Source organism: Streptomyces sp. SAI-127 (assembly GCF_029894425.1).
Taxonomy (GTDB): domain Bacteria; phylum Actinomycetota; class Actinomycetes; order Streptomycetales; family Streptomycetaceae; genus Streptomyces.
The window spans coordinates 8,795,974-8,852,545 of record NZ_JARXYJ010000001.1 but is presented as its reverse complement, the minus strand read 5'-3'; the positions used below and the strand labels follow the sequence as shown (position 1 = coordinate 8,852,545).

General features: G+C 70.9%; 51 protein-coding genes (2 of these 51 running past the window's edge). 23 read left to right on the top strand and 28 right to left on the bottom strand.

The genetic code is table 11. From position 1 onward, the window contains the following. Positions 1–442: the beginning of a pirin family protein gene (locus tag M2157_RS40725; RefSeq protein WP_280856131.1), read on the bottom strand. The gene continues 485 nt to the left of window position 1, outside the view; only the first 442 of its 927 coding nucleotides appear in the window; its start codon is at positions 440–442; its stop codon lies beyond the left edge, outside the window. Between the two features lie 201 nt (positions 443–643). On the opposite strand from M2157_RS40725, the gene M2157_RS40720 reads away from it, so the two are divergent. Then, positions 644–1,015: a DoxX family protein gene (locus tag M2157_RS40720; protein WP_280856132.1), complete on the top strand. Its 372-nt coding sequence runs from the start codon at positions 644–646 to the stop codon at positions 1,013–1,015. A gap of 18 nt (positions 1,016–1,033) precedes the next feature. Here M2157_RS40720 and M2157_RS40715 read toward each other — a convergent pair whose 3' ends face one another. From M2157_RS40715 to M2157_RS40705, 3 genes are read right to left on the bottom strand one after another with little or no spacing between them, the layout of a single operon-like run. Next, positions 1,034–2,473, bottom strand: a complete 1,440-nt coding sequence (locus M2157_RS40715) for an NAD-dependent succinate-semialdehyde dehydrogenase (protein WP_280867650.1) — start codon at positions 2,471–2,473, stop codon at positions 1,034–1,036. Continuing rightward, entirely contained in the window at positions 2,470–5,358 is a 2,889-nt protein-coding gene (locus tag M2157_RS40710; RefSeq protein WP_280867649.1) for an FAD-binding and (Fe-S)-binding domain-containing protein, read from the bottom strand. The genes M2157_RS40715 and M2157_RS40710 overlap by 4 nt, the downstream gene beginning before the upstream one ends. After that, positions 5,355–6,623 carry an aminotransferase class III-fold pyridoxal phosphate-dependent enzyme gene (locus M2157_RS40705; protein WP_280868338.1) on the bottom strand — a complete coding sequence of 423 codons (1,269 nt, stop codon included), beginning with the start codon at positions 6,621–6,623 and terminating at the stop codon, positions 5,355–5,357. The genes M2157_RS40710 and M2157_RS40705 overlap by 4 nt, the downstream gene beginning before the upstream one ends. Positions 6,624–6,857: 234 nt before the next feature. On the opposite strand from M2157_RS40705, the gene M2157_RS40700 reads away from it, so the two are divergent. Both M2157_RS40700 and M2157_RS40695 read left to right on the top strand, forming a co-directional pair. Next, positions 6,858–8,516, top strand: coding sequence for a PucR family transcriptional regulator ligand-binding domain-containing protein (locus tag M2157_RS40700; RefSeq protein ID WP_280867648.1), 1,659 nt, complete (start codon positions 6,858–6,860; stop codon positions 8,514–8,516). Positions 8,517–8,675: 159 nt separating this feature from the next. Next, entirely contained in the window at positions 8,676–9,422 is a 747-nt protein-coding gene (locus M2157_RS40695; protein WP_031041045.1) for an IclR family transcriptional regulator, read from the top strand. Here M2157_RS40695 and M2157_RS40690 read toward each other — a convergent pair. From M2157_RS40690 to M2157_RS40650, 9 genes are all read right to left on the bottom strand, one after another. Next, positions 9,410–10,537: an aromatic ring-hydroxylating dioxygenase subunit alpha gene (locus tag M2157_RS40690; RefSeq protein WP_280867647.1), complete on the bottom strand. Its 1,128-nt coding sequence runs from the start codon at positions 10,535–10,537 to the stop codon at positions 9,410–9,412. The genes M2157_RS40695 and M2157_RS40690 overlap by 13 nt on opposite strands. Positions 10,538–10,625: 88 nt before the next feature. Continuing rightward, entirely contained in the window at positions 10,626–11,786 is a 1,161-nt protein-coding gene (locus tag M2157_RS40685; RefSeq protein ID WP_280856138.1) for an FAD-dependent oxidoreductase, read from the bottom strand. Beyond that, positions 11,783–12,145 carry a bifunctional 3-phenylpropionate/cinnamic acid dioxygenase ferredoxin subunit gene (locus M2157_RS40680; protein ID WP_059207582.1) on the bottom strand — a complete coding sequence of 121 codons (363 nt, stop codon included), beginning with the start codon at positions 12,143–12,145 and terminating at the stop codon, positions 11,783–11,785. The genes M2157_RS40685 and M2157_RS40680 overlap by 4 nt, the downstream gene beginning before the upstream one ends. A gap of 163 nt (positions 12,146–12,308) precedes the next feature. Beyond that, positions 12,309–13,394: an S-(hydroxymethyl)mycothiol dehydrogenase gene (locus M2157_RS40675; RefSeq protein WP_280867646.1), complete on the bottom strand. Its 1,086-nt coding sequence runs from the start codon at positions 13,392–13,394 to the stop codon at positions 12,309–12,311. 544 nt (positions 13,395–13,938) lie between these two features. After that, positions 13,939–16,317: an excinuclease ABC subunit UvrA gene (locus M2157_RS40670; RefSeq protein WP_280867645.1), complete on the bottom strand. Its 2,379-nt coding sequence runs from the start codon at positions 16,315–16,317 to the stop codon at positions 13,939–13,941. 54 nt (positions 16,318–16,371) lie between these two features. Further along, positions 16,372–16,719, bottom strand: coding sequence for a VOC family protein (locus M2157_RS40665; protein WP_280856141.1), 348 nt, complete (start codon positions 16,717–16,719; stop codon positions 16,372–16,374). Between the two features lie 54 nt (positions 16,720–16,773). Beyond that, complete coding sequence (locus tag M2157_RS40660; protein ID WP_266524528.1) at positions 16,774–17,364, bottom strand: TetR family transcriptional regulator; 591 nt, start codon at positions 17,362–17,364, stop codon at positions 16,774–16,776. A gap of 22 nt (positions 17,365–17,386) precedes the next feature. Beyond that, on the bottom strand, positions 17,387–19,438 hold the full coding sequence (locus M2157_RS40655) for a discoidin domain-containing protein (RefSeq protein WP_280856142.1): 2,052 nt from the start codon (positions 19,436–19,438) through the stop codon (positions 17,387–17,389). Positions 19,439–19,595: 157 nt separating this feature from the next. After that, positions 19,596–21,284: a cellulase family glycosylhydrolase gene (locus tag M2157_RS40650; RefSeq protein ID WP_280867644.1), complete on the bottom strand. Its 1,689-nt coding sequence runs from the start codon at positions 21,282–21,284 to the stop codon at positions 19,596–19,598. 136 nt (positions 21,285–21,420) lie between these two features. Between M2157_RS40650 and M2157_RS40645 the strand changes: the two genes are divergently transcribed. From M2157_RS40645 to M2157_RS40635, 3 genes are all read left to right on the top strand, one after another. Beyond that, complete coding sequence (locus tag M2157_RS40645; protein WP_280867643.1) at positions 21,421–22,587, top strand: bifunctional class I SAM-dependent methyltransferase/NUDIX hydrolase; 1,167 nt, start codon at positions 21,421–21,423, stop codon at positions 22,585–22,587. 206 nt (positions 22,588–22,793) lie between these two features. Continuing rightward, the gene (locus M2157_RS40640) at positions 22,794–23,177 is read left to right on the top strand and encodes a DUF779 domain-containing protein (RefSeq protein WP_280867642.1); all 384 of its coding nucleotides are present in this window, start codon (positions 22,794–22,796) and stop codon (positions 23,175–23,177) included. A gap of 76 nt (positions 23,178–23,253) precedes the next feature. Beyond that, a complete protein-coding gene (locus M2157_RS40635; RefSeq protein ID WP_280867641.1) occupies positions 23,254–24,492 on the top strand; it encodes a phosphodiester glycosidase family protein in 1,239 nt (412 codons plus the stop codon). A 2-nt stretch (positions 24,493–24,494) separates the two neighbouring features. Here the strand turns inward: M2157_RS40635 and M2157_RS40630 are convergent, their stop codons facing one another. The 9 genes from M2157_RS40630 to M2157_RS40590 all read right to left on the bottom strand — a co-directional run bounded on the left by M2157_RS40630 (position 24,495) and on the right by M2157_RS40590 (position 32,734). After that, complete coding sequence (locus M2157_RS40630; RefSeq protein WP_062047042.1) at positions 24,495–24,689, bottom strand: hypothetical protein; 195 nt, start codon at positions 24,687–24,689, stop codon at positions 24,495–24,497. Between the two features lie 131 nt (positions 24,690–24,820). Beyond that, on the bottom strand, positions 24,821–25,678 hold the full coding sequence (locus M2157_RS40625) for a phosphatidylinositol-specific phospholipase C/glycerophosphodiester phosphodiesterase family protein (protein WP_280867640.1): 858 nt from the start codon (positions 25,676–25,678) through the stop codon (positions 24,821–24,823). A gap of 181 nt (positions 25,679–25,859) precedes the next feature. After that, positions 25,860–26,942 carry an acyl-CoA dehydrogenase family protein gene (locus tag M2157_RS40620; protein WP_280856148.1) on the bottom strand — a complete coding sequence of 361 codons (1,083 nt, stop codon included), beginning with the start codon at positions 26,940–26,942 and terminating at the stop codon, positions 25,860–25,862. Then, positions 26,939–28,120, bottom strand: a complete 1,182-nt coding sequence (locus M2157_RS40615; protein ID WP_280867639.1) for an acyl-CoA dehydrogenase family protein — start codon at positions 28,118–28,120, stop codon at positions 26,939–26,941. The genes M2157_RS40620 and M2157_RS40615 overlap by 4 nt, the downstream gene beginning before the upstream one ends. Further along, positions 28,117–29,085: an NADPH:quinone oxidoreductase family protein gene (locus tag M2157_RS40610; protein ID WP_280856150.1), complete on the bottom strand. Its 969-nt coding sequence runs from the start codon at positions 29,083–29,085 to the stop codon at positions 28,117–28,119. The genes M2157_RS40615 and M2157_RS40610 overlap by 4 nt, the downstream gene beginning before the upstream one ends. 127 nt (positions 29,086–29,212) lie before the next feature. Beyond that, positions 29,213–29,407 carry a hypothetical protein gene (locus tag M2157_RS40605; protein ID WP_280856151.1) on the bottom strand — a complete coding sequence of 65 codons (195 nt, stop codon included), beginning with the start codon at positions 29,405–29,407 and terminating at the stop codon, positions 29,213–29,215. Positions 29,408–29,488: 81 nt separating this feature from the next. After that, positions 29,489–30,325: a prephenate dehydratase gene (locus tag M2157_RS40600; protein ID WP_280856152.1), complete on the bottom strand. Its 837-nt coding sequence runs from the start codon at positions 30,323–30,325 to the stop codon at positions 29,489–29,491. A gap of 63 nt (positions 30,326–30,388) precedes the next feature. Next, positions 30,389–32,038 carry a phospholipid carrier-dependent glycosyltransferase gene (locus M2157_RS40595; protein ID WP_280867638.1) on the bottom strand — a complete coding sequence of 550 codons (1,650 nt, stop codon included), beginning with the start codon at positions 32,036–32,038 and terminating at the stop codon, positions 30,389–30,391. Positions 32,039–32,161: 123 nt separating this feature from the next. Continuing rightward, positions 32,162–32,734, bottom strand: a complete 573-nt coding sequence (locus M2157_RS40590) for an XRE family transcriptional regulator (protein ID WP_280856154.1) — start codon at positions 32,732–32,734, stop codon at positions 32,162–32,164. Positions 32,735–32,798: 64 nt separating this feature from the next. Between M2157_RS40590 and M2157_RS40585 the strand changes: the two genes are divergently transcribed. The 5 genes from M2157_RS40585 to M2157_RS40565 all read left to right on the top strand — a co-directional run bounded on the left by M2157_RS40585 (position 32,799) and on the right by M2157_RS40565 (position 37,488). Beyond that, entirely contained in the window at positions 32,799–33,722 is a 924-nt protein-coding gene (locus M2157_RS40585) for an NAD(P)/FAD-dependent oxidoreductase (RefSeq protein ID WP_280856155.1), read from the top strand. Positions 33,723–33,773: 51 nt separating this feature from the next. Continuing rightward, on the top strand, positions 33,774–35,312 hold the full coding sequence (locus M2157_RS40580) for an ATP-dependent DNA ligase (RefSeq protein WP_280856156.1): 1,539 nt from the start codon (positions 33,774–33,776) through the stop codon (positions 35,310–35,312). Next, entirely contained in the window at positions 35,309–35,770 is a 462-nt protein-coding gene (locus tag M2157_RS40575) for an NUDIX domain-containing protein (RefSeq protein ID WP_280856157.1), read from the top strand. Before M2157_RS40580 ends, M2157_RS40575 begins: the two co-directional genes overlap by 4 nt. Positions 35,771–35,840: 70 nt before the next feature. Further along, entirely contained in the window at positions 35,841–37,226 is a 1,386-nt protein-coding gene (locus tag M2157_RS40570; RefSeq protein WP_280856158.1) for an NADP-dependent succinic semialdehyde dehydrogenase, read from the top strand. Positions 37,227–37,251: 25 nt separating this feature from the next. Beyond that, a complete protein-coding gene (locus M2157_RS40565; RefSeq protein WP_057610635.1) occupies positions 37,252–37,488 on the top strand; it encodes a DUF6213 family protein in 237 nt (78 codons plus the stop codon). Positions 37,489–37,565: 77 nt separating this feature from the next. Here M2157_RS40565 and M2157_RS40560 read toward each other — a convergent pair whose 3' ends face one another. After that, positions 37,566–38,792: an acyl-CoA dehydrogenase family protein gene (locus tag M2157_RS40560; protein ID WP_057610634.1), complete on the bottom strand. Its 1,227-nt coding sequence runs from the start codon at positions 38,790–38,792 to the stop codon at positions 37,566–37,568. A 172-nt stretch (positions 38,793–38,964) separates the two neighbouring features. Between M2157_RS40560 and M2157_RS40555 the strand changes: the two genes are divergently transcribed. Beyond that, a complete protein-coding gene (locus tag M2157_RS40555) occupies positions 38,965–39,609 on the top strand; it encodes a TetR family transcriptional regulator (RefSeq protein WP_280856159.1) in 645 nt (214 codons plus the stop codon). 82 nt (positions 39,610–39,691) lie between these two features. On the opposite strand, the gene def is transcribed toward M2157_RS40555, so the two are convergent. After that, on the bottom strand, positions 39,692–40,246 hold the full coding sequence (gene def, locus M2157_RS40550; protein WP_280867637.1) for a peptide deformylase: 555 nt from the start codon (positions 40,244–40,246) through the stop codon (positions 39,692–39,694). Positions 40,247–40,358: 112 nt separating this feature from the next. On the opposite strand from def, the gene M2157_RS40545 reads away from it, so the two are divergent. The 7 genes from M2157_RS40545 to M2157_RS40515 all read left to right on the top strand — a co-directional run bounded on the left by M2157_RS40545 (position 40,359) and on the right by M2157_RS40515 (position 48,222). Next, complete coding sequence (locus M2157_RS40545) at positions 40,359–41,597, top strand: MurT ligase domain-containing protein (RefSeq protein WP_057610631.1); 1,239 nt, start codon at positions 40,359–40,361, stop codon at positions 41,595–41,597. A gap of 16 nt (positions 41,598–41,613) precedes the next feature. Then, on the top strand, positions 41,614–42,342 hold the full coding sequence (locus M2157_RS40540; RefSeq protein WP_057610630.1) for a glutamine amidotransferase: 729 nt from the start codon (positions 41,614–41,616) through the stop codon (positions 42,340–42,342). 197 nt (positions 42,343–42,539) lie between these two features. After that, complete coding sequence (locus tag M2157_RS40535) at positions 42,540–43,565, top strand: 6-phosphofructokinase (protein ID WP_280856162.1); 1,026 nt, start codon at positions 42,540–42,542, stop codon at positions 43,563–43,565. Between the two features lie 103 nt (positions 43,566–43,668). Further along, positions 43,669–44,619, top strand: a complete 951-nt coding sequence (locus tag M2157_RS40530; protein ID WP_280856163.1) for a cytochrome c oxidase assembly protein — start codon at positions 43,669–43,671, stop codon at positions 44,617–44,619. A gap of 70 nt (positions 44,620–44,689) precedes the next feature. Continuing rightward, the gene (locus M2157_RS40525) at positions 44,690–46,126 is read left to right on the top strand and encodes a PASTA domain-containing protein (protein ID WP_280867636.1); all 1,437 of its coding nucleotides are present in this window, start codon (positions 44,690–44,692) and stop codon (positions 46,124–46,126) included. A gap of 37 nt (positions 46,127–46,163) precedes the next feature. Beyond that, positions 46,164–48,032 (top strand): serine/threonine-protein kinase, encoded by a 1,869-nt coding sequence (locus tag M2157_RS40520; protein ID WP_280867635.1) that lies wholly within the window; start codon positions 46,164–46,166, stop codon positions 48,030–48,032. Positions 48,033–48,045: 13 nt separating this feature from the next. Next, positions 48,046–48,222: a hypothetical protein gene (locus M2157_RS40515; RefSeq protein WP_031053721.1), complete on the top strand. Its 177-nt coding sequence runs from the start codon at positions 48,046–48,048 to the stop codon at positions 48,220–48,222. A 2-nt stretch (positions 48,223–48,224) separates the two neighbouring features. Here M2157_RS40515 and M2157_RS40510 read toward each other — a convergent pair whose 3' ends face one another. Genes M2157_RS40510 through M2157_RS40495 form a run of 4 tightly spaced genes read right to left on the bottom strand, consistent with a single transcriptional unit; the run spans position 48,225 to position 52,247 of the window. Then, a complete protein-coding gene (locus M2157_RS40510; RefSeq protein WP_280867634.1) occupies positions 48,225–49,430 on the bottom strand; it encodes a histidine kinase in 1,206 nt (401 codons plus the stop codon). Then, entirely contained in the window at positions 49,427–51,139 is a 1,713-nt protein-coding gene (locus tag M2157_RS40505) for a cation acetate symporter (protein ID WP_280867633.1), read from the bottom strand. Before M2157_RS40505 ends, M2157_RS40510 begins: the two co-directional genes overlap by 4 nt. Next, positions 51,136–51,495, bottom strand: a complete 360-nt coding sequence (locus tag M2157_RS40500; RefSeq protein WP_280856168.1) for a hypothetical protein — start codon at positions 51,493–51,495, stop codon at positions 51,136–51,138. The genes M2157_RS40505 and M2157_RS40500 overlap by 4 nt, the downstream gene beginning before the upstream one ends. A gap of 2 nt (positions 51,496–51,497) precedes the next feature. Continuing rightward, positions 51,498–52,247, bottom strand: a complete 750-nt coding sequence (locus M2157_RS40495) for a LytTR family DNA-binding domain-containing protein (RefSeq protein WP_266524580.1) — start codon at positions 52,245–52,247, stop codon at positions 51,498–51,500. Between the two features lie 78 nt (positions 52,248–52,325). Between M2157_RS40495 and M2157_RS40490 the strand changes: the two genes are divergently transcribed. The 4 genes from M2157_RS40490 to M2157_RS40475 form a co-directional block, all read left to right on the top strand. Further along, complete coding sequence (locus M2157_RS40490; RefSeq protein ID WP_266524583.1) at positions 52,326–52,814, top strand: Lrp/AsnC family transcriptional regulator; 489 nt, start codon at positions 52,326–52,328, stop codon at positions 52,812–52,814. Between the two features lie 151 nt (positions 52,815–52,965). Continuing rightward, entirely contained in the window at positions 52,966–53,778 is an 813-nt protein-coding gene (gene ddaH / locus M2157_RS40485) for a dimethylargininase (RefSeq protein WP_280867632.1), read from the top strand. After that, positions 53,775–54,995, top strand: a complete 1,221-nt coding sequence (gene rocD / locus M2157_RS40480; RefSeq protein WP_280867631.1) for an ornithine--oxo-acid transaminase — start codon at positions 53,775–53,777, stop codon at positions 54,993–54,995. Before ddaH ends, rocD begins: the two co-directional genes overlap by 4 nt. 110 nt (positions 54,996–55,105) lie before the next feature. Continuing rightward, positions 55,106–56,572, top strand: partial view of a SpoIIE family protein phosphatase gene (locus M2157_RS40475; protein WP_280867630.1) — the 5' portion only. 966 nt of this gene lie beyond the right edge of the window; only the first 1,467 of its 2,433 coding nucleotides appear in the window; the start codon lies at positions 55,106–55,108; its stop codon lies off the right edge, out of view.

Sequence of the window (56,572 nt, the reverse complement as noted above, 5' to 3'; positions counted from 1 at the left end):
CGAGCCGCACCGGCTCAGGCACATGGTGCTGGAAGGCGCGAGCCGTGTCGCGGTGCTCCTCGGGCAGCGCCACCCACAGCTGGACGCCATGGATGACGGTGGTGTCCGGCGTGGAGACCTCCGAGTGGGCGATGCCGTACCCGCCGGTCATGAGGTTCATCTCGCCGGGCCGGACGAGGACGTGGGAACCCAGGGTGTCGCGGTGTTCGATCTCTCCGCTGAACAGCCAGCTCACGGTCTGCAGGCCGGTATGCGGATGCGGGGGCACGTCCATGCCCGTGACAGTGGCGTCGACGGGACCGTAGTGGTCGGCGAAGCACCAGGCTCCGATCAGGGTTCGCGCCCGCTGCGGCAGCGTACGGCGCACGAGCAGCGCACGCGGCCCACCCAGCGGCACGTCCCGCGCCGACAGCACATCGACTCGGCTTTCCACGTTGCTCACCGGGACCGCCTCTCACACATTTTGGTTGTCACATCAACTATGATGCCACGCGGAACAGGCCGATGGCCACAGCAGCCGCAGGGCCACAGCGCAGCTCGGTTGACGAGTCATCTAAATCTTCCCTAAGGTCCTGGTTGACACATCAAGCTTGTGATCCGCGGCGGCTCCATCCCGGAGCGGGCCGCTCGGAAGGAACCGTCCATGTACATCACGGCCGCCGTCCTCAGCGTGCTGCTCGCCCTCGTATCGCTGGCCGCGGGTGCGCCAAAGGCTCTGCTGAAGGGCGACGTCTCCGCCGGCCTGCAGTCGCACATGGGACTGAGCGCGGGCCTCGTGCGCTTCGTCGGGCTGGCCGAGGTCGCCGCCGCCGGTGGCCTGATCATCGGCCTCTTCTGGCAGCCGCTGGGCATCGCGGCCGCCATAGGATTCACCATCACCATGATCGGGGCGGTGGGCTTCCACGCCAAGGCCGGCGACTACGCCGACCCCGCCACCCGGGGGAACGCGATGGCCCCCATCATCCTCACCGCCGTCTCCGTGGCCACCGCGGTGACGCTCGGGCTGGCCATGTGAGCCGTAGGGAGACCGCCGTCATCGCACCGGCATCGCGAGGTACTGGTACTCCAGGAACTCGTCGATCCCGACCCGGCCGCCCTCACGGCCCAGCCCGGACTGCTTGACCCCGCCGAAGGGCGCGGCCGGGTTGGAGACGAGGCCGGTGTTGAGGCCGACCATGCCGACTTCCAGGCGCTCGCTGACCCGCAGGGCGCGGTCGAGGCCCTCGGTGAAGACGTAGCCGACCAGGCCCCAGGGGGTGTCGTTGGCCCGCCGGATCACCTCGTCCTCGTCGCCGAAGGTGAGGATCGCGGCGACGGGACCGAAGATCTCCGTGTCCATGAGGCGGCTCTCGGGGGACACGTCGGTGAGCACGGTCGGCGGGTAGAAGCAGCCCGGCCCCTCCGGCGTACGGCCACCGACGAGGACCCGGGCGCCGCGCTCCACCGCGTCGGCGACCAGAGCCTCCACCTTGCCCCGCCCGGTCCTGTCGATCAGCGGTCCGACATCGACCCCGTCCCGGGTGCCGGGGCCCACGACGAGCGCGCCCATGCGCTCCGCCAGGCGCCGCCCGAACTCCTCCGCCACCGAGTGGTGCACGAAGAAGCGGTTGGCGGCGGTGCACGCCTCGCCCATGTTGCGCATCTTGGCGAGCATCGCGCCGTCCACCGCCTTGCCCAGGTCGGCGTCCTCGAAGACGATGAACGGCGCGTTGCCGCCCAGCTCCATCGAGGTCCGTACGACCGCCTCCGCGCTCTGGGCCAGCAACAGGCGTCCGATGTTGGTGGAGCCGGTGAAGGAGAGTTTGCGAATCCGCCCGCCGCGCAGGAGCGGTTCGCACACCTCACCCGCACGGGAGGTGGTGACGACGTTCAGCACGCCGTCCGGCAGCCCGGCCTCCTGGAGGATCGCGGCGAGGGCCAGGCTGGACAGCGGGGTCTGCGGGGCCGGCTTGAGCACCATGGTGCAGCCGGCGGCGATCGCCGGGCCGATCTTGCGGGTGCCCATGGCCAGGGGGAAGTTCCACGGGGTGATCAGCAGACAGGGGCCGACCGGGCGACGGGAGAGCAGCATGCGGTTGCGGCCGTCCGGCAGGATGCCGGCACCGCCGTCGATACGGACGGCCTCCTCCGAGAACCAGCGGAAGAACTCCGCCGCGTAGGCCACCTCTCCCCTGGCCTCGGCCAGCGGCTTGCCCATCTCGGCCGTCATCAGGTGGGCGAGCTCGTCGGTGCGCTCGAGGATGATCTCGTAGGCGCGGCGCAGGATCTCGCTGCGGGCCCGAGGTGCCGTACGGGCCCACTCCTCCTGCGCCTGGACGGCCGCTTCCTCCGCGAGCCGGGCGTCCTTGGGGCCGGCGTCGGCGATGCGGCAGAGGATCTCGCCGGTCGCGGGGTCGTCCACGGGCATGGTGGCGCCGTCCGCGGCGTCCAGCCAGGCACCGCCGATGAACAACTGCGTGGGTGTGTCGGTCATGACGTCTCTCCTGGTCGAGCGGCTTGATCGGCGGCGGGGTCGAGCAGTTCGGCCAGGTGCAGGGCGCGGAGGCCCCGGTCGCCGGCGAGGTGGTCGATCTGGGTGGCACAGCTGAAGCCGTCGGCCACGACAACGGCCCGCCGGGCCTCGCCGACGGCGTCGAGGCGAGGCCTGAGTGCCAGGTCGGCGACGGCCATCGAGGTGTCGTAGTGCTGCTCCTCGAAGCCGAAGTTGCCGGCGAGGCCGCAGCAGCCCTCGGCCTCGTCGACCTTGCCCGCGCCCAGCCTGCGCAGCAGGTCGGCGGGGCGGCTGCGCTTGAAGGTCGCGTACTCGTGGCAGTGGGTCTGCAGGACGATGTCGTCCGGGAGCTCGCGGGGCGTCCAGTCGGCGGCGGCCAGGTCGGTCAGGGCGCCCGTGAAGGTGTGAACGCGGTCCGCGACCCGACGGGCGGCGTCCGTCCCGAGGAGCTCGGGCACGTCGCGCCTGAGCGCGGCGGCACAGCTCGGTTCGGCCACGACGATGGGCCGCTCGTCGCCGTTGTCGAGGTGGGCGACCGTGCGGGTCATGATCCTGCGGGCCACGGACAGCTGGCCGGTGCTGACCCAGGTCAGGCCGCAGCACAGACCGTCCTCCGCAGTGCAGGGGATCCCGGCGTCGGCGAGGACACGGGCGGCGGCTCCGGCCACCTCGGGGCGGAAAGCACGCGTGAAACTGTCCACGAAGAGCACGGCCTTCGCCGGTTCGCCGGTCTTCGCCCCGCGCAGGACGCCACGCAGGACCCCGCGCAGGACACGCCGGGAGGCGAAGGCCGGGATCCTGCGCTGCGTGGTCACACCTCCGAGACGGGCGAGCAGCTTGCCGAGCGGTCCGCGCAGCAGGACGTTGAGGGGCCGAGCGGCGTATCCGGCGAGGGCCGAGGTCAGGGGCAGCCAGCCCAGCGAGTAGTGCGAGCGGGGGCGGAGTCTGCCCTTGTAGTGCTGGTGCAGGAACTCCGCCTTGTACGTGGCCATGTCGACGCCGACCGGGCAGTCGCTGGAGCATGCCTTGCAGGACAGGCACAGGTCGAGGGCGTCACGGACCTCCGTGGACCGCCAGCCGTCCTGGACCGTCTCGCCGCGCACCATCTCCTGGAGCAGGCGCGCCCGGCCCCGCGTGGAGTCGTTCTCCTCTCCCGTGGCCCGGTAGCTGGGGCACATCACACCGCCCGCGTCGCTGCGGCAGCGGCCGACACCGACGCAGCGGCGGGCCGCGCCCGCGAAGCCGTCCTCGTCGTGCGGGAAGGTGAACTCCGTGGCCAGGGGCTGGATCTGGTGCAGCGCGAGATCGGCGTCGAGCGGGGCGGGCGCGACGATGACACCCGGGTTCAGCAGCCCCTCGGGGTCGAAGACCTCCTTGAAGGCGGCGAAGGTGCGGATCATGCGGTGGCTGTACATGACCTCCAGCAGCTCGCCGCGGGCGCGGCCGTCGCCGTGTTCGCCCGACAGCGTGCCGCCGTGCGCGACGACCAGGGCGGCCGCCTCGTGCAGGAAGCGACGGGCAGCGGTGCGCCCCTCGTCCGTGACGAGGTCGAAGTCGATGCGCACGTGGACGCAGCCCGCGCCGAAGTGCCCGTACATCACGCCCGTGAGCCCGTGACCGGCCAGGAGCTCACGGAAGTCCCGCAGGTAGCCGGCCAGGTTCTCGGGCGCGACCGCCGAGTCCTCCCAGCCGGGCCAGGACTCCCCGCCGTCGACAAGACGTGCGGCGAGCCCGGCCCCGTCCTCGCGGACCCGCCACAGCGAGCGCCGCTCGGCCACGCTCTCCACGACCCGCCCGCCGGTCGTCCGCCCCTGAGCCTTGAGCACGTCGAGGAGTTCGGCGGCACGACGGTTCACGTCCGCCTCGTCGTCACCGTCGAGCTCGACGTAGAGCCAGGCGCGCCCCTCGGGCAGCCCGGTGACGGAGTCCGGGCCGCGCCGCGCACGCATGGTGTCGACGATCGCCTCGTCCATGCCCTCCACGGCGGTGGGATCCCAGCGGAGGATCTCCGTCACGTCCTCGGCGGCGTCGACGACGTCGTCGTAGCCGAGGGCGAGCAGCGCAGAAGCCCGTGCGGTCGCCACCAGGCGGACCGTCGCGGCGGTGACGACCGCACAGGAGCCTTCGGTGCCGACCAGAGCGCGGGCCATGTCGAAGCCGTTCTCGGGCAGCAGATGGTGCAGCTGATAGCCGGAGACCTGGCGGGGGATCCGGCCCAGCTCGGTCCGGATCGGCGCCAGGTTGTCGCCGATGAGAGCTCGCACGTCCGCTTCGAGACGTGCCACGCGTTCCGCATCGGCAGCGTCCGCCGGGTGCAGCCCCGTGCCGTCGGCGACGGCCCGCACGCCGTCGGCCGTCACGATCTCCAGTGCCTCGATGTGGGAGCTGGTCCGCCCGTGCCGCACCGACCGGTTGCCGCACGCGTCGTTGCCGACCATCCCGCCGAGCGTGCAGCGGCTGTGCGAGGACGGGTCGGGGCCGAAGGCCAGCCCGTGCGGGGCTGTCGCGCTCTGGAGGGCGTCGAGGACGACTCCGGCCTCGACGCGTGCGGTCCCGGCGAGCTCGTCGATGTCCAGGATCCGGTTCATGTACCGGGAGAAGTCCAGGACGACGCCCGGTCCGACGGCGTTGCCGGCCATGCTGGTGCCGCCGCCCCGCGCGGTGACCGGAACACCGGTCTCCCGACAGGCCCGCAGCACCGCGACCACGTCCTCGGCCGAGCGCGGGAAGGCCACCGCCCGCGGCGGCACCCGATAGTTGGAAGCGTCGTAGGCGTACTGGCCGAGGGCGCCCACGCCGGTCTCCACCCGCAGTCCGGGAGCGGTCGTGGCGAGTCGACCGACGAGGGACGCGAGAGCGCCGGTCATCGGTCAGCCGCTCCCGATGTACCGGCCTCCACGGCGGTCGCCCACGCCTGAAGTCCCTCGTCCACCGCCGTCTCGTCGATCACGAGCGCCGGGATCATCCGCACGACCTGGTTCCAGGCGCCGCACAGCAACAGCAGCAGGCCCTCGTCGATCGCGGCGCGCTGTACGCGGGCGGCGGTCTCCGGGTCCGGGCTGCCGTCCTCGGTGACGAACTCGCTGGCCAGCATCAGACCGAGGCCGCGTACGTCCCCGATGGCCGGGGTCCGGTCGGCGACCGCCTCCAGGCCCTGGCGCAGCCGTGCTCCCATCGCCTCGGCGTTCTCGACGAGCTTCTCGTCCCGTACGACGTCGAGCGTGGCGCAGGCCGCCGCGCACGCCACCGCGTTGGCGCCGTACGTACCGCCCTGCGAGCCCGGCCACGCCTTCGCCATCAGCTCCTCGGAGGCCGCGATGCCGGACAGCGGGAAGCCGCTGGCCAGGCCCTTGGCGGTGACGAGGATGTCCGGCGTGACACCGAAGTGGTCGTGGCCCCAGAAGCGGCCGGTGCGACCGACGCCGGTCTGCACCTCGTCCAGGATCAGCAGGAACCCGTGGCGGTCCGCCCGCTCCCGCAGGCCCTCCAGGAAGGCGCGGGTCGCGGGGACGTAGCCGCCCTCGCCGAGCACCGGCTCGACGATGATCGCCGCCGTGTCGGCGGGCGACGAGATCGTCTGCAGCGTGTAGTCCAGCTCCTGGAGCGCGAACCGGGTCGCCGCCTCCTCGTCCCAGCCGTAGCGGTAGGCCGACGGGAACGGGGTGACGACCACCCCGCTCATCAGCGGCGAGAAACCGGAGCGGAAGCGGGTGCCGGAGGTGGTCATGGCGGCGGCCGCGACGGTACGACCATGGAAGCCGCCGTGACAGACCAGGATGTTCGGGCGGCCGGTGGCCTGCCGGGCCAGCCGCAGCGCCGCCTCCACGGCCTCGCTGCCCGAGTTCGTGAAGAACAGGCTGTCCAGGCCGGTCGGCAGCACCTCGCCGAGCTTGTCGACCAGCTGCCGCAGCGGCCGGTGCATGACCGTCGTGTACTGGCCGTGGATCAGCGTGCCCACCTGCTCCTGTGCCGCCGCCACGACCCTCGGGTGGCAGTGTCCGGTGCTGGTGACGCCGATCCCGGCGGTGAAGTCGAGGTAGCGGCGGCCGTCCTCGCCGTAGAGGTGGACGCCCTCGCCCCTGGCCGCCACGACGGGCGTGGCCTGGCGAAGGTGCGGCGACAGTGCGGTCATGGTCGTCTCCAAGCCGTGGGTGGTGGACTGCGTGGTCTGCTCCCGTAGCCCGAGCATCTCGGGGTGCCCGAGCGTCGACAACGCCTGATCTGTCCAGCGGGGACGCGGAGTTCGGACGTTGTGTCAGGCGGCTCGGGCAGCGGCCCGCCACCAGGGGTTCGACGTCCCGCACGGGACGGCTCTTGCGCAGGTCAGCCTGGCTTGTCACAGTGTCCGGGCAGGCAGGGAGGCACTATGGGCGAGAACGGCGTTACCTTCCGGCCGCCGGACCCGGACGACCGGGGCTCCGCCACGGCCGGGCGGCCGCTCACCGTGGCCGACGTACTGGCCCTGCCCGTTCTGGCCACGGGGCAGCCGCAGGTCGTGACCGGTGTGACCCGGCTCGACCGACCGGTGCGCTGGGTCCACATCACCGAGCTGACGGACCCGGCGTCCTTCCTCAAGGGCGGCGAACTGGTCCTGACCACCGGAATGCCCCTGCCCGAGGATCCGACCGGAGTACGCCGGTACGTGGACGAGCTCGCCGACGTCGGAGCCGCGGCCCTGGTCATCGAGCTCGTACGCCGCTACCACCGCCCGCCCGACGCGCTCGTCCAGGCCTGCCGGGCCCGCGACCTGCCTCTCGTCACCCTCGCCAAGGACGTCAACTTCCTGGAGGTCACCCAGGTCGTCCACACACTCCTCCTCGGCAACCAGACGGACGCGATGCGCCGGACCCAGCGGATCCACGAGGCGTTCACCGGCCTGACGCTGCGCGGCGCGGGACCCGAGGACGTGGTGCGGGCGGCGGCGGAGATGAGCGGCCGCACGGTCGTGCTCGAGAACCTGGTGCACCAGGCGCTGATCTGCGAGGCCTCCGGCAGCACCGTCGAAGAGGCGCTCACCGACTGGGAACAGCGCTCCAGAGCCGTCCCGTCCCGCGACCGCACCGAAGTGTGCGGTCCCGAGGGCTGGCTCGTGGCACCCGTGGAGTACCAGGGCGATCGCTGGGGCCGGGTGACCATGCTCCCGGACACCTCTGGCGGGCCCGCGGCCTTCGCACCCGAGGACGTCACCGTACTGGAGCGGACGGCGATGGCCCTGACCATCGCCCGCCTCATCCATGCCACGACCTGGGAAAGTGCCGCGCACCGGAACGCCCTGCGCGACCTCGCCGAACAGCGCCACCACTCCCCCGAGGACGCCCGCGCCCGCGTCGCCGCGCTGGGTCTGCCCACCGAGGGCGCGTTCGTCGCGGTGCTGGTGGACCTACGGAGGGGAGACGACAGCGCCGAGCCGGAGTCCCTCCTGTCCCGGGAACTACGGACCGCGGGCGTGCCCGCACTCGTCGGCGCACTGGCCCCGGGGCGGCTCGGCGTCCTGCTGGCACTGCGTCAGTCACAGCCCTGGCGGCCCACGGTCGAGCGGCTCAGCCGGGCCGCACACGGCCTGGACCCCGACGCGGTCGTGAGCATCGGTGCCGAGGTCGCGGACCTCCACGACGCCGCCCGTTCCTTCCGCGAGGCCGAACGCGTGGCCGAGTCCGCCCTGCCCGGCCTCGCCCTGCCCGACGGCAGGTCCTTCCACGAGCTGTCCGACATCGGCCTGCGCCGATTGCTGTACGCGCTCCGCGAGGACATCCGCGTCCAGGACTACGCCGAGCGGCAGCTCGGCCGTCTCGTCGACCACGACACCCGGCACCGCACAGACCTGCTGACGACCCTGCGCCACTACCTCGACGCGGCCGGCAACAAAACCACCGCCGCCCGCCGCGGCGACCTGTCCCGGGAAACCGTCTACCAGCGCCTTCGCGCGATCGAGCGCATCCTCCACTGCGACCTCGAATCCGGCGAACAGCGCACCGAACTGCACGTGGCGCTGGCCGCACTTGACGTTCTGCGTGCCCATCACTGAACGCCCGGATCAACCGCACAACACTTGCACACCCCCTACCAGGCAAAAGACCCTGGTCAGCGTCCCGAGGGTAAACAGACTGTTCCGTACTCCCCGTATAGTTGCGTTGTGAGCAACTACAACCCGGATAACGAAACGACAGGGTCGTCGACCGGCGGGGTGCAGTCCGTCGACCGGGCCATTCACGTGATGGAGATCCTCGCCCAGCGCGGCGAGGCCGGCGTCAGCGAGGTGGCGGCCGAGATCGACGTTCACAAGTCCACGGCGTTCCGCCTCCTCGGCGCCCTGGAAGCGCGCGGTCTGGTGGAACAGGCGGGTGAGCGCGGCAAGTACCGTCTCGGTTTCGGCATCGTGCGCCTGGCCGGCGCGGTCACCGGACGCATCGACATCACCCAGCAGAGCCGCCCGGTCTGCGAGGACCTGGCGGAGGAGATCGGCGAGACGGTGAACCTCGCCGTGATGCAGGAGCGTTACGCGGTCAACCTCTACCAGGTGCGCGGCCCGGGTGCCGTCACCGCGCAGAACTGGGTCGGCCAGCTGACCCCGTTGCACGCCACGTCGAGTGGCAAGATCCTGCTGGCCCATCTGCCCGCCAAGGAGCGCGCCGCGCTGTTGACCGAGACCGGCCTGAAGAAGGTCACCCCGCGCACCATCACCGCGAAGACGAAGCTCGAGAAGAACCTCGCCGAGGCCCGGGAGCGCGGATACGCCTGGGCCCTGGAGGAGTTGGAGCTCGGCCTGCACGCCATGGCCGCGCCGGTCCGCGACCGGGACGGAGAGGTCATCGCGGCGCTCAGCGCCTCAGGGCCCGCGTACCGGCTCTCCGAGGAGCGTCTGCACGAGCTCGCTCCGGTACTGGTCAAGGGCGCCGAGGAGATCAGCCACCGCATGGGTTACCTGGGCTGAGCCCCCAGCCGGGCCTGGACCCAGTCGTGGAACTCGCCGATGTGGTGCTCGCTGGGCACCAGGACGCCGCCCTTGGCGTACAGCCGTGAGCTCATCCCGGGCTGCGTGCGCTCGCACGCGTCGAAGTCCTGCCGGTTGACCCGGTCGAAGAGCTCCACCGACCTGCTGACGTCCTTGCCGCTCTCGACGACATGCGGCAGATACAGCCAGTCGCACTCGACGATCGTGCGGTCGGCGGCGACCGGGTACATCCGGTGGAAGATCACATGGTCGGGCACGAGGTTGATGAACACCTGCGGCCGCACGGTGATCGCGTAGTAGCGGCGGTCCTGGTCCTCGGAGACTCCCGGGATCCGGTCCAGCCCCTCCGAGCCGTCGACGGTGAAGCCCCTGACGTCCTCACCGAACTCCGCGCCGTGGCCCACGTAGTACTGGGCCGCGTATCCGTCGGCGAACTCCGGCAGCACCTCGGTGAGTTCGGGGTGGATCGTCGCGCAGTGGTAGCACTCCATGAAGTTCTCGACGATGAGTTTCCAGTTCGCCTTCACGTCATAGACGATCCGCCGGCCGACCTCAAGACCCCCGATGTCGTAGTGCTCGATCGACTCGGTGTCGCCCAGGCGCGCGATCACGTCCTGGACGACCTCGTCGAAGGGCGGCGGGTCCTCCGCGAGGCACACCCACACGTAGCCCAGCCATTCGCGCACCGCCACGCTCGCGAGGCCGTACTCGGTACGGCCCACGTCGGGCATCTTCGTCAGGTTCGGCGCCGCGACGAGTTTGCCCGTCAGGTCGTACGTCCAGGCGTGGTACGGGCATTGGAAGGCTCGCTTGACCTCGCCGGACTCCTCGGTGCACAGCTTGGCGCCCCGGTGCCGGCAGACGTTGAAGTAGGCGCGGATCGAGTTGTCCCGTGCCCGCGTGACGAGGATGCTCTCGCGGCCCACCTCAACCGTCTTGAAGGCACCGGGCCTGGGCAGGTCAGCGGCGCGGACGGCGCAGAACCACATCGCTTCGAAGATGCGCTCCTGCTCCTGGGCGAAGATCCCGGGATCCGTGTAGGAAACGCCGGGGAGGGTGGCGATCAGACTGTCCGGCAGGCTGGTCGAGGTCACAGTGCACTCCTCGGGGAACGTCGTGGACCGGTGATGCACGCCGGGACGAGCGGACGGCGTTCTGGACGGGGCGACAGCGGCGGTGCTGTCAGGCCGCGGCGGCGAGCTGCTTGCGCCAGCGCATGAACAGCCGCGGCTGATTCATCCCGAGCACGGCGACCGGATGCCCGGAACGCCGGTAGACGGCCAGGACGTTGCGGTCGTCCCGGGCGCCTTCCTCGATCGTCACACTGTCGGCACCGGCCGCGTGACCGGCGAACTGGATCTTCACGCCGTACTGGTCCGACCAGAAGTACGGCGGCCTCGGCGCGCTCGGTTCCACCGCGCCGCCCGCCAGCAGTGCGGCCACGGCCGCGTCGGGCCGCTCCCGTGCGCCGGTCCAGTGCTCGACCCGGCGGTGCAGGCCCGCGCGCGGGTCGTACCAGGAGGCGCAGTCACCGACCGCGACCACACCGGCCAGGCTGGTGCGGCCGTCGGCGCCGCACTTGACGCCGTCGTCGAGCTCGATGCCCGAGCCCGCGAGCCATTCGACGCACGGGCGGGCACCGACCCCCACCACCACGATGTCGGCGGGTACGCTGCGGCCGTCCTCCAGCAGGACGGCGTCGACGCGGCTCTCGCCGCTCAGTCCCTTGACACCCACCCCGCACAACAGCCGTACGCCGTGGTCCGCGTGGAGGGCGGAGACGATTTCGCCCATGGTCTCGCCGAGCGGTCCGGCCAGCGGGGTCGGGGCCGCTTCCACCACGGTCACGTCGAGCCCGAGGGCGTACGCGGTGGAGGCGACCTCGGCGCCGATGAAGCCACCGCCGATCACCACCAGCCGTCCCCCGAGGATCAGTTCGTCGCGCAGGGCGCGGGCGTCGTCCAGAGTGCGCAGGGTGTGCACCCCGGCCAGGCCGTCCATGCCGGGCAGGGTCCGGGCGGCGGCGCCGGTCGCTATGACGACGCCGTCCGCCCGTACCTCGCTGCCGTCGGCGAGCCGTACGGCGCGCTGCGGGCCGTCGAGGCCGACGGCGCGGACACCGAGCAGCCACTGGGCCCGCAGGTCCTCGGTGTCCGGCTCCAGCGCGAGATCGGCCTCTGCGAGGGAGCCGGCCAGGAACTCCTTGGACAACGGGGGCCGGTCGTACGGGCGGTGGAGTTCGTCGCCGATGACGACGAGCCGCCCGTCGTAGCCCTGTTTCCGCAGCGAGCGCGCCGCCGACAGACCGGCGAGCGAGGCGCCGACCACGGCGACCGTCCTCACGCGGGTCCGCCGGCGAGCCGGGCCGCGACGCAGGGCGGCAGGTTGGGCGCGTCCAGGGACAGCTGGACGTAGATCATGCCGTCCTCGACGTGGACCTCGTGGGTGCGGACCGGGCGCTTGGCCGGCGGGGCGTCGACGGCGCCCGTCCGCAGGTCGAACTTCGAGGCGTGCAGCGGGCATTCGACCTCGCAGCCCTCCAGCCAGCCGTCGGCGAGCGAGGCGTCCTGATGGGTGCAGGTGTCGTCGATGGCGAAGACCTCGCCGTCGTCGGTGTGGAACACCGAGACCGGCGGATCGATGTCGAGCCGGTAGGCCTCGCCTCGAGGAAGATCCACGAGACGGCACGCGGGAATCATCATGACACCTCGGTGCGTATAGCGAAACGGATTGCGTTGAACGCAACGTCAGTTTGAGGGCGCCCACAAACCCTTGTCAAGGCGTCCAGAGGACGCACATGCGCATGGCTCCGCGTTGCCTTGTGCGCAACAAGATGCGCGATAGGAAACGGATGACGCCTGCCTCTCACAGCACCACCACGGACCGCAGCACCTCACCACGGTGCATCTTCTCGAACGCCTTCTCCACGTCCCCGAGGTCGACGGTCTCGGAGACGAAGGCGTCCAGGTCGAAACGTCCGCCCAGGTAGAGGTCGATCAGGGCAGGGAAGTCGCGGGAGGGCAGACAGTCGCCGTACCAGCTGGACTTCAGCGCGCCGCCCCGCCCGAAGACGTCGAGCAGCGGCAGCTCCAGCTTCATCTCCGGGGTCGGCACACCGACGAGGACGACGGTGCCGGCGAGGTCGCGGGCATAGAAGGCCTGTTCGTACGTCTCGGGGCGGCCGACCGCCTCCACGACCACGTCGGCGCCGAAGCCGCCGGTCAGTTCGCGCACCGCCGCCACGACGTCCGCCGTGGAGCCGTCGACGGTGTGGGTGGCACCCATCCGCGTGGCCCGGTCCAGCTTGCGCGGGTCGACGTCGACGGCGATGACCTTGGTCGCGCCGGCGAGCCGCGCGCCCACGACCGCGGCCATGCCGACGCCGCCGCAGCCGATGACGGCGACGGAGTCCCCACGACCGACGGCACCGGTGTTCACGACCGCGCCGAAGCCCGCCATGACACCGCAGCCGAGGAGTCCCGCGGCGGTCGCCGGGGCCGCCGGGTCCACCTTGGTGCACTGCCCCGCGGCGACCAGGGTCTTCTCCGCGAAGGCGCCGATGCCGAGGGCGGGCGTGAGCGGAGTGCCGTCGAGCAGTGTCATCCGCTGGGTCGCGTTGTGGGTGGCGAAGCAGTACCACGGCCTGCCCTTGGCGCAGGCCCGGCACGTACCGCAGACAGCGCGCCAGTTGAGGATGACGAAGTCACCCGGTTCGACGCCGGTGACGCCCTCTCCGACGGCTTCGACGCGGCCGGCCGCCTCGTGCCCGAGCAGGAAGGGGAAGTCGTCGCCGATCCCGCCTTCCCGATAGTGGAGATCGGTGTGACAGACACCGCACGCCTCGACCTTCACCAGCGCCTCGCCGGGCCCCGGATCGGGAACCACGATCGTCTCGACGGAGACCGGGGCGCCCTTCGCCCGGGCGACGACAGCACGAACCTCATGAGCCATGGGTCACTCCTCCGACAGATCTACGGGTTGCCTCATCCGATACACGCATCACCATGCGCAACTGAGCATCGGGGAGGGTGAGCCATGGGTCAAGGGGTCGGTTCCGGCCGGATCGCCGGGGTGGGCGGCCACGGTGCAGGCCGGCGTGCAGGCCGGGGTGGAGGCCGGGTGCACTTGAGACGGTCCCGCCCATCGGACGCACGGGCAGGGGGTGGGCGTGGGCGGCGGCGTCGAAGTGGAAGCGCCGTCTCTGGCACCGCCGACTCAGGGGGCACCCCTCAGGGGGCGCTCCCTCAGGGGGCGCCCCTCAGGGACCACACCCAGGGCCCCGCCGAAGAGAGGCCCGTGTGTTCCTGGAGGCCGCCCGGACGCCGGAGTCGTCGTCGAGGAACCGGCGTCGTCGCACTCGGCCACGACCGGACCCAGGCGCTCTTTGGCCCCGTGCGCGAGAACCTGCTCAACCGCCGAGGACACCTGGCGGCTCCGACGCCGTACGACATCGCGCCCCCGGCCATCACCCCGTACTACCGCGACCGCCGCCCCGTCACTCCCCCACGTAAGCCGCCAGATGCTCCGCCGTGATCGTCGCCCCGGCGGCGACCAGCTCCCCCGGCGTCCCCTCGAACACGATCCGTCCGCCGTCGTGTCCCGCGCCCGGGCCGAGGTCGATGATCCAGTCGGCGTGGGCCATGACCGCCTGGTGGTGCTCGACGACGATGACGGACTTGCCGGAGTCGACGAGCCGGTCGAGCAGGCCCAGCAACTGCTCGACATCGGCGAGGTGAAGGCCGGTGGTCGGCTCGTCGAGGATGTACACCCCGCCCTTCTCCCCCATGTGGGTCGCCAGCTTCAGCCGCTGCCGCTCACCGCCGGACAGCGTGGTGAGCGGCTGGCCGAGGGTGAGGTAGCCGAGCCCGACGTCGGAGAGGCGCTCAAGGATCTTGTGCGCGGCCGGCGTGCGCGCCTCACCGGCCCCGAAGAACTCCTCGGCCTCCGTCACCGGCATCGCGAGCACCTCGCTGATGTCCCGCCCGCCGAGGTGGTACTCGAGGACCGACGCCTGGAACCGCTTCCCCTCGCACTCCTCGCAGGTGGTGGCGACCCCGGCCATCATCGCGAGGTCGGTGTAGACGACCCCGGCCCCGTTGCAGGTGGGGCACGCCCCCTCGGAGTTGGCACTGAACAGCGCCGGCTTCACACCGTTGGCCTTCGCGAACGCCTTGCGGATCGGCTCCAGGAGTCCCGTGTACGTCGCGGGGTTGCTGCGCCGCGAGCCACGGATCGCACCCTGGTCCACGGACACCACCCCCTCCGTGGCCGGGATCGACCCGTGCACGAGCGAGCTCTTGCCGGACCCCGCGACCCCGGTGATCACGGTCAGCACCCCGAGCGGGATGTCGACGTCGACGCCCTGGAGGTTGTGCGTGCTCGCACCGCGGATCTCCAGCGCGCCGGTCGCCTTGCGGACCGTGTCCTTGAGAACGGCCCGGTCGTCGAAGTGGCGCCCGGTGACGGTGCCGCTGGTCCGCAGCCCCTCGACGGTGCCCTCGAAGCAGACCGAACCGCCCGCCGTACCGGCCCCCGGGCCGAGGTCGACGACATGGTCGGCGATCGCGATCGTCTCCGGCTTGTGCTCCACGACGAGCACCGTGTTGCCCTTGTCCCGCAGGCGCAGCAGCAGGTTGTTCATGCGCTGGATGTCATGGGGGTGCAGCCCGATGGTCGGCTCGTCGAAGACGTACGTGACATCGGTGAGGGAGGACCCGAGATGCCGGATCATCTTGGTGCGCTGCGCCTCGCCGCCGGACAGCGTGCCCGAGGACCGGTCGAGGGAGAGATAGCCGAGCCCGATCTCCACGAACGAGTCGAGGGTCTCCCCCAGCGCCGTCAGCAGCGGCCCGACCGACGGCTCGTCCAGTGCCCGCACCCACTCGGCGAGATCGCTGATCTGCATCGCGCAGGCGTCGGCGATGCTGATGCCCTTGATCTTCGAGGACCGGGCGCCCTCGCTCAGCCGGGTGCCCTCGCACTCGGGACAGACCATGAAGGTGATCGCACGGTCCACGAACTCGCGGATGTGCGGCTGCATCGACTCGCGGTCCTTGGCGAGCATCGACTTCTGGATCCGCGGGACGAGACCCTCGTAGGTCATGTTGATGCCCGCGATCTTCATCCGGGTCGGCTCGCGGTACAGGAAGTCCTGGAGCTCCCGCTTGGTGAACCTCCGGATCGGCTTGTCCGCGTCGAAGAAGCCGGACTCGCTGTAGAGGCGGTAGTTCCAGCCGCCGGCCTTGTAGCCGGGGATGGTCATCGCGCCCTCGCTCAGCGACTTGGAGTCGTCGTAGAGCTGGGTGAGGTCGATGTCGTTGACCGTGCCCCGGCCCTCGCAGCGCGGGCACATGCCGCCGACGATGCTGAAGCTGCGGCGCTCCTTCACGGTCTGTCCGCCGCGCTCCATGGTTACCGCGCCCGCCCCGCTGATCGAGGCGACGTTGAAGGAGAACGCCTTGGGCGAGCCGATGTGCGGGGTGCCGAGTCTGCTGAACAGGATCCGCAGCATCGCGTTGGTGTCGGTGACGGTGCCCACGGTGGAGCGCGGGTCGCCGCCGAGGCGCTGCTGGTCGACGGTGATGGCGGTGGTCAGGCCGTCGAGGACGTCGACCTCGGGCCGTGCCAGGGTCGTCATGAAGCCCTGCACGAAGGCGCTGTAGGTCTCGTTGATCAACCGCTGCGACTCCGCGGCGATGGTGTCGAACACCAGCGAGCTCTTGCCGGAGCCGGAGACTCCGGTGAAGACCGTGAGCCGGCGCTTCGGGATCTCGATGCTGACGTCCTTGAGGTTGTTCTCGCGCGCCCCGTGCACGCGGATCAGGTCATGGCTGTCGGCAGCGTGCTGCGCGCCCGTCCTCGTGGCCTTGCTCATGGTGACTTGTCCTCCCGTTTCGACAGCTTCGAACACTATGTCGACCCGCTCGCCTCAGCGCAGCTCCTGGACGCGGATCATGTTGCCCGCGGGGTCGAGAAAGGCACAGTCCCGAATGCCGTACGGCTGCTCGATCGGCTCCTGGATCACCTCTGCGCGGGCCTGGAGCCGCTCGAAGACGGAGTCGAGGTCGGGGGTGGCGAGCAGGAGCTCGGGGTCGTCGCCAGCCGGGTGCAGCACGACCGAGGTCCCGGCCTGCCCCGCGGGCCCGACCGTGAGCCGGCGCATCCCGTCGCGGCCCACGTCACCGCGGACCTCGAAGCCCAGCACGTCCCGGTAGAAGGCCAGGGACGCCTCCGGGTCGTCGTGCGGGAGGAAACTCGCCCGAATCGTGATGTCCATGGCCGTCACGCTAGCCACGGCCTCCGGCCCGCGCTTCTCGAATCCTGACCGGTCTCAGCGCACCAGACCCGCGATGTGCGCCGTGACCGTGTCGAGGATGTCCGCCCAGGCGGCCGCGTCGCCGAGGACGAGGTAGTTCAGGGTGAGCCCGTCGGTCATGGCCGCGAGATAGCGGGCCAGCACGGAGACGGGCACCCGCAGCTGCAGATCCATGTCCCGGCGCAGCTGCTCGATGAGCTCGGCGTAGGCCTCGCCGTACAGCTCGTACTGGCGCCTGGCCAGGTGCTCGAATCCCGGCTCGCGCAGGGCGTACTGGGTGAGCTCGTAGGTGAGCATGTGCGCCTCGGGGTGGGCGCGGACATGGTCCCAGTACGCCCGGAACCCGGCGGCGACGGTCTCCTCCAGAGTGTCCCGGGGGCGCAGCGCCTCCTTGACCACGGTGACGGAGTGGTCGGTGAGGGTCGTGATGACGGCCTCGAGCAGGGCCTGCTTGGAGTCGAAGCAGTAGTGGAAGACGCTGAGGGACACGCCGGCCTCGGCGGCGATGGACCGGGTCGTCGTCTTCGCGACGCCGTCCCGGGCCATCGCCCTGATCGCGGCCTCGGTCAGCTGCCGGCGCCGCTCGGCCGATGGCATACGTGCCATGCGTGTCCCCCGTTGTCGTGCGTCAGGCGCTGTGGACGCCGACCTCGTTGAGCGAGTATCCCCAGTCGGTGCCGCGGTCGAGTCCGTGGACACGGACGTAACGGGCCGGAGTACCGGTGAACTTGGCGGTGTCCAGGCCGCCGTCCCCGGAGGTGGTCGACCAGACGGTCTGCCAGTTCGCCCCGTCGGTCGAGAGCTCGATCCGGTACGACGTCCCGTACGCCCGCTCCCAGTCGAGCGTGACCTTGGAGACCCGGTTCGTGGAGCCCAGGTCGACCTGCCACCACTGATCGTCGCTCCAGTCGCTCGCCCAGCGGCTGGAGTCGTCGCCGTCCACGGCCCGCCCCGGCTGATAGCTGGTGAACGGATTGGACTCGGACGAACTGGCCGTCGCCGTCTTCCCGCTGGCGAGGTCGACGGACGCCTGGTGCTGCTCGGAGGCTCCCCACGTGTCGAGGTAGGACTCGGCGCCCCGGAAGAGGTCGTCCACGACACCCCGGCCGCCGACGAGCCGGATGTCCTCGATCCAGTCCGGGATCATGCCGACATGGGCGGCCCCGTCGGTGTTGAAGTCGAAGGTGCGCTGCCCGGACGTCTGCTTGTCGATGACCGAACCGCCGTCGACGCTCTTGAAGGGGTACGTCACCTTGTTCGCGGCGTCCGCTCCGCGCGGTGCGGGGTGGTCGCCGATGCCGTTGAAGTCGGTGCCGTAGCCGTAGCCCACGTCGTACTTCTCGCGCAGCGCATCGGTGCGCTCGGCCTCCGCGGCGAACCCTTCGGAGCCGTGCATGTACTGGGCGACGAAGCCGCCGAGCGAGTAGACCCGCTCGGTCCAGTTGAGGTCCATCCAGCTGTGCGAGGAGAGCACGCCGGGGTAGTTCGCGGCCTCGAAGATGTCGAGGACCTGACCGGTGGCCTTGACGCTCATGTGGTCGATCTCGAGCATCATCTTGCGTTTCATCATGCCGCGCACGGCGTACTCGCCGAGATCGGTGAGCCCGCGGACATTGCACTGCGCGGCCTTGTCGTACTCCGGGACCTCGGTGCCGGCCGGCAGGTCGTCCTCCGCCTCGGAGGCCGCCGTACCGATGGGGTTGTCGTGCTGCGGTCCCTTGCAGGTCTCGGTCTTCCAGAAGGTGCCGGTGGACAGGAACTGCCCGACGTTGATGGCGGTTCCGAGGCCGCCCTCGTCGAAGCGGACACCGCACAGGGCGTTGTCGAACTTGTGGCACAGGAACATGGAGCGCACGCCCAGCCCGTACAGCTCGTCGAGCCCCTTGTCGATGTCCGCCTTGCTGCACTGCCCGATGTCGAGGATCTGCTTGCAGCCGAACGGTTCGGAGGTCTCCACACCGAGAACGACCGCCAACTTGCCCTGCTGGATGACCTGCCGGGCCTGCGCGCTGTCGGTGACGATCCGGAACCAGCCCTTGCCGGTGCCGCCGTACATCTTGTCGATGAAGGCCTGGAGGTCGTACGTCATCCTGGCCTGCAGCCGGATCGAGGTCATCTCGTCACAACTGCGGTCCTTGAAGGGGTAGACGGAGCAGATCATGCCGTTGGTGACGAGGTCGTTGACCAGCACCCGCTGCCCGCCGCGCCAGGCGCGCTCCACCCAGGCGTAGTAGTTGGCCTGGTGGGTCATGGAGTCGTATGCCGGCCAGTCCTTGAAGGTCGGCCAGCCGACCGGGTCGTGCTTGCCGTCGCCACCGTGGGTGATGTAGTCGAAGAGCGCGAGGGTGCCGTCGGGGTAGTGCTCGGGACAGTCCTTGAGCGCGTCGGCGACTCCGGACTCGGAGAACACCTTGCCGCAGATCAGCCGGCCGCCGAAGGCCTCGTTGGAGAAGAGGTGGTTGTGGGCGTCGACGAACCCGCTCACCTCGCCCGCGGAGTTGGTGCCGGTGAAGGGCGCTCCCGTCACGTTGATCTGGGCGTCGGGGGTGGGCCTGGAGGCCGGTGTCCACCAGTCGGTGGCCGCCGAACTCGGCGTGGGGCCCAGGATCGTGGCCAGCACCAGGAAGAGCACGGAGGTGATGGTGATGTTCTTGCGTCGGCGGCAGGTGCGTCCGGCCATGGCCCACGTCCCTCGGTCGGCGGGAGGCGCCGTCGACCGAGGGCGTTTTGACTGCCCTTGGAATTGTCATGACCGGCGCAATAGATGCGTCGAGGATCGCGACTGAGCACGTTCCGAGTCAAGAGTCCGGGACAGTTGACCTGATACCTCGGGTACATCAACCGTTCACGCAGGCCGCCCCGTTGAGCGTGAAGGCCGTGGGTGCGGTGTTCGTGGCGCCCTTGCTGCCGATGAAGCCGACGGTGACCGAGCCCCCGGCCGGGATCGTGTTGGTGTAGGAGGCCGGGGTGACGGTCACCGCCCCGCCGCTCTGCGCGGCGGTCCCGCCCCACATGTTGGAGACGGTCTGCCCGTTGGCGAAGGTGAAGGCGAGCTTCCAGCCGCTGACGGCGGACGTGCCGGTGTTGCGGATGGCGATCTCGCCCTGGAAACCGCCCTGCCACTCGCCGACCACGCGGTAGCCGACGGAACAGCTCCCCGCGGGCGTGTCGGCGGTGGTGACGCTCACCGTCGCCGAGCGGGCCGACCGGTTCCCGGCCGCGTCACGGGCGTAAACGGCGAAGGAGTACGCCGTGCCCGCGGTCAGGCCCGTCACGGTCACCGAATTCGCCGTCGAGGCCGCGACCTTCGTCTCGGTGCCGCCGCTGACCCGGACGACGTCGTAGCCGGCGACGCCAACGTTGTCAGTGGACGCCGTCCAGGACAGGTTCGCCGAGGTCGCCGTCACCGCCGAGGCGGTCGGGGTGCCGGGTGCGGTAGGGGCGTGGGTGTCACCGGAACCGCCGCCGAAAACGGTGGCTTCCTTGGCGGTCTGCGCGATGCCGTTGGCGCCGTTGAAGATGCGCTGACCCCACGAAGTCGTCTGCGCCGGATCGAAGTTGAGCACGAGGTCGAGGATCGGGTCGGTGTTGCCGCTCCAGGACCAGGCCAGGTAACCGATGTCGAGCTGCTCGGCGGTGGCCATCATGGTGTCCTCGTCCGGATCGCCCCACTGGTCGGCGGGGCCGCCGAACTCCCCGATCAGAATGGGCAGTTTGGCGCTGACGAAGGCGTTGAGATAGTCGGTGATCTCCGCCGCGGTGTCGAAGACGCTGTACATGTGGATCGAGAAGATCAGGTTGCCGGTGGTGTCGGCGGCGTAGACGCTCTGGGCGTTGGTGCGCATGACTTGCTGCCAGTCCTGGCCCCAGTTGGGGGCGTCCACCATGATCGTGTGCTCGAAGCCGGCGTTGCGGAGCTTCTGGATCGCGGCGATCGTCGGGGCGGTCCAGCCGGCGGGGTCGGTGTTGCCCCAGGGCTCGTTGCCGATGTTGATGACGATGTAGTTCTCCTGGCCGGCGAGCACGCTCTTCAGGCCGATCCAGTAGTCGGCGGCCTGGTCGAGGGTGCCGGCCGCGCTGTCCTCGCCGTATCCCGTGGTGTCGTGCACCTCCAGGACGCAGATGAGCCGGTTTGCCTTGCACTGGGCGATGACGTTGGCCACGTCCGAGGCGGTGTTGGCGGTCCAGCGGTGGCCATCGGCGAGGACCACCCGGACGGTGTTGGCGCCCTGCGCCTTGATGTCGGCCAGCGACCCCAGTTCGTTCGGGTACCAGGTGTGGGCGTGATTGACGCCACGCATGACGAAGTCGTTGCCGTTGCCTTCGACCAGGCGGCCGTCGCTGATGTGCAGACCGGCGGCCTTGGTGCCGGGCTCCTCGGCGGCCTGGGCCGCGCTCGGGCAGAGGGCGCCGAGCACCACCAGTGCGATGAGGGCGGCCAGTCTGGCCAATAACGTGCTCAGGGGGCTCTTTCTTGTTCTTCTCACTGCGGCTCCAGGGATGGGTGAGGCAGTCGGAAGGAGCATGGGAGCGCTCCCATAGAAGCCACTCCGCCAAGTACACGTCAAGACAAGGGACGGAAATGGGCGGTGGCCCTCGGCAACTCGGTGGTCCGGCGCTCGCATAGGGTCCGAACCTCGACCACCGCATCCGGGAGGCACGTTGACCACGCGACCCGTCGGCCCCGACGCCGTCAACGCCGAGGCCTGGCACGCCTACGGCGACCACCATCTGCGGCGCGGCACGGTCCTGCCGGAGCTCGAGCGGTTCGACTGGGGCCTCCGGGGCACCGGGCCGGGCGCCGAGATCCTCGGCGAGCTGGCCGGGCGGCGCGTGCTGGACCTCGGGTGCGGCCCGGCCCGGCACGCGGCGCATCTCGTCCAGATGTACGGCGCCTCGGTGGACGCGGTCGACTCCTCCCCCACACAGCACGAACGGGCCCTCACGCGCTACGGCTCCCTGCCCGGACTGCGCCTGATCAGGGCGGACGCCGTCGAGCACCTCGGCGCGGCAGAGCCGTACGACGTCGTCTACTCCGTCAACGCGGTGCCCTACGTCGATCCCCGCCGACTGCTGCCCGCTCTCGCCGCCGCGCTCCGACCCGGCGGAACGCTGTGCTTCACCGTGCTGCACACCAACTCCCGAGGAGAGGGCCCGTCGTCGGTCGTCGAATCCCGGCCCGAGATCCTGCGGCTCGCCGGGGGCGGGGAGGTCGCCGTACGGATGTGGGTGCTGACTCCGGAACTCTGGACGGACCTGCTCGGCGAGCACGGTCTGCGGGTCGAGGGGATCGACGTCCTCGACGCGCCGGAGGAGGGCAACCACGCCTCCTACCGGATCGTCCGGGCGACCCGGCCGGTCCGGGTCTCCTCCCGCCCACGCGCCAGCCGCCCTCCGGTCCCGCACGCGGCGATCGGCGTCGGCGCCATCCTGTACGGCCCTCGCGGACTGCTTCTCGGCCGGCACCGGCGCGGGACCTGGGAGTTGCCGGGCGGCACGGTGGAGGCCGGGGAGTCGCTGGCGGAGACGGTCGTGCGCGAACTGCGCGAGGAGACCGGCATCGAGGCCCGCCCGGCAGACGTCCGGCTACTGGGCACGCTCCTCGACGACGTGGAGGGCGTGGTGCGGATGACCGTGGCCGCCCGGGTCACCGCCTGGCGGGGCGAACCCTCGGACCAGCCCGACGAACGCGTCGGCGACTGGCGCTGGTTCGCCCTGGACCGGCTGCCGGAGAACTTGTTCGTGTGCAGCGCCCAGGGCCTGACCGCATGGCGCCCGGACCTGCCGATCGACCACACGCCGGCCCACTTCACGCCGTACGCCGGCTAGGAGGGGAAGAACAGTGACCGGCCAGGGAGTCTCCTCACGCTCGTCCCATTCGGCGGCCGCGGGGCAGCGCAGAGTCCTTCTCAAGGACGAGGAGGATGCCCGGTACCAGTGGAACCCGGCTCCCATCGACCTGTCCTGAAGCCGCACGCTGCCGCACTGCGCCCTGCAACCCCCTCGCAACCTTCCCCGTGCTGCACTCGACGACCATGGACGAGGATTCCGCACGTGCCGTGTACGACGAGGTGCCGCGCGTCGAGCTCACGCCCGCGGCCGCCGAGCTGCTGCGCCGGCTGCGCGAGGCGCACGGGCCGCTGATGTTCCATCAGTCCGGCGGCTGCTGCGACGGCAGCGCGCCCATGTGCTACCCGGCGGGCGAGTTCCGCACCGGCGGCTCGGACGTGCTGCTCGCCGAGCTGAACGTGCCGGGGGTCGAGGAGCCGGTGACGTTCTGGATGTCGAGGAGCCAGTACGCGGTGTGGAGCCACACCCGGCTGATCGTGGACGTCGTCGAGGGCCGGGGCAGTGGGTTCTCGCTGGAGGCGCCCGAGGGGGTACGTTTCCTGATCCGTTCGCGTGTGGTCGGCGCATAGCCGTCGCCTGTGTCATCGCTGTCTGATGCACTCTTCCTGAGGCCTGGGAACAGTTGACGAGACATCAGGGAGAGCTGTGACGCATCGTCAAAGGCGTTTACGCGCCGGCAGATCGGTACTGACGTTTCTCGCGGCACTCGGCACGCTGGCCGGTGCGGCCCTGGTGGGGGCGGCGCCGGCCGGCGCCGCGCAGGGGTGGACACGGCTCGCGACCGGTGTGCGGTACGAGGAGTTCGACATCGACGCGGCCGCGGGGGTGGCGCACGCCCATGTGATCGGCGTGGACCTGAGCGATCCGCGGGTGCGGCTGGAGCTGTTGTATCCGGGGGCGGTGGCGGCGCGGGCCACGGTGTCCCGGCTGGCCACCGCGCAGGGCGCGCTCGCGGGGGTGAACGGCGACTTCTTCAACATCACGGAGACCCAGCACCCGGGCGTCGAGGCCACCGGCGCGAGTGTGGGCCCGGCGATCGCGCAGGGCCGCGTGCTCAAGGCGGCGGTGCCGGACGGTCAGCGTTTCGGGCCCGCACTGCCGTCCGGCACGAGCACCAAGGACGTGTTCGGCGTGGGCACCGACCGTCTGGCCCGCCTTGACGGCCTGGCGCTCGACGGGTCGGTGCGGACGCCCGAGGGGCAGCTGCCGCTCGGCGGGCTGAACCAGTACGCGCTGCCCGTGGGTTCGGTCGGGGCGTTCACCTCGGACTGGGGCAGCGCCTCCCGGGTGCGGTCGACCTGCGGGACGGACACCGACCGGGCCGCCCCGTGCAGCACGGACACCTACGAGGTGACGGTCCGCGCCGGTCAGGTCGTGGCCACGGCAGACGCCCCGGGCGGCGGACCGATCGCCGACGGCACCACCGTGCTGGTGGGCCGGGAGGCGGGCGCGCAGCAACTGCGGAAGCTGTCCGTGGGCGCGGCGGTGACGGTGAAGCACCGACTGGTCGCGGCCTCGGCGAAGGTTCCGTACCGCTTCGCGCTCGGCGGCTACCCGGTGCTCGACGGCGGCCGGCCGCTGCCCGGCCTCGACGACACGACGTCGGCCGTGCGCACGGCCGTGGGTGTCGCGGACGGCGGACGGCGGCTGTATCTCCTCGCGCTGGACGGGGCGCCGGACCATCGCAGTGGGCTGACGATCGCCGAAGTGGCGGAGACCATGCGGACGTTGGGCTCCGTCGACGCTTTCAGCCTGGACGGCGGGGGTTCCACAACCATGGCCGCCCGGATGCCGGGCACGAGCTCCGTCGCCGCTCTCAACCACCCTTCTGGCGGGGCCGAGCGGCCCGTGCCGAACGGCATCGGGGTCTTCTTCTCGGGCTGAGGTCAGGGGCGCAGGCTGCTGACGATGTCGGCCGTCGCCGTGAGACCGCTGTGGATGGTGGGCGCGATGCTCGTACCGGCGAGCAGGAACCCGAACAGCGCGCACACCAGCGCGTGGGAGACCTTGAGTCCGCCGCTGCGCAGGAAGATCACCGCCAGGATCAGCAGCAGCACCACTAGGGAAATGGAAATCGCCATGGACAGCCTCCTCCGCCACGCCGCCGGGTCCGATTCGCGGCGTTCGGGCGCAAGTGTGGCGTAGCGGAGGGTTCGTCCGGGCGGCTGAAGTGTCCTCCGAACGAGTGGTGTCCGTCCTCGTTCCGAGGCGCCTATCGGTGGGCGCCCAGGAAGGCCTCCAGGCCTGCCAGGTCGTCGGTGTTGAGGTGGTCGACGCCGGCGGCGAGAAGTTCGGCCCACAGCGCGTCCCGGGCGGGGCCCGCGAGGTCCGGGGTGGCCCAGAACCGCACCTTCTGCCCGCGCGCGTGGGCCTGCTGGACGATGGTCCGCAGCTTCTGCCGCTCGGCGTCGGGGAAGACGCCCTCGCCGAGCCAGGTGAAGTTGAGCGTCCAGTTGTCGCTGATCAGCGGGATGAGGGAGGCGGGCGCCGAGGTGCCGAGGTCGGCGAGCCGGCCGTCGTAGAAGGCCCGGCGCACGGACTGGGCCTCCATCGGGACACGGGCGGCGCGGTCGCCGGAGATCACGGCGGTCACCGGACCGGGGACGACCTTGCCGTGCACGTACGTCGTGAACAGATGCCGGTAACGCCGCAGATGGCGGTCGAGCTCGAGGTAGGTCGAGGAGCCCTCGGTCTTGATGTCGACGAGCAGTTGCAGGGGACGGCGGTAACCCCGGTAGACCGAACCGTGGTTGGCCTTGACGATCCTGGCCAGCGGGTCGAGGTAGAGGGACTCGAGGGTACGCGTCGGGTCGAGGTCGTCCACGGTGTGGCCGATGAGGAGCTGTTCGCCGACGAGGAAGATGTCGGCCTCGACGCTGCCGAAACGGTGGTCGAGGGCGTCGAGGAGAGGGCGCGGATGCTCGTAGTCGTTGTGGGCGTGGGCGCGCCACAACGGACGGGGGCGGTGCCTCTGACTTCCGGCCCAGGCGCTGCCGGCGGGCGGGGCGAGCGTCGCGGCGACCGCGGCGCCGAGGGTGGTGAGGGCTCTGCGACGAGTGATGAGGGCCATGTTCTGCCTCCCTGTGGGGCGGGTCGAAACCACAGGGAGTATGGGGCACTTCAGCCCTCAATGAACCTGTACATGCCAGGAGTTGGCCGGACTGCCGCCGCTCGTTCACTCCGTCCGCGCGGGCGCACGGAAAAGCCCGCCCCAGGTGGGGCGGGCTTCACCGGCGTTCACCGGGTGACGCTCAAGGTGCCTGGAGGTCGACGAGTTCGGCCAACCGGGCGCGATGCGTGCCCGCCGTGCCGTAGGCGATCGAGTCGGCCTTGGCACGCTTCAGATACAGGTGCACCGGGTGCTCCCAGGTCATGCCGATCCCCGCGTGCAGCTGGAGCGCCTCCTCGGCGGCGTGCACCGCGACGGATGCCGCGTAGGCCTGCGCGACGGCGACCGCCACGTCGGCGTCCTCACCCGTCGCGAGCGCGTCGGCCGCGTTCCGGGCGGCGGCACGGAGGTTGACGACCTCCAGCCACAGCTGGGCGAGCCGGTGCTTGAGCGCCTGGAACCCGCCTACGGGCCGGTTGAACTGCTTGCGCTCCTTGAGGTAGCGCACGGTCTCGGTCAACGTCCAGTCGGCGAGCCCGAGTTGCTCGGAGGCGAGCAGTCCGGCGCCGGCCCGGAGCGCGCGGTGCACGGCGACTTCGGCGTCACCCAGCAGGCGACCTCGGGCCCCGTCGAGGGTGACGGTGGCGAGCGGACGGGTCAGGTCGAAGGAGACCTGCGGAGTGACGGTCGCGGAGATGGCCTCCACCGCGTACAGCCCGCCGTCGTCCGCGGGCACGAGCAGCACGTCGGCCGCCTGAGCGTCCGCGATCGCCGACAACTCCCCGTGCAGGGTGCCGTCTTCGTGGCGTACGACCTTGTAGGCGCCGCCGGGGGCGACGCTCAGGGAGACGGCGAGGGCGCCGGTCTTCCGTCCGGAGGCGAGCTCGGCGAGGAGGTCGTCGGTGTCGCAGGCGAGCAGGGCCTCGGTGGCGACGACCGCACTGGTGAGGTAGGGCACGGGAGCGACCGCGCGACCCAACTCCTCCAGGACTACCGCGACTTCGCGGTGCGTGGCGCCCTGACCGCCCTTGTCCTCGGGCACCAGGAGCCCCGCGAGGCCCATGCCGTCGGCGAGGGCCTTCCAGGCCGCGAGGTCGTGCGGGGTGTCCGACTCGGTGCGGGCGATCACACCCGGCGCGTCGCAGTGGTCGGCGAGGAGGTCCCGAACGGCGGCCCGCAGCGCCTCTTCCTCCTCCGAGTACAGCAGTTCGGGCTGTGCGCTCATCGGGACAGGTCCTTCCAGGCGACGTCCTTGTCGGTACGCGGCTCGGCCGGGAGGCCCAGGACGCGCTCGGCGACGATGTTCAGCAGGACCTCGCTGGTCCCGCCCTCGATGCTGTTGCCCTTGGAGCGCAGGTAGCGGTAGCCGGCGTCGCGGCCGGTGAAGTCCACCAGCTCCGGGCGCCGCAGGGTCCAGTCGTCGTACAACAGGCCCTCCTCGCCACGCAGTTCGACCTCCAGGCCGCTGATCTCCTGGTTGAGGCGGGCGAAGGCGAGCTTCATGCCGGCGCCCTCGGGTCCCGGCTGTCCGGCGACCAGCTGCTGGCGCAGGCGCTCCGCGGTGAGGCGGGCGACCTCGGAGTCCACCCAGAGCTTCAGCAGACGCTGGTGCAGGTCCTGGGTGCGCAGCTCGGGGCGCTCGCGCCAGGTCTTGGAGACCGGGCCGATCATGCCGCCCTCGCGGGGCAGCCGCATGCCGCCGATCGCGACGCGCTCGTTGTTCAGCGTGGTCTGCGCGACCTTCCAGCCGTCGCCGACGTCACCGAGCCGGCAGCTGTCGGGGATGCGGACGTCGGTGAGGAAGACCTCGTTGAACTCGGCCTCGCCGGTGATCTGGCGCAGCGGCCGCACCTCGACACCCGGGTCGGTCATGTCGCAGAGGAAGTAGGTGATGCCCGCGTGCTTGGGCACGTCCGGGTCGGTGCGGGCGATGAGGATGGCCCAGCGGGAGTTGTGGGCGCCGGACGTCCACACCTTCTGCCCGTTGACCACCCAGCTGTCGCCCTCCCGCACGGCCCGGGTGCCGAGCGCGGCGAGGTCGGATCCGGCGCCGGGCTCGCTGAACAGCTGGCACCAGACCTCCTCCCCCACCCACAGGGGCCGCAGGAAGCGCTGCTTCTGCTCCTCCGTGCCGTACCTGAGGATCGTCGGCGCGGCCATGCCGAGGCCGATGCCGTTGCGCCGCGGGTCGTTGTCGGGAGCGCCCGCGGCCTCCAACCCGGCGTCCACGACGGCCTGGAGGGAACGGGGTGCGTTCAGGCCGCCGAGTCCCTCCGGATAGTGCACCCAGGCGAGGCCGGCGTCGAAGCGGGCCTTGAGGAAGTCGAGCCGGTCCGTGGTCGCGGGCGGGTGTGCGGCCAGCAACTCGGCGGTGCGGCGCGTGAGTTCGGCTGCGTCGGTCATGCCTGTGCTCCCGTGGGTACGACGGCGATCCGGCCGGTGGTCACCCCGTCGCCGAGGCGCTGCACGGCGTCCGCGGCCCCGGCGAGCGGCACCCGCTCGCTGACCAGCGGCTTGATCGCGCCCCGGGCGGCCAGTTCGGTGAGCTGCTCGTGGCAGTGCTGGACCAGCTTCGGGTTCTTGGTGTTGTACAGGCCCCAGTGCAGGCCCAGGATCGCGTAGTTCTTCACCAGGGCGTGGTTGAGGCCGGGGCTCGGAATGGTTCCGCTGGCGAAGCCGACGACCACGATCCGCCCTTCGAAGGCGACGACCTTGGTCGACTGCGTGTAGGCCTCGCCGCCCACGGGGTCGTAGATCACATCCGCGCCCCGGCCCCCGGTGGCCTCCTTCACGGCGGCGACGACGTCCTCGCTCCGCCGGTCGACCACCACGTCACAGCCCAGCTCCCGGGCGACGGCCGCCTTCTCGGCGCCGCCGACGACACCGATGACGGTGGCCCCGGCCGCCTTCCCGAGCTGCACGGCCGCGCTGCCGACCCCTCCTGCGGCAGCGTGGACGAGCAGCGTCTCACCGGCCTCCAGGTGAGCCCGCCGGTGCAGCCCGAACCAGCCCGTCTGGTAGCCAATGTGCAGGGCCGCGGCCTCGGCGTCGTCCAGCGAGTCCGGCGCGGACAGCAGAGCGGCGGCGTCGGCGACGGCGTACTCGGCGAAACCGCCGTACGGCAGCGCGGGGTTGGCGATCACGCGCCGCCCGTCCTCGGTCTCGCCGCAGATCTCCACGCCCGGCGTGAAGGGCAGCGGCGGCCGGACCTGGTAGTGGCCGCGGCACATCAGCACGTCCGGGAAGTTGATGTTCGCGGCGCGCACCTTGAGCAGGACCTGGCCGTCACCGGGAACGGGCCGCGCCACGTCCGCGAGGCGCATCACCTCGCTCGGCTCGCCGTTCTCGTGCACTTGCCAAGCCTGCATGGGGGCCTCCACGGGACTGCGTCGTCATGCCGGGGTCTGACCGGGGTTCTCCGCATACTAAGCGGTCGCTTGCCGATCAGGGAACAGCCCGCGGGAGAGAGTCCCGACACAGCGGACGCCCCTCCGCCTACAGCCCGAGGTCGAGGGCCAGGCAGGAGTAGTACTTCCAGTCGCCCTCGGGGTTGTACGAGGCGTTCGCCGCGCGACCGGGGGCGGCCTCCACGTCTTCGGTCATGTCCTCGAAGCGGATGCGTTCGGGGAGGCTGCCGTAGCGCAGGTGCCGTGCTGCCGTGTCGGCGTCCAGGGTGACGTCCTTGCTCATGGCCGTTCTCCACTTCGTCGGAGGACCACCAGCGTGCACGCTCTACGCGTCACCCGTCAAGGCGGTGACGCACCATCTCGCTCAGTGCTCCAGCCGGTGCGGATGGGACGGGTACACGCCCAGGATGCGTACCTCGGTGGAGAAGAACCCCAGTTCGTGCAGGGCGAGGGCGACGTGCTGCTCGTCGGGGTGGCCCTCGATCTCGGCGTAGAAGCGACTGGCGTTCAGCCCCGCGCCGATCTGATAGCTCTCGATCTTCGTGAGGTTCACCCCGCTGGTGGCGAACCCGCCGAGCGCCTTGAAGAGTGCGCTGGGGATGTTGCGCACGGAGAAGAACAGGCTCGTCATCGTCGGTTCCCCGGTGTGCGGGGCCACGACGGCCTCCCGGGACAGGACGACGAACCGGGTGGTGTTGTCCGGGTCGTCCTCGACCCCGGAGCGCAGCACGTCGAGGCCGTACAGCCCGGCCGCGGCGGGCGGGGCGAGCGCCGCGTGCCGCGGATCCGCCAGCTCGGCCACCTCACGCGCCGCTCCGGCCGTGTCGTCGGTGACGAGGGTGCGCCAGCCGCCCTCCCGCAGCACCTTGCGGCACTGCCCGAGAGCATGCACATGGCTGCGCACGCACTCCACCTGATCCGGTGTCGCCCCGGGCACGCCCATAAGGTCGAAGCGGATGGCGAGGAAGTGCTCGGCGATGATGAACAGCCCCGACTCGGGCAGCAGATGGTGTACGTCCGCCACCCGACCGGCCGCGGAGTTGTCCACCGGGATCACGGCGAGGTCGGCGGTGCCGAGCGTCACCGCGTCCAGAGCCTGCTCGAAACTCGTGCAGGGCTGCTCGGCGCACCCGGGGTACAGGGTGTGCGCGGCGGTCGCCGAGTTGGATCCGGGTTCACCTTGGTAAGCGACGGTCGTCACGGGGTTCGTTCTCTTGTCCTCGGGGCGGCAGAAGCTCCGTAACGTATCAGGGAAGCCCCGCTCTCAGATCCAGGTGTCCAGCCACATCCTGGAGTGCCAGTCGGCGTACGGAATCGTCTCCCCGGTGTAGAGCGGGAAGAAGTAGATGAAGTTCCAGGCGATGAGCAGGACGAGGGTGCCCGCGGCCACCGCGCCCTGTGTGCGCCGTCCGCGGGCCGCCCCCGGTGGCCCCAGGATCGCGCCCACCGTCATCGCCACGGCCAGACACAGGTACGGCACGAAGACGACCGAGTAGAAGGAGAAGGCCGTTCGGTCCTGGTACAGGAACCAGGGCAGGTACCCCGCGCCCACCGCGCACAGGACGGCGCCGGCCCGCCAGTCGCGGCGCAGCGCCCAACGGAAGAGCAGGTAGAGCAGGGCGCCGCACGCCGACCACCACAGAAGCGGTGTGCCGAGGGCGAGGACGGTCTGGGAACAGTCGACCGACGTGGTGCAGCCGTCCTGTCCGGGTTTCGGCGACTGGTAGTCGAACAGCACGGGTCGGCCCTGGACCAGCCAACTCCAGGGGTTCGACTCGTACTTGTGCGGGCTGTGCAGCCCCACGTTGAAGTCGTACACCAGGTACTCGTAGTGCCACAGGCTGCGGAGCGGGGCGGGGATCCATGACCAGGTGCCGCCGCGGCCGTCGGCCCAGTGGCGCCCGTAGCCGTCGTCGGACAGGAACCAGCCGGTCCAGGTCGCCAGATAGGTCGTCAACGCGACCGGGACCAGGGACACCACCGACGGGCCGAGGTCCTTGCGCAGCACCGCCCGGTAGGGATCGCCGGCCCCGGCCACGCGGCGGGAGCCGACATCCCACAGCACCGTCAGGAGCACGAAGAAGACCAGCACGTACAGGCCGTTCCACTTGGTGGAGGCGGCCAGCCCCAGGAAGACGCCGGCCGCGAGCCGCCAGGGACGCAGCCCGGTTCCGGCGTGGTCACCGGTGTGCTCGTCCGGGCGGGCGCGGCCGTCCTCGCCGACCGGCAGGGCGGCCGCGAGCCGGGCCCGTGCGTGGTCCCGGTCGACCAGCAGGCAGCCGAATGCCGCCAGGACGAAGAACATGACGACGAGGTCCAGCAGGGCGGTGCGGCTCATCACGACATGCAGACCGTCCACCGCGAGAAGCGCGCCGGCCAGACAGCCCAGCAGTGTCGAACGGAACAGACGGCGTCCGATGCGGCACAGCATGAGCACCGACAGGGTGCCCAGGGCCGCCGTCATGAAGCGCCAGCCGAACGGGGTGAGACCGAACATCCACTCGCCGAGGGCGATCACCCACTTGCCCGTCGGCGGGTGCGCGACGAACGCCCCCGTGTCGGAGAGCGAGACGACCTGGGGGTGGGCGAGGATCTGCGGGTCGGCGATCTTCCGGTCCGGCCAATTGCCCTCGTAGCCGAGGCGCAGCAGGGACCAGGCGTCCTTGGCGTAATACGTCTCGTCGAAGACCACGGCCCGCGGGCGGCCGAGGTGCCGGAAACGGATCGCCCCGGCCAGGACGGCGACGAGCACCGGCCCCAGCCAGTCCCACACCGACGACTTCGGAAAGCGCGGAACGAGACGCTCGCGAAGGTCGGTTCCCGGCCGGGCCGCGTATCCGAATCGGCGAAGTCGCGCCTGCCAGTCCCGGGGAGCTGTCGTCGGACGGGTGCCGACGACGGAGGAACGGGTCACATCGCTGCTCGTCACCGGACGGCCTGCCCTGCCGCGGAGTGCGCCCGGGTCGATATCTCGTGCATCCGGTGAACTTACCTGCGTGATCGTTCAGTTGTCCCAGAAGCGAGGGAGAACGCCCGCTCACGCCTTCCGGGGACGCGCCCGTACGTGCATCCGCTCCCCCTGCGGCCCGAACAGGCTCAGGAACTCCGCCGGCCCCTCCCCCGTCGACCCGAACCAGTGCGGCACCCGGGTGTCGAACTCCGCCGCCTCGCCCGCACTCATGATCACGTCGTGCTCGCCCAGCACCACCCTCAGCCGCCCCGCCAGGACGTACAGCCATTCGTAGCCCTCGTGGGTGCGCAGCTCCGGCTCCTCCTCGCGGCGCGGCACCAGCACCTTGAAGGCCTGCAGGCCGCCGGGCTGCCGGGTGAGCGGCCAGAAGGTGCGCCCGTGCCGTTCGAGCGGTGCCGACCGCACCCGGGGATCGCCGACCGGCGGGGCGCCGACCAGTTCGTCGAGCGGCACCTGATGGGCCTGGGCGATCGGCAGCAGCAGCTCCAGGCTGGGCTTGCGCAGGCCGGACTCCAGCCGGGAGAGCGTGCTCACGGAGATGCCGGTCTTCTCCGAGAGCGCCGCGAGGGTCACCTCCCGGTCCTTCCGCAGCCGCCTGAGCCTGGGACCCACTTCGGCGAGAACATCGTCGGTACTCATACCCGTATTGCAGAATCGGCAAAGTTGTTTGTCAATCCCGCGCCCGCGGAGCGACCGTGGCGGCATGACCGAGACATACGAAGTGATCGTGATCGGTGGCGGCGCGGCAGGCCTGTCCGCCGCCCTCGTCCTGGGCCGGGCCCGGCGTCACACCCTGGTCGTCGACGCGGGCGAACCACGCAACGCGCCCGCCGCGCACATGCAGGGCTTTCTCACCCGGGACGGCATGCCGCCCGCCGAGTTCCTGGCGATCGGGCGCGAGGAGATCAAGGGGTACGGCGTCGAGCTGGTCCGGGACCGGGTGGTCGACGTCGCCCCGGGCTTCGCCGTGACCCTGGCGAGCGGGCGGGTGCTCCAGGCCCGTCGCCTCGTCGTCGCGACCGGCCTCAAGGACGAGCTCCCGGACGTGCCCGGTGTCGCGGCGCGCTTCGGCAAGGACGTCCTGCACTGCCCCTACTGCCACGGCTGGGAGGTCCGCGACCAGGCATTCGGCGTCCTCGCCACGACTCCGCTCAGCGTGCACCAGGCGCTGATGGTCTCCCAGTGGTCGAAGGACGTGACCCTCTTCCTGCACACGGTCACCGAGTCCGAGCTCTCGGACGACGATCTGCGCAGGCTGGCCGCGGCCGGTGTCGGCGTGGTGCCCGGCGAGGTCGCCGAGCTGGTCGTGACGGACGACCGGCTCACCGCCGTACGGCTGGAGGACGGCACGACGCACGCACGCGAGGTCGTCTTCACCGCGCCCCGGGCCGTCCCGCAGAACGGCCTGCTGCAGCGGCTCGGAGCCGAGCTCCAGGAGACGCCCTTCGGCAGCTACCCCGTGGTCGACGGGAACTGGCAGACGACCGTGCCCGGTGTGTACGCCGTGGGCAACGCGGCCGGCTTCGGGGAGCAGGTGATCAACGCGGCGAGCGCCGGATACCGGGCGGCGGCCACGATCAACGGGGAACTGCTGATGAGCGATCTCGACGCGGCCGTAGGGGCATAGCCGGGGTGCGGTCGGGGTGTGGACCCGCCGCCTCCGGTGCAGGATGGCTGCATGCTGCTTGCCCGGCTGGCACACGTGTCCCAGGAGGTCGCCGCCACCTCGGCGCGGTCCCGGAAGATCGCGCTCCTCGCCGAACTGTTCCGGGACGCCGAGGCGGACGACGTCCCGATCGTCATCCCGTACCTGGCCGGACGGCTCCCGCAGGGCCGGCTCGGCGTCGGCTGGAAGGTGCTGAGCCGCCCGGTCGCCCCGGCCGCCGAGCCGGCCCTGACCGTGCGCGAGGTGGACGCCCTGCTCAGCGAGCTCGGCAAGGTCGCGGGCGCAGGCTCGCAGGCCGAACGCGCCCGGCTGGTGGGTGAGTTGCTGGGCGCGGCCACCGAGGACGAACAGCGGTTCCTGTTCGGGCTGATCAGCGGAGAGGTACGGCAGGGGGCGCTGGACGCGGTCGCCACGGAGGGGCTCGCCCTGGCGACGGGGGCACCTCCCGCCGACGTGCGCCGTGCCGTGATGCTCGCGGGCTCCCTCCAGACCGTGGCCGAGGCCCTGCTCACCGACGGCCCACCCGCCCTGGACCGCTTCCGCCTCACCGTCGGCCGCCCGGTCCTGCCGATGCTGGCGCACAGCGCCTCCTCCGTGGCCGAGGCGGTCGAGAAGCTCGGCATCTGCGCGGTCGAGGAGAAGCTGGACGGCATCCGCGTCCAGATCCACCGGGACGGGGATGCCGTACGGCTGTACACGCGCACCCTCGACGACATCACCGACCGGCTGCCCGAGCTGACGGCTGCCGCACGGGAGTTGAGGGGCGAGCGGTTCATCCTGGACGGTGAGGTGATCGCCTTCGACGAGGACGGGCGTCCCCGTTCCTTCCAGGAGACGGCGGGCCGGGTCGGCTCCCGCGTGGACGTGACGACGGCCGCCGAGGTGGTCCCCGTCTCCCCCGTCTTCTTCGACGCCCTGTCCGTCGACGACCGCGACCTCCTCGACCTGCCCTTCGCCGAACGGCACGCGGAGCTGGCCCGGTTGGTGCCCGAGCCGATGCGGGTCCGGCGCACGCTGGTGTCCGGGCCGCAGGACGCGGGGGCGGCCGAGGAGTTCCTCGCCGAGACTCTGAAGCGCGGCCACGAGGGCGTCGTGGTGAAGTCCCTCGACGCCCCCTACAGCGCGGGCCGGCGCGGCGCCTCCTGGCTGAAGGTCAAGCCCGTGCACACCCTCGACCTGGTGGTACTGGCCGCCGAATGGGGCCACGGCCGACGCACCGGCAAGCTCTCCAACCTGCACCTCGGCGCCCGTACGGCGGACGGCGGCTTCGCCATGCTCGGCAAGACCTTCAAGGGCATGACCGACGCGATGCTCACCTGGCAGACCGAGCGGCTCCAGGAGCTGGCCGTCGAAAGCAGCGGTTACGTGGTGACCGTACGGCCCGAACTCGTCGTCGAGATCGCCTACGACGGCCTCCAGAAGTCGACCCGCTACCCGGCCGGAGTCACCCTCCGCTTCGCGCGGGTGGTCCGCTACCGCGAGGACAAGAGGCCCGAGGAGGCCGACACCGTGGAGACGCTGCTGGCCGCGCATCCCGAGGTGAGGCCGTGAGGACCAGCGCCGGCCTGCTGTTGTTCCGGCACACCGATGACGGCCTGGAGGTGTTGCTGGGCCATATGGGTGGCCCGTTCTTCGCCCGGCGGGACGCCGGAGCCTGGACGGTTCCCAAGGGCGAGTACGAGCCGGACTCGGAGTCGGCCTGGGACGCGGCCCGCCGCGAGTTCCAGGAGGAACTCGGGCTGCCGCCGCCCGACGGGGAGGCCGTAGCGCTGGGTGAGGTCCGGCAGACGAACGGCAAGGTCGTCACGGCATGGGCGATCGAGGCGGACCTCGATCCGGCGACCGTGGTTCCGGGCCTGTTCACCATGGAGTGGCCACCGAAGTCCGGGCAGATGCGGGAGTTCCCCGAGCTGGACCGGGTGGAGTGGTTCGGCCTCGACCGGGGCAGGGCCGTGATCGTCAAGGCGCAGGCCGCGTTTCTCGACCGGCTGGCTGAGCACTCGGCCTGACGTCCACGCGTTGCGGTCGCCCCCGCCGCGCGGGAAGGTCGAAGCACATCAGCTCTTCAGGAGGTCGGTCATGCCCATCGCGACGGTGAACCCGGCGAACGGCGAGACGCTCAAGACGTACGAGGCCATGGGCGAGGAGGAGATCGAACGCAGGCTCCAGCTCGCCGAGGCGACGTTCCGCACCTACCGGACGACGTCGTTCGACGAGCGCGCCCGTCTCCTGGACCGGGCCGCCGGGCTCCTCGACGACATCCAGCAGGACATCGCCCGGGTCATGACCACCGAGATGGGCAAGCCGGTCAAGCAGGCCCGCGCCGAGGCCGCCAAGTGCGCCAAGGCCATGCGCTGGTACGCCGAGCACGCGGAGTCGCTGCTGGCCGACGAGGAGCCCGCCGAGCACGACGTCAAGGACTCCGGCGCCTCCCGCGCCCTGGTCCGCTACCGGCCACTGGGGCCCGTGCTCGCGGTGATGCCGTGGAACTTCCCGCTGTGGCAGGTGGTCCGCTTCGCAGCGCCCGCCCTGATGGCGGGCAACGTCGGCCTGCTCAAGCACGCCTCGAACGTGCCGCAGACCGCGCTGTTCCTGGAGGACCTCTTCCATCAGGCGGGCTTCCCGGAGGGCTGTTTCCAGACGCTGCTCGTCGGGTCCGGCGCGATCGACGAGATCCTGCGCGACGAACGCGTCAAGGCGGCCACGCTCACGGGGAGTGAGCCCGCCGGGCGGGCCGTGGCGTCCACCGCCGGGAACATGGTGAAGAAGACGGTTCTGGAGCTCGGCGGCAGCGACCCGTACATCGTCATGCCGTCCGCGGACATCGACCGCGCCGCCGAGATCGCGGTGACCGCGCGGGTGCAGAACAACGGGCAGTCCTGCATCGCCGCCAAGCGGTTCATCGTGCACACGGACGTCTACGACCGTTTCGCCGAGCGGTTCGTCGAGGGCATGAAGGCCCTCAAGGTCGGCGACCCGCTGGAGGAGGACACCGAGGTCGGGCCGCTGTCCAGCGAGCAGGGCCGGGCCGATCTGGAGGAACTCGTCGACGACGCCAGGCGCAGCGGGGCGAGCGTGCTGTGCGGCGGGCAGCGGCCGGACGGGCCCGGCTGGTACTACCCGCCGACCGTCATCGCCGACGTCACCCGCGAGATGCGCATCCACCGCGAGGAGACGTTCGGGCCGGTGGCCACGCTGTACCGGGCGGACGGCCTCGACGAGGCGGTGCTGATCGCCAACGACTCGCCGTTCGGGCTGAGTTCCAACGTGTGGACGCGGGACGGGGCCGAGGTCGACCGGTTCGTACGGGATCTGGAGGCCGGCGGGGTGTACGTCAACGGGATGACCGCCTCGCATCCGGCGTTCCCGTTCGGCGGGGTCAAGCGGTCCGGATACGGGCGTGAGCTGTCCGGGCACGGAATCAGGGAGTTCTGCAACATCACCACGGTTTGGCACGGAGCGTGACGCTTGCGCGGCTAACATCCCGGGTGTGAACCGCGAAGTGACTCTGCCTCTGATCGTCGATGACCGCGGGACCCTGCAGGTGACTGCCGCCGATGTGAGCAAGTTGCTCCGCAGTCTTGGCGGGCGATGGTTGCACCTGGTCGAGGCCGGGGCCGACGGGCTCGACGAGGATACGGTGGCCGCGCTGACGATCGAACTGGCCAAGCTGGCCGATCGGATCGATGTGGCCTGTATCGCGCACAGCAGCGGCAGTGCGCCCTAGGGCTTGCTGGTTCGCTGCCGTGTGCGTCTTCGCCGACCCGGCGGACGAGTCGGCGAAGACGTGCTGTTCGGACTTCGTCAGCGGATGGACATGCCGGACAGGGTCCGGGCGATGACCAGCCGCTGGATCTCGCTCGTACCCTCGAAGATCGTGTAGATCGCGGCGTCCCGGTGCATGCGCTCCACGGGGTACTCCCGGGTGTAGCCGTTGCCGCCCAGGATCTGGACCGCCTGCGCCGTGACCTTCTTCGCCGTCTCACTTGCGAAGAGCTTCGACATCGAGCCCTCGGCGGCGGTGAACTGCTTTCCGTTGATCGCCATCCAGGAAGCGCGCCACACCAGGAGACGGGCCGCGTCGATGGAGGTGCGCATGTCCGCGAGCTGGAAGGCCACGCCCTGGTTGTCGATGATCGGCCGCCCGAACTGCTCACGCGTCTTGGCGTAGTCGAGGGCGACTTCGTAGGCGGCCCGGGCGGTGCCCACGGCCATGGCGCCCACGGCGGGCCGCGAGGCCTCGAACGTGGCCATCGCCGCGTTCTTCACCCGCTCCCCGCCGGTCTTCGCCCGCTCCCGGGCCCGCGCGAGGCGCTGGTCCAGCTTCTCCTTGCCACCGAGGAGGCAGGAGCCGGGCACCCGGACGTTCTCCAGCACGACCTCGGCGGTGTGCGAGGCACGGATGCCGTGCTTCTTGAACTTCTGGCCCTGGGACAGCCCCGGCGTGTTCGGCGGCACGATGAAGGACGCGTGGCCCTTGGAGCCGAGTTCGGCGTCGACGACCGCGACGACCACGTGGACGTTGGCGATACCGCCGTTCGTCGCCCAGGTCTTGGTGCCGTTGAGCACCCACTCGTCCTTGGCCTCGTCGTACACGGCGCGCGTGCGCATGGAGGCCACGTCGGAGCCGGCGTCCGGCTCGGACGAGCAGAACGCGGCGACCTTGACATCGTTCGCGTCGCCGTACATCTGGGGGATCCAGGTGCCGATCTGCTCCTCGGTGCCGTTGGCGAGAACGCCGACAGCGGCGAGACCGGTGCCTACGATCGACAGGGCGATGCCCGCGTCGCCCCAGAACAGCTCCTCCATCGCCATCGGGATACCGAGCCCGGTGGGATCGAAGTACTGCTGGGCGTAGAAGTCGAGGGAGTAGATGCCTACCTTCGCGGCCTCCTGGATGACCGGCCAGGGAGTCTCCTCACGCTCGTCCCATTCGGCGGCCGCGGGGCGGATGACGTCGGCGGCGAAGCCGTGCAGCCAGTCCCGGACCTCCTTCTGTTCGTCGTTGAGCTCCATGGTGAACTCGGCCATGTCCCCTCCAGCGGCGACGCACGTGCATGTTACTTGCGGTAACTCGAGTCTGTTACCCACGGGTAGGAAAAGTCAACTCCCGATGACCAGTCAGCAGCCTGTTCGATGTCCATCACCCGCCGGGTGTTAGTTTGCGCAGGCGTTACCGATTCAGTACGGGTGGGGAGAGCTCATGGACACCACACAGCGGACCGATCAGCAGCGGTCCGCCGACCGCCGTCGGCGCGAACTGCTGGAGGCCGCGGACAGAGTGGTGCTGCGCGATGGACCGCAGGCCTCTATGAACGCGATCGCCGCAGAAGCCGGCATCACCAAGCCGATCCTGTATCGGCACTTCGGTGACAAGGGGGGACTCTACGCTGCCCTCGCCAAACGGCACACGGACGCGTTGCTGGACTCGCTTCGGGCCGCGCTCGACGCTCCGGCGGAACGGCGTGAGCGGGTCGAGGCGACTTTGGACACGTACCTGGCCGCGATCGAGGCCCGGCCTCAGGTGTACCGGTTCCTGATGCACCCCGCCGAGGGGGGCCAGGTCGGGGAGCAGGGGTTCGATGTCGGTAAGCATTCCGCGCCCTTGCTGCGGAGGATGGGTGAAGAATTGGGGCAGGTCATCGAGGACCGGCTCGATCTCGGGCCCGGGAGCCAGTTGCTGGCGCGGGTGTGGGGGCACGGGATCGTCGGGATGATGTATGCGGCGGGTGACTGGTGGCTCGGGGAACGGCCTTGCCCGCGGGCGGAGTTGGTGAAGAGTCTGGCTGATCTGCTGTGGGGGCGGCTTGCGGCGGTCGGGGACAAGGTGGGGGGCCCTGGGTTCTGACGGTCGTCGGTCGGCTGCGGGTTCGTGGGGGCCGGTCGCGCCCACGCGGCGGAGCCGCAGATCGATACAGCCCCGCGCCCCTTCAGGCCGGACCAGTCCCCCTGCTCCAAGAGGCCCGCCCTACTTGTCGCATCAGCCTGCGGTGGCGTCGTCCCTTCACACGGTCCGCGTAGACCTTGCCCTCCATGTGGTCCATCTCGTGCTGTAGGCACCTCGCGAAGAAGCCCGTGCCGTGGATCGTGATCGGGTCTCCCGCCATCGTGAAGCCCTCCACCACCGCGTGGTCGTGACGTTCCGTTCCCGCCTCCAGGCCCGGCAACGACAGACAGCCCTCGGGGCCCCTCAGCACCACACCGTCCACCTCCACCAGGCGTGGGTTCACCACATGTCCCAGGTGACGGACCTCCTCGTCGTCCGGGCAGTCGTAGACGAAGACGCGCAACGGCAGGCCGATCTGGTTGGCGGCGAGGCCCACACCCTCGGATGCGTACATCGTCGCGAACAAGTCCTCGACCAAGGTCGCCAGTTCGGGGCCGAAGTCCGTGACGTCCTCGCAGGGTGTGTGCAACACCGGGGTGCCGAGCAGGGTGAGCGCGCGGACGCGCCCCCGCGTGCCCGGAATCGAGCCGTTTCGCATGGCCGCAAGGGTACGGCGATTCGGGAGTGCTTACGGATCTCGATAGGCTGAGGTCCACACCACGTGGCCGGAGGCTGAGGCGCGGCGCGTACGCAAGGAGGATCGAGATCTGATGACAGGCAACTCGGACCCGCTCTCGCCGCGGGCCAAGCTGGCCGTGACGGCGGGCAAGGCCGTCGCGGCGGCATCCCGAGCCGCGGGTCGCGGCAGCGGTTCGGTCATCGGCGGCCGGGTGGCCCTCAAACTCGACCCCGACCTTCTTGCCCGGCTCGCCCAGAACCTGGACGTCGTCCTCGTCTCGGCGACCAACGGAAAGACCACCACCACCCGGCTGATCGCGGAGGCACTGGGCGCCGCCGGGCCCGTCGTCTCCAACGCCCTCGGCGCCAACATGCCGGCCGGCATCACCTCCGCCCTCGCGGGTGGCTCGGACGCCCGGTACGGCGTCATCGAGGTCGACGAGAAGTACCTCGCGGGCGTGGCCCGCGACACCGACCCCAAGTGCATCGCCCTGCTGAACCTCTCCCGCGACCAGCTCGACCGCGCCGCCGAGACCCGCATGCTCGCGGAGAACTGGCGCGAGGGGCTCGCAGGTTCGAAGGCCGTCGTGGTCGCCAACGCCGACGACCCGCTCGTCGTGTGGGCCGCCTCCTCCTCCCCCAACGTCATCTGGGTCGCCGCCGGACAGATGTGGAAGGACGACGCCTGGTCGTGCCCGTCCTGCGGTGGTGTGATGCAGCGGCCGGGCGACGACTGGTTCTGCGGCGAGTGCGGGTTCCGGCGCCCCACGCCGAGCTGGGCCCTGTCCGGCGACCATGTGCTCGACCCGCACGGCTCCGCCTGGCCCATCCACCTCCAGCTGCCCGGCCGCGCCAACAAGGCCAACGCGGCTTCCTCCGCCGCCGTGGCCGCCGTCTTCGGCGTGCCGCCGCAGGTCGCCCTGGAACGCATGTACCAGGTGCAGGCCGTGGCGGGGCGCTACGACGTCGTCCAGTTCCAGCAGCGCGACCTGCGCCTGCTGCTCGCGAAGAACCCGGCCGGCTGGCTCGAAACGTTCAGCCTGATCGACCCGCCGCCCACCCCGGTGATCCTCTCCGTCAACGCCCGCGGCGCCGACGGCACCGACACCTCCTGGCTGTGGGACGTCGACTACACCCGCCTCACCGGCCACCCGATCTGCGTGATCGGCGACCGGAAGCTGGACCTCGCGGTGCGACTCGAGGTCGCGAACCAGAACTTCCAGGTCTGCGACAACCTCGACCAGGCCGTGCAGATGAGCCCGCACGGCCGTATCGAGGTCATCGCGAACTACACCGCCTTCCAGGACCTGCGCCGCCGCGTCGGCAACTGAGACACAGGGGACTTTTGTGAGCGACAACAGCCTGCGGATCGTCTGGATCTACCCCGACCTGCTCAGCACCTACGGCGACCAGGGCAACGCCCTCGTCATCGAACGCCGGGCCCGTCAGCGGGGCCTCGACGTGGCCCGGCTGGACGTGCGCAGCGACCAGCCGATCCCGACCTCCGGCGACATCTACCTGATCGGCGGCGGCGAGGACCGGCCGCAGCGGCTCGCGGCCGAGCGGCTGCGCCGGGACGGCGGTCTGCACCGGGCCGTCGGCAACGGCGCGATCGTCTTCTCGGTGTGCGCCGGCTACCAGATCCTCGGCCACGAGTTCATCAACGACCTCGGCCAGCGCGAGCCCGGCCTCGGCCTGCTCGACGTGGTCTCCGTGCGCGGTGAGGGCGAGCGCTGCGTCGGTGACGTGCTCGCCGACATCGACCCGCGCCTCGGCCTGCCCCCGCTGACCGGCTTCGAGAACCACCAGGGCGTCACCCACCTCGGCCCCACCGCCCGTCCGTTCGCCAACGTCAAGCTGGGCAAGGGCAATGGCACCGGGGACGGTACGGAGGGGGCGTACAACGACACGGTCTTCGGTACGTACATGCACGGACCCGTGCTCGCGCGCAACCCGCTCATCGCCGACCTGCTGCTGAAGCTCGCGCTCGACGTGAACGCGCTGCCGCCGACCGACGACCGCTGGTACGAGGCCCTGCGCAACGAGCGCATCACGGCCGCTCAGCAGCCCGCCTGAGCAGGAAGTTCACCTCGGTTCCAGACGTCTGTCACCAGCCCGTCTGACAAGGAGTCCGCACAGGTGAGCGGACTCGTCCAGCAGGCGGACGCGTGCTACGGCCCCGCCCCCCTGTGCCGCTAGGGTGGCGGGGTTCGAGCCGGACGACGTGGTCCGGACCCGACCCACGTTGATTCGGTGAGAGGGTTTTTCCGGCTATGCGCATTGGTGTCCTCACGTCCGGCGGCGACTGCCCCGGCCTGAACGCCGTCATCCGGTCCGTCGTGCACCGTGCCGTCGCCGACCACGGCGACGAGGTCATCGGTTTCCGGGACGGCTGGAAGGGCCTCCTGGAGTGCGACTACCTCAAGCTCGACCTCGACGCGGTGGGCGGCATCCTGGCCCGCGGCGGCACCATCCTCGGCTCCTCCCGGGTCCAGCCCTCGCATCTGCGGGACGGCGTGGAGCGGGCCAAGGGGCATGTCGAGGAGCTCGGGCTCGACGCGATCATTCCCATCGGCGGTGAGGGCACGCTCAAGGCCGCCCGGCTGATGTCGGACGCCGGCCTGCCCGTCGTGGGCGTGCCCAAGACCATCGACAACGACATCGCGGTCACCGATGTCACCTTCGGGTTCGACACCGCGGTAGGGGTCGCGACGGAGGCTCTCGACCGGCTCAAGACCACCGCCGAGTCCCACCAGCGGGTGCTCGTCGTCGAGGTCATGGGGCGGCACACCGGCTGGATAGCGCTGCACTCCGGGATGGCGGCCGGTGCGCACGCCATCGTCGTGCCGGAACGGCCCTTCGACATCGAGGAGCTGGCCCGCCGGGTCGGGGAGCGGTTCGAGGCGGGCAAGCGGTTCGCGATCGTCGTCGCCGCGGAGGGGGCCAAGCCGGCGCCCGGCTCCATGGCCTTCGACGAGGGCGCCAAGGACATCTACGGGCACGAGCGCTTCGCCGGGATCGCCCGTCAGCTGTCGATCGAGCTGGAGGAGCGGCTGGGGAAGGAAGCCCGGCCGGTCATCCTGGGGCATGTGCAGCGGGGTGGTACGCCGACCGCGTACGACCGCGTCCTCGCCACCCGGTTCGGATGGCATGCGGTGGAGGCCGTGCACCGTGGGGAGTTCGGTCACATGACGGCTCTGCAGGGGACCGACATCGTGATGGTGCCGCTGGCGGAGGCGGTCGAGACGCTGAAGACGGTGCCGGAGGACCGGTACGCCGAGGCGGAGTGCGTGCTCTAGGTCGTACGGCGGTTGTGTGCCCCCGGTCCGAGAGGTGACCGGGGGCAGTCTTAGTCTGGGGCGGACAGACTCGTACAACCCCCACGAATCAGGAGCCGCCGCGATGGACCACAGCGGGCACGGCATGACCCACGACCTGGCGCCGTTCACGCTGGGACGAGGGCTTCAGTGGTCGGCCGACCCCTTCTTCCTCGTCGCCTGCCTCCTTGCGCTCGGTCTCTACACGTGGGGAGTCGTGCGGCTGCGGCGCCGGGGGGACGCGTGGTCGGTGGGGCGGACCGTTTCCTATGTGGCCGGTGTGCTGTCCATAGCGCTGATGATGTGCACCGGGCTGAACGACTACGGAATGGTCATGTTCAGCGTGCACATGGTGCAGCACATGGTGATCAGCATGCTGTCGCCGATCCTCATCCTGCTCGGCGCCCCGGTGACCCTGGCACTTCGGGCGCTGCCGGTCGCGGGCAAGGGGCGCAAGGGACCCCGTGAGCTGCTGCTCGCCGTGCTGCACAGCCGGTACATGCGGATCATCACGCACCCGGCGTTCACCATTCCGCTGTTCATCGCGAGCCTGTACGCGCTGTACTTCACGCCGATCTTCGACTTCCTGATGGGGTCGAAGACCGGCCACATCGCGATGATGGTGCACTTCCTCGCCGTCGGTGTCGTCTTCTTCTGGCCGATCATCGGCGTCGATCCGGGACCGCAGCGCCCCGGGTATCTGATGCGGATGCTGGAGCTGTTCGCCGGGATGCCGTTCCACGCCTTCTTCGGCATCGCGCTGATGATGGCGTCCGAGCCCATGGTGGAGACGTTCAAGAACCCGCCCGCCTCGCTCGGCATCGACGCGCTCTCCGACCAGAACTACGCCGGCGGTATCGCCTGGGCGTTCAGCGAGATTCCCTCCGTGCTGGTGCTGATCGCACTGCTGTTCCAGTGGTACGGCTCCGAACAGCGGCAGGCCAAGCGCACGGACCGGGCCGCCGACCGCGACGGCGACAGGGATCTCGAGGCGTACAACGCGTATTTGGCCTCATTGAACGCACGCGGGCGTTAAAGGCTTCGCCTTTCCGAAGCATTCAGTAGCATGAAGCGCGTTGGGGGAACCGCCGCCGGGGGGAGCGGTCATGACACTTCGCGCATTTATGCACAGGATCGCCGTCCTGGCGATTTTCTCACTGCTGCTGAGCGGTTGTGAGAAGGGAAATCCACTGACGGTGGTCAGGGCGGTCGCCGCCGGTGCGCCCTCGCTCGCTCCGTTCTTCGAGGAGAACAGCGGGCTGGGCAGGGACGCCACCACCGTGCGGTCGCAGCCCGTCCAGGGAAGTCTCCAGCAGGGGGACACGCCCGGTCTGTACGGCGGCAGCGAGCAGCCGACCATCTGTGACGTCGCCAAACTCGAACGATTCCTCACCGATCCCAGGAATCACAAAAAGGCACAGGCGTGGGCCGGTGTGCTGAACATCGGCACGGACGGGATACCGGAATACCTGGATCGACTCACACCGGTTCTGCTGCGTCACGACACTCTCGTGAAGAACCACGACTACAAGAAGGAAAAGGCTGTCCCGTACAACTCCTTGCTCCAGGCGGGAATCTCGATTCTCGTCGATGAACAAGGGCTTCCGGCTGTGAAGTGCTCGTGTGGAAATCCACTGCGGCCCTTCGAGGGTGACACCGGCCGGATCTCCGTCCAGTTCGAGGACGGCAACAAGAAGTGGGCGGGATACCAGCGGGAGTCGGTGGTGGCCGTGAAGCCCGCTCCGCGGAAGCTGGCACGGATCGCTCTCGTCGACGTCCAGGAACCGGCCCGCGGCATCAGCCGTCCGGTCGGCAGCACCGGTGAGAAGGACACCACCTTCAACGCGAAGAAGCGGCGCACGGTGCCGGACCTGACCGGGACGACCTTCGCCCGGGCCAGTCGGAAGCTGATCGACGCCGGGCTGGCGGCCGGGTACGCCGGGCAGGGGGTGCCGTCCGACGGGGCGAGGGTCACGGCGACCGACCCGCCCGCGGGGGCGGAGCTGCCGTTCGGGCAGTACGTGATGCTGACCGTGGCCGGGGGCGGCACGAGCACCTCCGGCGGGGAGACCGGGCCCACGACCACTCCCCCACCGCCCTCCTCGGGGGCCAAGACACCGCCCACGAGCACCCCGCCGAAGTCGGGGCCCTCGGGATCGTCCGGCGGACGGCCCGGCGAGTCCTCCTCGCCACCTCCGTCCTCGTCGAGCGGCAGGCCCGGGGCGTCCTCTTCACCGCCGTCGTCGAGTACGGCTCCCGGCTCGCCGTCGCCGGGGAAGTCGAGCAGTCCGCCGAGCCGACCGCCTTCGACCGGTTCACCGCCGACCGGCGCCCCGGTCACCAGCAGCGCGCCGCCGCCAGCGCCACCGGCGACGACCAGCGCGCCCGCCACCAGGGAGCCGCCCAGCAGCGCTCCCGTGACCACCAGGCCGGCCACCCCGCCACCCGCCACGAGCGAACCGGCGACCACCGGACCCGTGACCACCGAGCCCGCCACCAGTGAGCCCGTCACCGACGGGCCGAGCACCACGGTCGCCGCGTAGCACCCCCGAGGAACCCGCAGAACCGGAGAGTCACCGGATGTCTTCAGGATCACCGATGTCGGGAGTGGGCCGGGTCATCGCCGGCCGCTATCTGTTGCTCAACCCGCTCGGCAGCGGCGGCATGGGCCATGTGTGGCTCGCCCACGACCAGAGACTCGACTGTGAGGTCGCGCTCAAGGAGATCGTGTTCCGTGACCCGGTGGAGGCGGACCACGAGCGGGAGGCCCGGGTGGCACGGGCCCGCGCGGAGGCCCGGCACGCGGCGGGGCTGCGCGGCCATCCGCACGTGGTGACCGTGCACGACGTGCTGGAGCACGAGGGGCTGCCGTGGATCGTCATGGAGTACGTGGAGCACGCGGTGGACCTGCGCGACCTGGTCGACTCCCGCGGACCGCTCGCCCCGGCGGAGTGCGCCCGGATCGGCCTCGCCGTGCTGGACGCGCTGACCGCCGGGCATCAGCGGGGCGTGATGCACCGGGACGTGAAGCCGGCGAACATCCTGCTGGCGCCGGACCGCTCGGGATCACCGTACGGACGCGTCCTGCTCACCGACTACGGCATCTCCGTGCAGCCGGACGCCGGCGAGACCCGGTACACGCTGGCGTCGGTGCTGGTGGGCACGTCGGGCTATCTGGCGCCCGAGCGGGCCACGGGCGGAGCGCCCACCCCGGCCGCCGACCTGTTCTCGCTGGGCTGCACGCTGTACCACGCCGTGGAGGGCGTGGGCGCCTTCGAGCGGGAGTCGCATCTCGCCGAGGTGACCGCGGTGGTCATGGAGGAGCCGCGGCCCGCCGTGCGCGCCGGTGCGCTGGGTCCCGTACTGCAGGCACTGCTCGCCAAGGATCCGGGGCAGCGATGGTCGGCGGCGGAGGCGGAGGCCGCGCTGTCGCGGATCGTGACGCCGCAGGCCGAACCGTACGTCCGCACGCAGACCGACCTCGGTTCCCTGCCGCCCTGGGCCGGGATGCAGGTGCCGCCTCCCGGGCCGCCGCCGAACGGACACCGGTCCCGCGCCGAGGGCGAGCCGCCCTTCGTGCTCCCGCCTCCGCCGCCGCAGGGCGGCCGCCGGCGGCGGGAGCGCTCGCACGCCCTGCGGGCCGCCCTCGCCTGCGGTCTCGGACTGCTGCTGTCCCTGGGCGGCGTGTGGTACGCCATGGCCGACCGGTCGTCGGACGACGGGGGCGGACAACAGGGCTCCCGGCAGCCGTACGGCGAGACGGTCGGTCTCACGAGGCCCCTGCGGGACGGCGACTGCGTCGTCGCCGATTGGCCGGGCTCGGAGCGTTTCCGGGGAACCCCTCGGCTGCGGCTGGACCCCACCTGCGGGACGGCCCTGGACGGCCAGGTGATGGCGTTCGTGACGACCTCCTCGGCCGGCGAGGCGCGGCGGACGGCGGCGGCGAGGTGCGAGGAGCGGACGCGGGAGCTCCGGGACCGGCTCGCGGACGTCCGCGGCCTGGCCGTCGTGCCGACCGACGGGGGCTTCGAGGCGGCGGGACGGCGCACCGCGTGTCTGGTGCTGGGCGGGAACGGGCCGGTGTACGGGCCGATCGGCAGCCATCGCAGGCCGGGCTCGGGGTTCGCGGACACGGCGACCATGCAGCGGCGGGACTGTCTGGACGTGCGCACCAACCGGGACGCCCGGCTGGTCTCCTGCGAGGGCTCCCACGACGAGCAGGTGCTCGGATTCACCCGTCTGGCCCCCGACGTCACGCTGTCCGAGGCACGGACCGAGTCGGACACGGCGTGCGCGCGTGCCGTGCCGCCCGGCGACTACGGTTTCGATCCGTCCGTCTACACGGCGGGTTCCTGGACCAGTGAGGGGCCCTGGAAGAACGGCACACATTTCGTCGTGTGCACCGTCCGCAGGCAGAACGGGGGCACCATGGAGGGGGACGAATCCTGAGGAGGGTGTTGCGATGCCCGGTACCGGTTCCACGGACGGCTCGACCCGAACGATGGGGGTGCTCACCGTCGGCGGTCTCGTCGCGGTGACCGCCTACACGGTGGCGCTCGGCAGCAACGGCTGGCTGTGGTTCGGCTGGGTCGTGCTGGGCCTGATCACGCTCGGGATGGTGGCCACCCGCAGCACCTGACGTCAGCCGTCCGTGAGACGGCCCGCCGAGTGCACGCCCGGCTGGTACTTGGGCAGCCGGGCGGTGATCTTCATGCCCGCGCCGACGGCGGTCTCGATGACGAGGCCGTAGGAGTCGCCGTACACCTGGCGGAGCCGGTCGTCGACGTTGGACAGCCCGATGCCGCCCGAAGGGCTGACCTCGCCCGCGAGGATACGGCGGAGCAGGACCGGGTCCATTCCGGCGCCGTCGTCCTCGATCACCACCAGGGCCTCGGCGCCGGCGTCCTGGGCGGTGATCTGGAGCCGGCACTTCTCGGTCTTGCCCTCCAGGCCGTGCTTGATGGCGTTCTCGACCAGCGGCTGCAGGCACAGGAACGGCAGGGCGACCGGCAGCACCTCCGGGGCGATCTGCAGGGTGACGGCGAGGCGGTCGCCGAAGCGTGCCCTGACCAGCGCCAAGTAGTGGTCGATGGCGTGGAGTTCGTCGGCGAGGGTGGTGAAGTCGCCGTGCCTGCGGAACGAGTAGCGGGTGAAGTCGGCGAATTCGAGGAGCAGTTCGCGGGCGCGTTCGGGGTCGGTGCGGACGAAGCTGGCGATCACCGCGAGCGAGTTGAAGATGAAGTGCGGGGAGATCTGGGCCCGAAGTGCCTTGATCTCGGCCTCGATCAGGCGGGTCCGGGACTGGTCCAGGTCCGCCAACTCCAGCTGGACGCTCACCCAGCGGGCGACCTCCCCGGCCGCGCGGACCAGGACGGCCGACTCGCGGGGCGCGCAGGCGACCAGGGCGCCGTGGACGCGGTCGTCGACGGTGAGCGGGGCGACGACCGCCCAGCGGACCGGGCAGTCGGGGGCGTCGCAGGTCAGCGGGAAGGCCTCGCCGCGGCCGGTCTCCAGCGGGCCCGCGAGGCGTTCCATGATCTCGGTGCGGTGGTGGCTGCCCACGCCGTCCCAGACCAGGACCTGTTTCTGGTCGGTGAGGCACAGCGCGTCCGTGCCGAGCAGTGAGCGCAGTCTGCGGGCCGACTTGCGGGCGGTCTCCTCCGTCAGCCCCGCCCGCAGCGGGGGCGCCGCGAGGGAGGCGGTGTGCAGGGTCTCGAAGGTGGCGTGTTCGACGGGGGTGCCGAGGCCGCCCAGTGTCTGCGGCCGGGCCGTACGCCTACCGAGCCAGAACCCGGCTGCCAGCAGCGGGAGGATCGCCACGCACAGTCCGGCCAGGAATCCGCTCATGCCTTCACCTCCGCCCGCAGTTCCTCCGGCAGGTGGAAGCGGGCCAGGATCGCCGCCGTGCCCGCCGGTACCCGGCTCGCGGTGGCCAGGGACACCAGCACCATGGTGAGGAAGCCGAGCGGCACCGACCAGAGCGCGGGCCAGGCGAGCAGGGCGTGCAGCGGGCCGCCGGCCGGGAAGCCGGCCATGGTCGCGGCGACGGCGAGGAACGCGGAGCCGCCGCCGACCAGCATGCCCGCGGCCGCGCCCGGCGGGGTCAGCCGCCGCCACCAGATGCCGAGCACGAGCAGCGGGCAGAAGGAGGACGCGGAGACGGCGAAGGCGAGCCCGACCGCGTCGGCGACCGGCAGCCCGCCGACCAGGACGCTCGCGGCCAGCGGGACGCACATCGCGAGGACCGTTCCGAGTCGGAAGTGCCGGACGCCGCGTGAGGGCAGGACGTCCTGGGTGAGCACGCCCGCCACGGCCATGGTGAGTCCGGAGGCCGTCGACAGGAACGCGGCGAAGGCCCCGCCCGCCACCAGCGCGCCCAGCAGGTCGCCGCCGAGGCCGCCGATCATCCGCTCCGGGAGCAGCAGGACGGCGGCGTCGGCGTCTCCGGTGAGGGTGAGTTCGGGGGCGTACAGGCGGCCGAGGGCGCCGTAGACCGGGGGCAGGAGGTAGAAGCAGCCGATCAGGCCGAGGACGGCGACCGTGGTGCGGCGGGCGGCCACGCCGTGCGGGCTGGTGTAGAAGCGGACGACGACGTGCGGCAGGCCCATGGTGCCGAGGAAGGTGGCGAGGATCAGTCCGTACGTGGCGTACAGGGGCCGTTCCTCGCGGCCCGCGGCGAGGGAGGTCGACATGCCGTCGCTGGTGCCGCGGTCGGCGGCGGGGACGGTGGTGCCCTTGGCGAAGGTCAGCTCGGTGCCCCGGTCGATGCGGTGGGTGCCTGCGGGGAGTCGGAGTTCCTGGTCCTCGTGGCGGCGGCCGTCGACCGTGCCGGTGACCCTGACGGTCAGGGGGCTCTCCAGCTTGAGGTCGAGGGTGGAGTCGACGCGGACCGCGCGCTGTTCGCGGAAGGTGGCCGGTTCCTCGAAGGCGTGGCTGGGGGCGCCGTCGCCCTGCCAGGCGAGGATGAGGAAGAGCCCGGGGACGAGCAGGGCGGTGAGCTTGAGCCAGTACTGGAAGGCCTGCACGAAGGTGATGCTGCGCATGCCGCCCGCGGCGACGGTGGCGACCACGACGGCCGCGACGATCACTCCGCCGAACCACTGGGGCGCCCGGGTCAGTACGGTCAGCGTCAGTCCGGCGCCCTGGAGCTGGGGCAGCAGGTAGAGCCAGCCGACACCGACCACGAAGGCGCCCGCGAGCCGTCGCACGGCCTGGGAGGCGAGCCGTGCCTCGGCGAAGTCGGGCAGGGTGTAGGCGCCGGAGCGGCGCAGGGGGGCGGCGACGAACAGGAGCAGCACGAGATAGCCGGCCGTGTAGCCGACGGGGTACCAGAGCATGTCGGGGCCCTGGACGAGGACCAGGCCCGCGATGCCCAGGAAGGACGCGGCGGAGAGGTACTCGCCGCTGATGGCGGCCGCGTTCAGGCGGGGGCCGACGGTGCGGGAGGCGACGTAGAAGTCGGACGTGGTGCGGGAGATGCGCAGGCCGAACGCACCGACGAGCACCGTGGCCACCACGACGAGCGCGACGGCGGGGACCGAGTAGCTGGAGTTCATCGGTCCTCGACCAGCCGCACGAAGTCCCGTTCGTTGCGTTCGGCGCGACGCACGTACCAGCGGGCCAGCAGGACCATCGGGACGTAGAGACCGAAGCCGAGGACGCCCCATTCGAGGCGGTGGGCGTCCGGCATGGCCGCGAAAAGCAGCGGGAGCGGCCCGATGAGCAGTCCGAGGAAGGCGAACACCGCGAGGGCGGCGCGCAGTTGGGTGCGCATCAGGGAGCGGACGTAGGTGTGGCCGAGGGTGGTCTGTTCGTCGATCTCGGTGCGCGGCCGGTAGTAGCCGGAGGCGGGGCGGCTGCGGCGGGGCGGGCCGGTGACGACGACGCGCCGCTCGGCGGGGTCCTGGGGCATGACTACGGCCTCCTCATCAGCAGGTCCCGCAGCTCTCGCGTGTGGCGACGGCTGACCTGGAGTTCCTCGCCGCCGACGACGACGCTCACCGTGCCCGCGTCCAGGCGGAGTTCGCCGACGTGGCGCAGGGCGACCAGGTGTCGGCGGTGGATGCGGACGAAGCCTCGGGAGCGCCAGCGTTCCTCCAGGGTGGACAGCGGGATCCGGACGAGGTGGCTGCCCTTGTCGGTGTGGAGGCGGGCGTAGTCGCCCTGGGCCTCGACGTGGGTGATGTCGTCGACGGCGACGAACCGGGTCACCCCGCCGAGTTCGACGGGTATGTGGTCGGGGTCGGGTTCGTGCACGGGTATCCGGGGTGCGCTGCCGAGGCGTTCGGCGGCGCGGCGGACGGCTTCCGCGAGGCGTTCCTTGCGCACCGGTTTGAGCACGTAGTCGACGGCCTTGAGGTCGAAGGCCTGGACGGCGAAGTCCTCGTGGGCGGTGACGAACACGACGAGCGGCGGGGTGGCGAACCCGGTCAGCAGCCGGGCGAGGTCGAGGCCGTCGAGGCCGGGCATGTTGATGTCGAGGAAGACGACGTCGATCGCCTCGGGCCCGCCGGGTCCCGACTCCAGAGCGCGGTTGATGCGGCGCAGCGCCTCGGTGGCGTCACCGGCGCCCTCCACACTGCCGATCCGGGGGTCGGCGCTCAGGAGATAGAGCAGTTCCTCCAGCGAGGGGCGTTCGTCGTCGACAGCCAGGGCGCGCAGCATGAACCCGGAGTGTAGGAGTAATTCGTACGACTGGACACGTGCGGAGGTGTGGACGCCCTCGCTGGATACAGTGCCGACATGAGCAGCAGGACCGTCGCCTTCGACGAGCTGGACCGGAAGATCATCACCGCGCTGATGGCGAACGCGCGGACGTCCTTCGCGGAGATCGGTTCGGCGATCGGGCTGTCGTCCACGGCGGTGAAGCGGCGGGTGGACCGGCTGCGCGAGACCGGGGTCATCACCGGGTTCACGGCCACGGTGGAGCCGTCGGCGCTGGGCTGGCGTACGGAGGCGTACGTCGAGGTGTACTGCGAGGGCGCGGCTCCGCCGCGGCGGCTCGCGGAGGTGGTCCGCAACCATCCGGAGATCACCGCGGCGATGACGGTGACCGGCGGCGCGGACGCCCTGCTGCATGTGCGGGCGCGGGACGTGGAGCACTTCGAGGAGGTGCTGGAACGCATCCGCGTGGAGCCGTTCATCCGGAAGACGATCAGCGTCATGGTGCTGTCCCACCTCCTCCCGGAAAGCCCCGAGGCGGGGGCGAGCCAGCCCGCACCGGAGGCGTAGCCGTTAAACGCACCAACCATGCGTTTCACCGCACGAACACGCAGCATTCCTGCACAGACACGCAATTCTTGTTGCTTGTCGGGCCTGCCACCCGTTTTCTACCTTGGTGTCAACCCTCAGTAGACACCGCAGGAAGCGGAGGAACCCCTCTGTGTCCGACTCCCGTGTGCCGCGCCGACGGCGTTTCCTCGTCTGCGAACCCAGACACTTCGCCGTGCAGTACGCGATCAATCCCTGGATGCATCCCGACACCCATGTCGACGTGGACCTGGCGCAGGAGCAGTGGCGGACGCTGATCCGCACCTATGAGGCGCACGGTCACGACGTCGCGGCCGTGGAACCGGTGCCCGGTCTCCCGGACATGGTCTTCGCCGCGAACTCGGCGGTCGTCGTCGGCGGCCGCGTCTTCGGCTCCCTCTTCCACGCGCCCCAGCGGCGCCCCGAGTCCACGCACTACGACCTGTGGTTCAAGACGGCGGGCTACGACGTCCACCGTCCCGCCGCCGTCTGCGAGGGCGAGGGCGATCTCGTCTGGACGGGCCGGTACGTGCTGGCCGGAACCGGGTTCCGCACGTCCCGGGACGCGCACCGCGAGGTGCAGGAGTTCTTCGGCCACCCGGTGATCAGCCTGACGCTGGTGGACCCGCACTTCTACCACCTGGACACCGCGCTGTTCGTTCTCGACGACGCCAACATCGTGTACTACCCGGAGGCCTTTTCGCCGGGCAGTCGCGAGGTACTCGCACGGCTGTACCCGGACGCGGTGCTCGCGACCCGGGACGACGCGATGGCGTTCGGCCTGAACTCCGTGTCCGACGGCCGGCACGTCTTCATCGCCCCGCAGGCCGAGGCCCTCGCCGTGCGCCTCGACGACCACGGCTATGTCCCCGTCCCCGTCGACCTCTCCGAGTTCCACAAGGCCGGCGGCGGCATCAAGTGCTGCACCCAGGAGATCCGCTCATGACCGCACCCGTAAGCACGCGTTCCTCCGCCGATCTCATCCGTGCCGAGGAGCCGGTCCTCGCGCACAACTACCACCCGCTGCCCGTGGTCGTCGCCCGGGCTGAGGGCACCTGGGTGCAGGACGTGGAGGGCCGCCGCTACCTCGACATGCTGGCCGGCTACTCCGCCCTCAACTTCGGCCACCGCCACCCGGCGCTGATCGAGGCGGCGCACCGGCAGCTGGACCGGCTGACACTGACGTCGAGGGCCTTCCACAACGACCGGCTCGCCGAGTTCGCGGAGCGCCTGGCCGAGCTGACGGGCCTGGACATGGTGCTGCCGATGAACACCGGCGCGGAGGCGGTGGAGAGCGGCATCAAGGTGGCCCGCAAGTGGGCGTACGAGGTCAAGGGCGTGCCGGCCGACCGGGCCACGATCGTGGTGGCGGCGGAGAACTTCCACGGCCGTACGACGACGATCGTGTCCTTCTCCACGGACGAGACGGCCAGGGCGGGCTTCGGCCCCTTCACGCCGGGCTTCCGGATCGTGCCGTACAACGACCTGGCGGCGCTGGAGGCGGCGGTCGACGAGACCACGGCTGCGGTGCTCCTCGAACCCATCCAGGGCGAGGCGGGCGTGGTCATCCCGGACGACGGCTATCTGACCGGCGTCCGCGAGCTGACCCGCCGCAAGGGCTGTCTCTTCATCGCGGACGAGATCCAGTCGGGTCTCGGCCGCACGGGCCGCACCCTGGCCGTGGAGCACGAGGGAGTCGTCCCGGACGTCCTGCTGCTGGGCAAGGCACTGGGCGGCGGCATTGTCCCGGTCTCCGCGGTGGTCGCCCGCCGTGACGTCCTGGGCGTACTGCGCCCGGGCGAACACGGTTCGACGTTCGGCGGCAACCCGCTGGCGGCGGCGGTGGGCACGGCGGTGGTCGAGCTCCTGGAGACGGGCGAGTTCCAGCGCCGGGCGGCCGGCCTGGGCACGGTCCTCAGGGACGGCCTGGCGGACCTGGTCGGCAAGGGGGTCGTCGGCTTCCGTGCCCGGGGTCTGTGGGCCGGTGTCGACATCGACCCGTCCCTCGGCACGGGCCGCGAGGTCAGCAAGCTGCTGATGGACGAGGGCGTCCTGGTCAAGGACACCCACGGCTCGACGATCAGGCTGGCACCGCCACTGACGATCACGGCGGAGGAACTGCGATCGGCACTGGAGGTACTGGAAAAGGTGCTCAGGCGCTGACCCGCACCGGCCCTACGACAGAACCCCCTCCCCGGCCGCGCACTCCACCAGACCGGGTGAAGATGTGATGAAGAGGTGATAGACCACTCTCAGCGACAGAGAGGTCGGCCGTGGGCGCTCAGGAGGAGCACGACACCGCGCGGCACCGGTTCGACGTGGCCGATGCCGCGCCCCTGCTGCTCGACGCCCACGGCACCGTGACCGGCTGGACCAGGGACGCCGAGCGCCTGCTGGACTACCCCGCCACCGAAGCCGTGGGCCGGAGCGTCGCAGCCCTTCTCACCCCCGAGGACGCCCGCCGGCTGCCGGAGATCACCGCGCGCTGCCGGACCGAAGGGAGCTGGGCGGGGCTGCTGACCGCCCTGCACCGACACGGCCGGCCGGTCCCGGTCATGGTCCGGATCACGGTGGCCGCCGACTCCGACTCCTCGGAACGCTGGCTGGTGCTGCTGTCCGAGATGGCGGAGGCCCCCGGCTGGGACATGAGCCGCCGGGTACTGGAGCAGATGGTCACCCGCTCGCCCATCGGCATCGCGGTCGTGGACACGGACCTGCGCTGTGTGTGGTCGAATCCGGCCCTGGAACAGTTCGGCAGTGCCCCGGCCCAGCAACGGCTGGGACTGCGGTTCGCGGAGATCCAGCCCGGCCTGGACTCCGAGGCGATAGAGGCGCAGATGCGGCGCGTGCTGGAGACCGGTGAACCGGTCGTGGAGTACGAGCACGTCGGCCGGCTCCGCTCCGCCCCGCACCGCGAGACCGCGCACACGATGTCGTTCACCCGGATCGACGACGACCGGGGTCACCCGATCGGCGTCTACTACACGGTCGTCGACATCACCGAGCGGCACCGGGCGCGGCAGCGCCTGGCTCTGCTCGACCGGGCCGGCGAGTGCATCGGCCGCAGCCTGGACATCCGGCGCACCGCGCAGGAGCTGGCCGATGTGGCGGTGCCCGCGCTGGCCGACTACGTCACCGTGGACCTGCTGGAGTCGGTGCTGCGGGGGGCGGAACCCACCACGCACGTGCCGCTGCTGCGGGCCGGGCAGCAGTCGGTGGACGAGGGTGTTCCGGAGGCCGTCGTCGAGGTCGGTGACGTGGCCGCCTACCGGCCCGGGTCGCCCCCGCTGCGCTGTCTCGACTCGGGCGAGCCCTGGCGGGAGGAGCGCCTGGACCCGCTGGCCGCGGAGTGGGCGACCGACCTGCCCGGCGGGCGGCAGGCCACCTTTCTGGATCTGGGCCTGCACAGCGTGATGGTGGTGCCGATCCGTGCCCGGGGCGTCACTCTGGGCGTCACCACCTTCTTCCGCCGGCGCCGCCAGGAACCCTTCGACGCGGACGACCTGAACCTCGCCGAGGATCTCGTCTCGCGGGCGGCCGTCTGCGTCGACAACGCCCGGCGCTACACCCGCGAGCGCGAGGCCGCGCTGGTCCTGCAGCGCAGTCTGCTCCCCCACCGGCTGTCCGAGCAGGACGCCGTGGAGGTGAGCGCCTGTTACCGGCCCGCCGACGAGCTGACGGGACTGGGCGGCGACTGGTACGACCTCATCCAGCTCTCCGGCGCGCGGGTCGCTCTCGTG

Excerpts from the sequence above, each read along its gene's own strand:
- M2157_RS40500 (WP_280856168.1), bottom strand. The coding sequence starts at position 51,495 with ATGCCCCAGGACCCCGCCGAGCGGCGCGTCGTCGTCACCGGCCCGCCC.
- M2157_RS40670 (WP_280867645.1), bottom strand. The coding sequence starts at position 16,317 with ATGAGCAAGGCCACGAGGACGGGCGCGCAGCACGCTGCCGACAGCCAT.
- M2157_RS40660 (WP_266524528.1), bottom strand. The coding sequence starts at position 17,364 with ATGGCACGTATGCCATCGGCCGAGCGGCGCCGGCAGCTGACCGAGGCC.
- M2157_RS40675 (WP_280867646.1), bottom strand. The coding sequence starts at position 13,394 with ATGGCTCATGAGGTTCGTGCTGTCGTCGCCCGGGCGAAGGGCGCCCCG.
- M2157_RS40505 (WP_280867633.1), bottom strand. The coding sequence starts at position 51,139 with ATGAACTCCAGCTACTCGGTCCCCGCCGTCGCGCTCGTCGTGGTGGCC.
- M2157_RS40715 (WP_280867650.1), bottom strand. The coding sequence starts at position 2,473 with ATGACCGACACACCCACGCAGTTGTTCATCGGCGGTGCCTGGCTGGAC.
- M2157_RS40650 (WP_280867644.1), bottom strand. The coding sequence starts at position 21,284 with ATGCTCCTTCCGACTGCCTCACCCATCCCTGGAGCCGCAGTGAGAAGA.
- M2157_RS40555 (WP_280856159.1), top strand. The coding sequence starts at position 38,965 with ATGGACACCACACAGCGGACCGATCAGCAGCGGTCCGCCGACCGCCGT.
- M2157_RS40700 (WP_280867648.1), top strand. The coding sequence starts at position 6,858 with ATGGGCGAGAACGGCGTTACCTTCCGGCCGCCGGACCCGGACGACCGG.
- M2157_RS40525 (WP_280867636.1), top strand. The coding sequence starts at position 44,690 with ATGACACTTCGCGCATTTATGCACAGGATCGCCGTCCTGGCGATTTTC.
- M2157_RS40620 (WP_280856148.1), bottom strand. The coding sequence starts at position 26,942 with ATGAGCGCACAGCCCGAACTGCTGTACTCGGAGGAGGAAGAGGCGCTG.
- M2157_RS40490 (WP_266524583.1), top strand. The coding sequence starts at position 52,326 with ATGAGCAGCAGGACCGTCGCCTTCGACGAGCTGGACCGGAAGATCATC.
- M2157_RS40530 (WP_280856163.1), top strand. The coding sequence starts at position 43,669 with ATGGACCACAGCGGGCACGGCATGACCCACGACCTGGCGCCGTTCACG.
- M2157_RS40705 (WP_280868338.1), bottom strand. The coding sequence starts at position 6,623 with ATGACCGCACTGTCGCCGCACCTTCGCCAGGCCACGCCCGTCGTGGCG.
- M2157_RS40665 (WP_280856141.1), bottom strand. The coding sequence starts at position 16,719 with ATGGACATCACGATTCGGGCGAGTTTCCTCCCGCACGACGACCCGGAG.
- M2157_RS40710 (WP_280867649.1), bottom strand. The coding sequence starts at position 5,358 with ATGACCGGCGCTCTCGCGTCCCTCGTCGGTCGACTCGCCACGACCGCT.
- M2157_RS40590 (WP_280856154.1), bottom strand. The coding sequence starts at position 32,734 with ATGAGTACCGACGATGTTCTCGCCGAAGTGGGTCCCAGGCTCAGGCGG.
- M2157_RS40515 (WP_031053721.1), top strand. The coding sequence starts at position 48,046 with ATGCCCGGTACCGGTTCCACGGACGGCTCGACCCGAACGATGGGGGTG.
- rocD (WP_280867631.1), top strand. The coding sequence starts at position 53,775 with ATGACCGCACCCGTAAGCACGCGTTCCTCCGCCGATCTCATCCGTGCC.
- M2157_RS40510 (WP_280867634.1), bottom strand. The coding sequence starts at position 49,430 with ATGAGCGGATTCCTGGCCGGACTGTGCGTGGCGATCCTCCCGCTGCTG.
- M2157_RS40605 (WP_280856151.1), bottom strand. The coding sequence starts at position 29,407 with ATGAGCAAGGACGTCACCCTGGACGCCGACACGGCAGCACGGCACCTG.
- def (WP_280867637.1), bottom strand. The coding sequence starts at position 40,246 with ATGCGAAACGGCTCGATTCCGGGCACGCGGGGGCGCGTCCGCGCGCTC.
- M2157_RS40610 (WP_280856150.1), bottom strand. The coding sequence starts at position 29,085 with ATGCAGGCTTGGCAAGTGCACGAGAACGGCGAGCCGAGCGAGGTGATG.
- M2157_RS40585 (WP_280856155.1), top strand. The coding sequence starts at position 32,799 with ATGACCGAGACATACGAAGTGATCGTGATCGGTGGCGGCGCGGCAGGC.
- M2157_RS40630 (WP_062047042.1), bottom strand. The coding sequence starts at position 24,689 with ATGGCGATTTCCATTTCCCTAGTGGTGCTGCTGCTGATCCTGGCGGTG.
- M2157_RS40545 (WP_057610631.1), top strand. The coding sequence starts at position 40,359 with ATGACAGGCAACTCGGACCCGCTCTCGCCGCGGGCCAAGCTGGCCGTG.
- M2157_RS40560 (WP_057610634.1), bottom strand. The coding sequence starts at position 38,792 with ATGGCCGAGTTCACCATGGAGCTCAACGACGAACAGAAGGAGGTCCGG.
- M2157_RS40520 (WP_280867635.1), top strand. The coding sequence starts at position 46,164 with ATGTCTTCAGGATCACCGATGTCGGGAGTGGGCCGGGTCATCGCCGGC.
- M2157_RS40535 (WP_280856162.1), top strand. The coding sequence starts at position 42,540 with ATGCGCATTGGTGTCCTCACGTCCGGCGGCGACTGCCCCGGCCTGAAC.
- M2157_RS40615 (WP_280867639.1), bottom strand. The coding sequence starts at position 28,120 with ATGACCGACGCAGCCGAACTCACGCGCCGCACCGCCGAGTTGCTGGCC.
- M2157_RS40720 (WP_280856132.1), top strand. The coding sequence starts at position 644 with ATGTACATCACGGCCGCCGTCCTCAGCGTGCTGCTCGCCCTCGTATCG.
- M2157_RS40640 (WP_280867642.1), top strand. The coding sequence starts at position 22,794 with ATGGACGAGGATTCCGCACGTGCCGTGTACGACGAGGTGCCGCGCGTC.
- M2157_RS40570 (WP_280856158.1), top strand. The coding sequence starts at position 35,841 with ATGCCCATCGCGACGGTGAACCCGGCGAACGGCGAGACGCTCAAGACG.
- M2157_RS40655 (WP_280856142.1), bottom strand. The coding sequence starts at position 19,438 with ATGGCCGGACGCACCTGCCGCCGACGCAAGAACATCACCATCACCTCC.
- M2157_RS40625 (WP_280867640.1), bottom strand. The coding sequence starts at position 25,678 with ATGGCCCTCATCACTCGTCGCAGAGCCCTCACCACCCTCGGCGCCGCG.
- M2157_RS40680 (WP_059207582.1), bottom strand. The coding sequence starts at position 12,145 with ATGATGATTCCCGCGTGCCGTCTCGTGGATCTTCCTCGAGGCGAGGCC.
- M2157_RS40495 (WP_266524580.1), bottom strand. The coding sequence starts at position 52,247 with ATGCTGCGCGCCCTGGCTGTCGACGACGAACGCCCCTCGCTGGAGGAA.
- M2157_RS40580 (WP_280856156.1), top strand. The coding sequence starts at position 33,774 with ATGCTGCTTGCCCGGCTGGCACACGTGTCCCAGGAGGTCGCCGCCACC.